Below are 55,547 nucleotides of genomic sequence, written 5' to 3' on the forward strand. Positions count from 1 at the left end.
TTACAGTAGTTCGAAAGCGGGTGAGCGTCAGCCGTGAACAGCGCCAGGCGTCGAGAGAGCGAGAGCGCGGTATCGAGAATCCGCCCCGTCCGTGCTGCGTGCGAATCGAGTCTCGCGTTCAGGCGTTGTTCATCCGCTGGCTCGTCCGGTTGCCACAACGCTGGCACTCGGCCACGCGGTAGGGTTCGCGGGAGAACTGGGCGTTCTCTTTCTTGAGGCTCTCGGTTCGAATCTGGACGGACACCTCGTGGAGCGTGTCCAGATCGCAGTCGTCGCAGTGCTCGGTCATCCCGTTGACGGAGTCGTCAGTCGTTGCCATTAGCGGACTCCTTTCGTCAGTACGGTCTTAAATCCCTGTTTCATTTCGAGCGCTGAGTCGAACAACTGGACGAAACCTCGCTAAATCCACTCTCCAGCCACGAGAGCGTTTATTACCGTTCATACATGGTTCCCTGAGATTCGTCCTCGAGCTACAGTCACTGATTGGAGTGTTACAAGGACCGTTTACGACGGGGCTCGGACCGGGGACGGGAGTGAAACGCTTTAGGGCCGTCTCGAGTGGTGACCGGTATGGAGCAGGTGTTCGCACCGTGGCGGATCGAGTGGATCAAACGCGAGGACAAGAACCCCGATATCGACGACTGCGTCTTCTGTGAGCTACCGGAGCAAACCGCTGATCGCGAGAATTTGCTGCTCGCACGGAGCGAGCACGCCTTCGTCATGCTGAACAACTACCCGTACAACCCGGGCCACGCGATGGTAATTCCACGAACGCACACGGGAGACTACCGAGACCTCACCGACGAGCAACTGCTCGATCACGCCCGCTTGAAACAGCGAACGTTCGACGCCCTCGAGGTCGCCCTCGAGCCAAACGGCTTCAACGCCGGCTTGAACCTCGGTGACGGGGCCGGCGGCTCCATCGACGACCACCTGCATACGCACGTCGTCCCGCGCTGGGAGGGTGACACCAACTTCATGCCCGTCCTCAGTGATACGTCGGTGATCGTCGAAGCGCTCGAGGAGACGTACGACCGCGTCCGCGAGGCGTTCGCCGAACAGGAGGGGGCCGTCGTCCGGGACGACGAGGACGTAGCGATCAGGTTCGAGTGACGAGCGCGGATCGGCTGACGAGCGCCCGCGCGCTGGCAACTACCGGCACGATAGCCCGGTCGACCATACGTTTTTGCGGCGCTGTCGCGTGCTATCGAGCGTCATGGAGTACGAGGTCGTCCACACCGACGACGTACCGAAGACGGATCTCTCGGAGATCGACGAAGTGCCGCCGGACCTCCAGATCCGGGCGTTAGACGAGGTGCTCCCCACCGAGCACGTCCAGCTCAAGCTCTGGTACTTCGAGCCCGGCGAGGAGATCCAGTATCACGCCCACAGCGAGCAAGAGGAGCTCTACTACGTCCTCGAGGGCGAGTTCTCCGTAAAACTCGGCCGCTCCGGCGAGGAGGAGTACGTCGACGCCGGGCCGGGGACGTTCTGGATGGCGCGCCCGGAGATCGGCCACGGCCATCGCAACGTCGGCGACGAGCAGGGCGTCGTCCTCGCGATCGGGGCCCCCGCCGTCGAGGACCCCGGGCTCGACCCCCACGGTCTCGAGGAGGAGTAGCGGGGACGGCGACGTAATCAAGCGTCACTCGCGTCGATATCGAGCGACGAAGTAGCGACGCCGTCAGGCGTAGTTCGCCTCGAGGTAGTCGAGAATGTGTTCGGATTCAGCCATCGTAACACCGCGGTCGTCGTCGACGATCACCGGTACCTGCCGCTGACCCGAAATGCGTTTGACCTCGTTTCGCTTCGAATGCAGCCCTTCGGTCCAGACGCTCTCGTAGTCAACCTCGAGTTCGTCGAGGCGGTCGGCGACGAGTTCGCAGTACGGACAGCCCTCGAGCTGATACAGGGTTACCATATCCCCACTTTCGGCTCGGGTCGACAAAAGCGTGGGTGCCGACGCGTCCGCGAAAGTGCCAACGCGCGTCGGTGGGGGTTCTGCCGGGGAACGGAGGTTTTTGTCGCTTCGCGGGGGAGACCGGGTATGCCACCGACCGAGGGCGACACCGTTCCGGCGTTCGAGGCACTGCTGTGTGACGGCGAGACGTTCCGCTCGACGGCGCTCTCCGAGGCGCTCGGAGAGCGGGGCGGGGTCCTGATCTGTACCGGCTTCGCGTTCAGCGCGATCGCACAGAACTGGTGGAAGCAGTTCGTCCGCGCGGGCTGGGGCGAGTTCGAGGACGTCTCGGTGCTGGGCGTCAGTCGCGACGGCCCCTACGCGCAAAACGAGTTCCTGCGCTGGCTGGACGAGCCCGCGTTCCGCTTCTTCGCGGACGTCGACGGCGCGGTGAGCGAGTCGCTCGACCTGCTCGCCGACCGCGACCACATGGCCAACGTCTCGACGCCGTGGCGATCCGCGTTCGTCCTCGACGCCGACCGGGAGGTCCAGTACGCGTTCGTGGCGGACGACTGGATCTCGCCGCTGCCGCGCGAGGAGATCGAAGCGGCTATCGACGAACTCTGAGCAAATCAAATCGTAAACCGCCCTATACCGGATTTCCGAACGCGTACATCGTCTCGTGGGCCGTCACCTCGAGGTCGACGAAGTCGCCGGGCTCGAGGCCGTGCTCGCTCGCGTGTTGGACGATGATCTGTCGGTACGCCGAATCCCGGCACTTCACCGAGTCGGCGGTGCCCTCCTCGACGACCAGTACGTCCTCGCGCGTCTCGCCGACCATGTCGGCGTAGGCCTCGCCGACGATCTCGCGTTTCGCCGCGCTCATCTCCTTCGAACGCTCCTTCTTGAGCGTTCCGCCGAGACCCTTCATCTCGGCGGCGTCGGTGCCCGGCCGCTTCGAGAAGCGGGTGACGTTGACTTTTTCGGGGCGCGTCTCGCGCAACAGGGCCATCGACTGCGCGTGGTCGTGGTCCGTCTCGGTCGGGAAGCCGACGATGAAGTCCGTCGAGAGCGTCCAGTAGGGAAGCGCCGCGTCGAAGGCGTCGATGACCTCGAGATACTCGCTCACCTGGTGCTGGCGGCGCATGTCGCCGAGCACGTCGTCGCTGCCGGACTGCACCGGCGCGTGGAGGAAGTCGTAGAGTTCGTCGTATTCCGCGAAGACGTCCGCTAACTCCTCGCGGATGCCGTGGACGCCCTTCGGGTTGGCCATCCCCACGCGGACGCGGAACTCGCCCTCGAGCTCGCAGATCTGCTCGAGCAGGCGGTGCAGTTTGCGCTCGCCCTCGTCCCAGCCGTAGACGCCGGTGTCCTGGCCCGTGATTCGGATCTCCTTCGCGCCGGCGTGGATCAGTGCGCGAGCTTTTTCGACGTTCTCCTCGATCGACGGCGACTCGATCTTCCCCGTCGCGTGCTTGGTGATGCAGTACGAGCAATCGGACATACAGCCCCGCGCGATGGGCAGGATGCCGACGACGCCGTCCAGAATGGGTTCGGCGTCGGGCGTCGTCGTCGGACACTCGCCGTTCGTGACCGCCTCGGGCACCTCGTCCCAGTGGAGCACCTGGCCGTCGACGTCGGCCTTCGCGAACTCCTCGCCCTGGGCGAGCGCCATACAGCCCGTGATGAACAGGTCCGCGGTCTCGTCGGCTAACTCCTCGGCGCGGCGGAGCATGTTCCGCTCGGTCTTCTCGACGACGGTACAGGTGTTCAGGATGGCGACGTCGGCCTCGTCGGCCCCCTCAACCCGATAGTGGCCCGCATCGCGGAGCCGTCGCTCGATCTCGCGGCTCTCCCCGCGGTTGGACGTACAGCCGTACGTCTCGATGTGGTACCGGGCCATTCGTTGCTATACGCTCGTCCGATCCGAACGGCCAAAAGCCCGACGGATCGGGGCAGACCACCCCAGCGGACGACGGGATCCGCGCTCGAGGCCTCCTCAACGAGCCGGTAACTCGAGTATCGACGGCGATCGCAAGTGCGATCATTGCCGGACGCGAAGAGGCTAAAACTCGCCCCGAAACTGCGCGTCCGAGAGCACGCCGGGTCGCCGCGTGCTCCCGCCCACGTAGTCGCCGCGTTGCACCCGTTCGCGAAAGGCATCGTAGACCCGATACCGCTCACCGTCCCGCGGGTCTTCGACGGTTTCCGTCCCGCGAGCGCCGCCGAACACGGCCCAGTCGGTTTCCTTATCGATGTTGAACCAACACGCCATTCGGACGTCGTTCGCCTCGATGTAGTCGAAAACGTCCTCGATCCACTCGCGTTTAGCCTGGACATCGTGGTCGCCGTCTCGATTCGAGGTCGTTCCGAACTCGGGAATCGACAGAGGTCTGTCGGTGAGATTGGCGAGTCTGGTTCGCATCGGCTCGAAGACCGAGTCCGGCGACTGCCAACCCTCACCCATCGGGCTGTCGCCGAAGTTGTAGCCGTCGATGCCGACCCAGTCGACGTACTCGTCGCCGGGGTAGCTCGCCTCCGTGGGCACCTGCCCGTGTTCCGTCGCGTTCGGGTTCCAGAGCCACTGCACTCGATTCCGAGGGTCGTCCGCACCGATCGCGTCGGCGGCGTCGACCGCGTCCATCAGCCGCTCGTAGACGTACCGCCAGGCGTCGACGAAGGCCTCGGCGTCGCCATCCTCGAGGACGCTCCAGGGGAGCCAGTCCCCGTTCATCTCCGGAAACGGTCTGAAGTAGAGCCGCCGCGGCCCGTCGATGGCCGGATCGTCGGTCGCTAACCACGCCGCGAGTTCGTCTACCCACCACTCGAGGACGCCGTCGTACGCGCCGTCCCGAACCTGCCGCGTGATCGTCGACGGCGTGTCGGTCTCCGAGCCGGTGTAGGAGAGCCAGGTCACCATCGGTACGTGACCCGTTTGCCAGACGTCGGTCATCCCGGAGAGAAACTGCCGGCGCACGCGCTCGTCGTCGTCCGCGTTCACGTACAGCGTGAGCACGCCGAAACGGGTCTCGAGCCACCGCTCGAAGGGGCGAAACTGCTCCGGGGACGCGGCGCTTTCGCCCGGATACGCGCCGAGAATCCGCCGTCGTTCGTCAGTTGTCGGCCCGGCGCAGCCGCTGATCGAACTCAAGAGCGGGGCCGTGCCGACCGAACCGAGCAGATCGCGTCGTCGCACGGGAGTGGTACGGCGCGAGCGGACATACGTATCGCGGACGACGCGGGTGGCGCGGACGGTCGCGGGCGCGCCGAAAGCGTGCCTTCAAGTCCGACCCCGCGCAACGCCACCACATGAACCCAGGCGATCGCGTTCGCGTCGACCGCGCGGATCGCACGTACGAAGGCGTGTTGCTCCCCTCGAGTACCGACGACCACCTCGTCGTCAAACTCGAGGGCGGCTACAACGTCGGCGTCGACCGTGACGGCGCCGACGTCGAACTGCTCGAAGAGGACGTCTACGAGATCGACGGCGACACCGCGGGTGAGGAGGAGAGCGTCTCCGAGATCGAGTTCGACGACGACCTGCCGACCATCTCGCTGATCTCGACGGGCGGCACCATCGCGTCGACGGTCGACTACCGCACGGGTGCCGTGACGGCGCAGTTCGACGCCGAGGACGTCCTGCGCGCGGTGCCGGATCTCGCCGGTCGCGCGAACTACCGCGGGAGAGTCGTCGCCAACATCCTCTCGGAGAACATGGAGCCGCCGCTCTGGCAGGACCTCGCGCGAGCCGTCTCCGAGGAGATCGAAGCCGGCGCCGACGGGGTCGTCGTCATGCACGGTACCGACACGATGCAGTACTCCGCCTCGGCGCTCGCCTTTATGCTCGAGACGCCCGTCCCGATCGTCTTCACGGGGAGCCAGCGCTCGGCCGATCGGCCCTCCTCGGACAACGTGATGAACGCCGTTTCCGCCGTCGAGACGGCTAAGAGCGACTGCGCGGAAGTGCTGGTCTGCATGCACGGCTCCGAGAGCGACGACGTCTGTGCGCTGCATCGCGGGACGCGCGTTCGCAAAAACCACACCTCGCGTCGCGACGCCTTCGAGACCGTCGGCGCGGAGCCGCTGGGCGAGGTCGAGTACGAGACGGAGGCAGTCACGTTCCGCCGCGAGTATCAGGAACGCGATGAAGTCGAACTGGAACTCGCCGAGACCCTCGAGAGCGACGTCGAGTTGGTCAAATTCACGCCTGGGATGGACCCCGCCTTCCTCGACGTCGTCGAAGGGGCGGCGGGCTTGGTTATCGAAGGCACCGGGCTCGGCCACGTCCACACCGACCTGATCCCGCGTATCGAGGAGTTGATCGAAGACGGGACGACGGTCGTGATGACGAGCCAGTGTCTCGAGGGCCGAGTCTGTGACCGAGTCTACGACACGGGTCGGGACCTGCTCGAGGCCGGCGTCGTCGAGGCCGGCGACACCCTGCCTGGAACGGCGAAGGTAAAACTGATGTGGACGCTCGAGCACAGCGAGGACGTCGAAGAGGCGATGGGAACCTCGCTGGCCGGCGAGATTCAGGAGCGGTCGGTTCCCTGGGAGTAGCCGCGAAATCGACCGTCCCGACAGCGGCTCAAGGCGGACGCTCCGTCCCGTCGCCGGTATGCGATTTCACGGCACGCTGTGTCCGTCTGAAAAACGCTTTCCCGCGTGACTTCCTCAGGTGCGTTCACCGAACCATGGTTCCCAATCTGGAGACCGAAACGCCGGTCGAGATCCGCCGGGCGACCCACGACGACTACGAGGCCGTGGTCGACTTTACGAGCGACATCTGGCCGGATCGCGGCGGCGACTACATCCCGAAGGTCTACCACGAGTGGCTCGAGGACGACGGCGACGAGGACAGGAAAACGTTCCTCGCAACGGTCGATGGCGAGGCCGCAGGCATCGTCCAGGCCGTCATGCTCACCCCCGACGAGGCCTGGTTTCAGGGGATGCGCGTCTCGGCCGACCACCGGCGACAGGGCGTGAGCCAGCGGCTGACCAAGGCCTGCTTCGAGTGGGCTCGCGAACGCGGGGCGACGGTCGGTCGGATCATGATCTTCTCGTGGAACGCGGTCTCGATCGGGGCCGCCCGCTCGAGCGGCTACGAGCCGATCACGGAGTTCCGATTCGCCCACCCCGATCCGGATCCCGATGCCGAGGGACCGTATCACGTCTCGAGCGATCCGACGGCCGCCTGGCGCTACTGGACCCACAGCGACGCTCGCGAGCACCTGGCAGGGCTCGGTCTTGATCCCGAGGAGTCGTGGGCCGTCCGCGAACTCACGCGCGAGGACTTCGAGCGCTTCGCCGACGAGTCGGCAGTGTTCGCCGTCGCGGGCGACGACGGACTCGCGGGGGCGGCCTACCGGAGCCGAACGTACGAGCGAACCGTGGGGAACGATGACGAGGACAGTTCGAGCGGGAGCGACGCCGAACCCGAAACCGAGACGTGGGCCGAGTACGGCGTCGGCGCGTGGGAGGACGTCGACGCCGCCCGCTCGTTGTTCGCGGCGATCGCTCGAGACGCCGCCGACTGCGGGGCCGACGAGATCCGCGTCCTGATCCCCGAAACCGCCCGGTACGTCTGTGACGTCCCCTACGCCGGTGCAGGAATCTCCGAGGAGCCGGATTTCGTGCTCGGGATCGATCTGACCGCCGACTGACGGCCCGGCGAACCGTCGGCTTCAGTCACTTCGGGAGGTCGATCATCGATCCACTTGCGTTTTTGAAGTCATTCCGAGGTGCGAATCGTTCAGCGGTACTGACGGATGGGGTACCACTACTTAGTGCGTGCTAGCGTGGATGACGGCGAAATGGTCGTCGAAACCCCGCGGGAGGGCCGCCACGACGAGATCGAGGCGATAGTGGACGCGAAAGACGGCGGCGTGAAACCGGTACGAGACGAGGCGGACAAGTACACGGTCGTCGGTGCAGCCGCGCGGGAAACCTTCGCGAACTGGTTGACGCCCGTCGAGGAGCACTTCGTCTGCCACCGGAACGATATCCCGGACGGCGACGCCGACGCGTGGACCGTCTCGCTCACCGGACGGGTCGAGGCGGAGCTTTCGATAGGCGAAATCGAAGACCGGTACCCCGCCGTCGCGGTCGCCCACACGATGGAGTGTGCGGGGAACGGCCGCGGGCAACACGACCCCGAAACGGGAAGCGTCCAGTGGGGGTTCGAGGCCGCCGCCACCGCGATATGGACCGGCGCGCCGCTCGAGTCGATCCTTCGCGATCACGGCGTGGAGTCCGCGGAGGGAACGTGGCTGACCGCGGTCGGCGGGGATCCCGCCGACGGGGACGACGTCTTCGCGCGGTCGATCCCGCTCGAGAAAGCGATCGACGACTGCGTCCTCGCCTACGAGATGAACGGCGAGGAGCTCCCGCGGGAGCACGGCTATCCGGTTCGGTTGATCGTTCCCGGCTGGTACGGCGTCAACAACGTCAAGTGGGTCGAAGAGCTCCGAGTCGCGGACGCGATGGTGGTACAGGGCTCGCTCGACCGTCCGGGCGAGCACGCCTACTGGCAGCAGGAGGCCTACCGGATCCACCCTCGAGAGACCGATCCCGCGACGAACGAGACGATCGAGGCGGTCGATACCTGGGAGCAACTCGAGGGCGGGGTCGACCATCCCTACACGTTCGACGCGAACGTGATGTCGGTGATCGGGACGCCGGACGGCGAGTCACCCGCGACGCCGAAAGCGGACGGAACGGTCGAAATTCGGGGTGTCGCCTGGGCGGGCGACGACGCGGTCGACCGCGTAGAGGTCTCGGCCGACGGCGGCGAAACGTGGGACGACGCGGAGTTGTTCGGCCCCGACTACGCCGGCGCGTGGCGGCTGTTTCGGTACGACTGGAACGCCGAGCCCGGACGCCACTCGCTCGTGTCGCGTGCGACCGACGAACTCGAGCGACGACAGCCGGCGACCATTTCCGCGCCCGACGCCTGGCGCAAGGCCCTCGAGAACGACGAGTATCCTTGGAACGAGGGCGGGTACGCCGCGAACGCCTACGAACCGAACGGCGTGGCGGTCGAAGTCGGTTCCGCAGCCGACTCCGACGGAACCGAGTGAGCCGGATTGAACAAACCGCGGCGCGGCAGGGTGTTATCCGCCGCTAACCGGCGGAAACAGCGCCAGTTCGTCTCCGTCCTCGAGTACCGTCTCGAGACCCTCCTCCTCGACTAAGACGTTCGTTCCGTTGCGAAGCACGTTGATCTGGGATCGCAACTCGCCGTCCTCCAGGACGCGCGCCTCGAGCTCGGATCGGTCCGCGACGAGTTCCTCGAGGGCGTCTCCGACGGTGTCGCCGGCCGACGCGTCGACGGTGACGTGTTTGTCGCCTGCGCGCTCCGCGAGGTCGGCGAACAGCTTCCACTCCGTGGGCATACGTGGCGATATCGGTGCCGACGGCAAGTAGCTACCGCTCCCGCGTCCGGTTCGCCGGTGACTCCGGCACCGACTCCCCGTCGGAACGAGCCGTCGAGTCGATCCCCGACTCCCGCTCCAGTTCGGACACCCGTCGCAGCGCCTCCGGACGGCCCAGCACGTACGCCGTGTCCCCGGCCTCGAGTCGGGTCTCCGCGTCGGGTAACGCGAGGTGGTCGTCGGCGTCGGACGCCGATTCGCCGCGCTCGACGGCGACGACGAGCACCGGGAGCGAGCCGACGGTCGCCCCCTCGAGTCCGTCGCCGGCCGCGACGGGCAGCGTGGTCACCGTCTCGTCGGCCGCCCGCAGGAGGGAGACGAGGTCGCGCTCCGCGCCCGGACTCCGGGGAAGCGTCACGAGTCGGTGGGCGGCGTCGGACTCGAGCGCCCGCGCGTCGTCGGCGTCGATGGCGACGGTCGCGATATCGTCGACCACGCCGCGGAGTTCGCCGCCGGTCACCCGTCGCAGCGAGTCGCCCTCGCGTCGCCAGATGCGGACCGCGTCGCCCGGGCTGGCGTCGGGTGCGGGGTCGCCCCGGATCGCGACGGCGACGCTGCCCGGCGCGAGCGTCGGCCCGATTCCGGCCGGCCGACTGCCGAGTCCGAGGTAGTCGATCGTGCCGTCATCGGCGAACTCGACGTCGACGTGGCCGATCCCGTAATCGCGTTCGAGACGGGCGATCAGCCGCTCACGGAGTCGATCGGTGGTGAGTCGTCGCGGGAGAAGGAACGTCTGGCCCGCGAGTTCCGCCTTCGTCGACGCGTCGACGGGATCGTAGCCGTCGACGTCCTCGATCGTTTCCGGGAGTTCGACGGAGACGACGCGACCGGCCGACCGAACGAGTTGGCCGACCTCGGTCATCGTCCGCGGCGCGGTCATCGAGAACACGTTCTGTGAGAGGTGATCGCCCAGTCGCCGACCGGCGTCGGCGGCGATCGCGCTCGCGACGAACGCCGCGACGGTGTAGACCGCGGTGCTCGGCTCGAGCAATCCCGTATCGCCGATGATCGCGTCCTGAAGCGCCGTCTTCGTGTTGAGCCAGATCGCGACCATCGAGACGCCGAGCAGGATTCCGACCCCCTCCGGAATCTCGTCGGCGCTGTACCAGCGGAAGACGAACGCCGCGCTCGCGGCCGTGCCGGCGGCGAGCAGTCCGAATCCGAGGATTCGAACGACGACGTCCAGCAGCGTCTCCGCGGTGATCATCTGGGCGACGACGGAATCGACGAGCGTGGCACTCATCTGGCGATCGCCTCCGCGAACGCCTCGGTCGGCGCTTCGGGCCCCGCGACGAACACCTCGTCGCCGGCCTCGAGTCGCCGTTCGATTCCGGGTCCAAATACCCAGCCGTGGCGACGACCGCTCGTCTCGCTCCCCTGTCGGCGAACGGCGAGCACGGTCACGTCCGTCGACGAAACGGCCTCGTCAGTGGCGCCGGTCGCGCCGACGGTGATGCGACGGATCACGTATCCGGCCCGCCTAACCAGCGCGAACGCCTCGAACTCGCGGCTGGTTCCGCGCGAGCGAACCCGGATCCGCGGCGACTCGGTCTCGAGCAGCGCTTTGGTGTCTCGACGGGCGACGGCGACGGTAACGCGCCCGACGCCGCCGGCGCTCGCGGTGGTCGGACCCGCCGGGAGGTCGGAGTCGGTCGCTTCCTCCCCGCCGTCGGTGACCGGCGTTTCGGACCCGTCGTCGTCGGCGGCCTCGGCGTGTTCCTCGTCGATCTCCGTCCGGGCGCTCAGGACCGATCCGGAAATCGTTCGCTCGCCGGCGCGGACGATCACTTCGTCCCCGCGGGCCAGTCCCGTCGGAACCAGCGTCGCGAGCGAGACGGCGCGCTGTCCATCCGGAACGCGCCGCGAGAGGCCGCCCGACGGCGGTGCTGCGACGATCGTCGCGCGGGCCTGTTCGTCGATCGTCACGTCGATATCGGCCAGGTCGTGATCCGTCCGCAGACGTTCCTCGAGGCGGATCTCGAGTTCCGAGAGCGGGATGTCCGCGGGAAGCTTCCACGAGCCGTTCTTCAACGTCTGGCTGAGCACGGGCGGCAGGGGCGGATAGCCCTCCATGTTGCGGATTTCGCCGGCGGGACGGACCGTAACCTGCCCCATCGTTCCGACGAGTTCGACGACGTCGGCCGAGAGCGTGCGCTGGCGGAGCGAGGCAAAGGAGAGCCGACGCGGGAGTTCGGAACCGAGTTTGTCGCCCTGATTGTGCGCGTAGAGCGCGAGCATGAGGACGACGAGGACGGCCACCAACAGCCGCGGCGACTGCGCGATGGTCGGTTCGACGAGACCCAGCAGGCCCCCCTGCACGCTGGCGATCGAAAGCGCGAGGACGACGACACCGAACCCCGGCAGCGTGACGCCGGTAAAGTAGCGCACGAGAAAGCCGAGCGAGCCGGCGACGAAGGCGGGAACGATTCCCGTCAGGAGGCCGAGATAGAGCCCGAGCAGGACTTCGACCGGAAGCGTCATTGGTGGCGACAGGCCCGGGAGCGATAAAGGCGTACCGACACCGGATGCGTGTTGGAGGCGTATCGACGCCGAGAGCGCGTTTTCGGCTCGAGTGCGACCGCAGTGACTCGTCACTGGACTCCACCGCCACAAGCGACCGATATCAGGCCGAACGAACTTGGCGACGGACGCAGAACAGCCGCGAAATGAGCGCGAATTCCGACTCGACGTCCGTCGCCATCGCCTGTCAGGGGGGTGGCAGCCACACCGCCTTCACCGCCGGCGTCCTCGATCGTCTGCTGAGCGACCCCGCCCTCGAGCGCGAGATCGATATCGTCGGCTTCAGCGGCACCTCCGGCGGCGCCGTCTGCGCGCTGCTCGCGTGGTACGGCCGCGAACACCCCGATTGCGAACCGGGCAACTTGCTCGCCGACTACTGGGCCGATCTGGCGGCCGAAGGGCCGATCGACCGCGCGGCCAACGGCGCGATCCGCTGGACCAGCCAACTCGAACGGATGGGCGTTCCGCTCCCCGACGTCAGCCCGTACCACTCCCCGGCCGCCTCCTGGGGGAAGCGGGAGTTTCTGGACCTGCTCGAGCGCCACGTCGACTTCGAGGCGATTCCGCGGCTGCTGGACGGGACGGAGCCGGCGCTGTTGATCAGTGCGATCGACGTGCTGACCGGCGAGTTCGCGCTCTTCCGCGAGGACGAGCTCTCACCGGAGGCGATCCTGGCGTCGGCCGCGATTCCGTACGCTTTCACGGCCGTCGAGGTCGACGGCAGCTACTACTGGGACGGCCTGTTCTCGAAGAATCCGCCGGTCAAGGACTTCGTGACGAACCGCGAGACGACGGATCCCGACGAGATCTGGGTCGTCGAGATCAACCCGGAGCGGCGCGACCGCGTGCCGAAATCGTCCGACGGCATCGCCGACCGGCGCAACGAACTCGCGGGGAACAAGTCGCTCAACGCCGAGGTGAGCTTTCTCGAGCACGTCAACGACTGGATCGAGGCGGGCTACCTCCCCGAGACGTTCACCCACACCGAGATCGAACGGATCCGGTTCGAACGGTCGGATCTGGGCTGGCGGACGAAACTCGAGCGCAGCCCCGAGTTCGTCGAGTCGCTGTACGCCGACGGCGAGGATGCGGCTGAAGCGTTCCTCGAGGTCCGATGAAACCGTCCGAAGACGGAGCCGTTAACTAACGTCGCCGCACACCGGTGGGTATGGCAGAGGTCCGAGCGTGGCAAGATCGGCTGCCCGACAACTGGCGACGGATCCTCTCGACCCGGGCAGCCGTCGCGCTCGCGCTGATCGTCGCGCTGCTCTCGGTTGCGACCGCGATCGTCAACATCGGAACCGACGTCGTCTCCGGTCCGCTCGCACCGTACGTCCCAGAAGCCGTTCAGGACACGGCCGGCTTCACCGGCGCGCTGACGGGGTTCATGATGGTCGGCGGCGCGCTCGCGTTGCGTCGCGGACTCCGCGTCGGCTGGTGGGCGACGTTCCTGCTCCTTCCGTTGACCGCGGCACAGGGGCTCCTTCAGGCAAGCATCTACTCGCTGCCGTTGATCATCCTCTCGCTCGTCTCGATGCCGGTGCTCCTCGTCAGTCGAAAGCGGTTCAGGAAGCCGCTCAAACTCGGGACGACCGAGATCGCAGCTGGCTCGGCCCTACTCGGCGTGCAGCTGTACGGGACCATCGGCGGCTACGCCCTTCGGGATCACTTCGAGGGCATCGACAGCATCCTCGACGCCTTCTACTTCACGCTGATTACCTCGAGTACGGTCGGCTACGGCGATATCACGCCGGATCCAGACTCGACGGAGGGACTGCTGTTCACGATGTCCGTCCTCGTCCTCGGCGTGGCCAGTTTCGGTATCGCCGTCGGGGCGCTGGTCGGACCGGCGATTCAGGCGCGGATTACGAAAACACTCGGAAAGATGACCGACTCACAGCTCGAACTCCTCGAGGACCACATTCTCGTCCTCGGCTACGGCGAACTGACGGGACCGATCGTCGACGAACTCGCGGCCAGCGACCGGGATTTCGTCGTCGTGACGAACAACCGGGACGTGGCACCCGATCTCTCCGATCGAGAGATCCCGGTGATCACCGCGGATCCGAGCGACGAGGATCCGCTCCGACGGGCGAAGATCGAGCGCGCGAGCGCGATTCTGGTCGCCACGAACCACGACGCCGAGGACGCGCTCTCGATTCTCACCGCACGGAACCTCGCACCCGAGACCCGAATCGTCGCCGCCGCGACCGACCGCGAGAACACCGAGAAACTCGAGCGCGCTGGCGCGAACGCGGTGATCAGCCCCTCGGTGCTGGGGGGGCACCTGCTGGTTCGGTCGGCGCTCGGCAGCGACGACAGCGAGCTGATCGATCGGATTATCGGCGACAACTAGGTTTCAGAACAGTCTGGGCCGGTGACGGAGCACTCGATCCTACTCCGGCGCACCCTCGAGAATGGCGACCCCGCTCGAGGCCCCGATCCGTTCGGCGCCGGCCTCGAGCATGGCCATCGCTTCGTCGTAGCTGCCGACGCCGCCGCTGGCCTTGACGGGGCGGTACTCGCTCATGAGTTCGACGTCCGCTACTGTGGCCCCGCCATCCGCAAAGCCAGTAGAGGTCTTGACCATCGAGGCGTCGGCCGCGACGGCGGCCTCGCAGGCGCGGCGTTTCTCCCCGTCAGTCAACAGCGCCGTTTCGATGATCACCTTGACGGGAATCGGCACCGCGGCGACGAGTTCGGCTAACTCAGCTCTGACGGCGTCGTCGTCGCCCGCCTTCAGCCGACCGATATTGATCACGACGTCGAGTTCGTCGGCGCCTGCCTTCCAGGCGAGGACGCCCTCCCGCCGTTTCACGTCGTGATCGTTCTGCCCGTGGGGGAAGCCGATCACCGTCGCGAGCGTGACGTCGGGCGCGTAGTCGTCGGCCTCCTCGAGGGCGTACGGCGGGATACAGGCGTTCATGCCGTGTTCCTTCGCCTCGTCGAGGACGGTTCGAACGTCGGCCATCGTGGTCTCGGGGCCGAGGACGGTGTGATCGATCATCGGCGCGAGTTCGGTGCGGTCCATACGGGGGGACAGTCGCCGGACCGTCAAAAACCCGCCCGATCACTTTTGGCCGCTCGAGTGCAACCAGTTGGCATGGACGACAGTCTGCCTGCCGTCGATCCGGACGTCGCGGCGACCGCCGCCGACATCGCCGAGATGGAGATTCGCGGCGCGGCGACCATCGCCGACGCGGCCGCCGAGGCGCTCGCGAGACAGGCCGAGCGCTCCGAGGCCGCGAACCCGAGGGAGTTTCGCCGCCAGCTTCGCGCCGCCGCGAAGACGCTCTACGAGACCCGACCGACCGCGGTGAGTCTGCCGAACGCGCTCCGGTACGTCCTCCGCGGGATGAGCGGCGACACCGTCTCGGAGCTGCGGGCGTCGACTATCGCCCGCGCCGAGGAGTTCCAGGTGGATCTGGCCCAGGCCCAGTCGAAACTCGGCGAGATCGGCTCGAACCGGTTGCGCGACGGCGACGTGGTGATGACCCACTGCCACTCGACGGACGCCCTGTCCTGCCTCGAGGCGGCCATCGACGACGGCAAGGAGATCGAAGCGATCGTCAAAGAAACCCGACCCAGAAAGCAGGGTCACATCACGGCGCGCCAGTTACGCGAGTTGGGGGTGCCGGTGACGCTGGTCGTCGACAACGCGGCCCGTCGGTATCTCGACAGGGCGGATCACGTGCTGGTCGGCGCGGACAGCATCGCCGCCGACGGCAGCGTGATCAACAAGGTCGGGACCAGCGGGCTGGCGGTCAACGCCCGCGAGCGCGGCGTTCCGGTGATGGTCGCCGCCCAGACGATCAAACTCCACCCGGACACGATGACCGGCCACACCGTCGAGATCGAGATGCGCGCCGAACGCGAGGTCGTAAGCGACGAGGAACGGGCCGATATCGCCGGCGAGCAGGCCGACGACGGACTCGTCGTCGAGAACCCCGCCTTCGACGTCACGCCGCCACGGTACGTCGACGCGATCGTCACCGAGCGTGGCCAGTTCCCGCCGGAGAGCATCGTTATCCTGATGCGAGAGCTGTTCGGCGAGACGACCGGCGAGCCCTGGGCGCCCTGAACGACGGCCGTCGACCGCCGTCAGCGACGAGCGGTGGCGGACGAGACCGAGACGCGACACGGCACCGGAATTGTTTGGTCCGATCGAATAGTTGCCAACCGGAAAGTGTTAGTCGCTGGTGTGTGCCACTACCCGTATGGTATTACCCGAGGGGTTCGTGCTCCCGCCGTGGTACCTCCTCGTTCCGATTCTCGTGGTACTGGCGGGGGTCATCGCACTGCTGTGGGCGCTCGAGCCGCCGGTGACCGATCAGACGGTGCTGGCGTTCGTCCCGTGGATGCTGTTCGGCTCGGCCTTGCACGTCCTCCACCGACTCGAGGCGTTTCCGGACCAGTTCGACGTGCTGTTCGCGACGCCGACCGTCTATCTCGTGACGGCGATCATCGCCGGCGCCAGCTGGATCGTCGGGGTCTTCCTCTATGCGGGCGGGCTGCAGTCGACGATCGAACGATTCGTCGGCGTCGTCGGAACCGCGTTCTTCACCGTCTTCACGATGATCATCCTCAACATCGGCTGGGAGGAGGGGACGTTCGAACTGTTCTGGCCCGTCATTAGCGTCGTCATCGCCGGAGTCGTCACCGCGGTCGCCTGGATCGCGCTTAGCCTCTGGTTCACCGACGTCGCCACGACGACGAGCGCCACCGGGGCACTCGTCGTCTTCGGGCACACCCTGGACGGCGTCTCGACGGCCGTCGGCTACGACGTGCTCGGCGCGAGCGAAGACGTGCCGCTCTCGCAGCTACTCCTCGAGGCCGGCGGGTCCCTGCCGACCGCCGAGTACGTCGGCGCCGGCTGGCTGTTCATTCTCGTGAAAGTCGTCCTGGCGCTCGTGATCGTCGGGCTGTTCAAAGAGTACGTCGAGGAGCGGCCACAGCAGGCGCGAACGATTCTCGCACTGGTCGCCGCGGTCGGACTCGGCCCGGGCGCTCACAACGTTCTGCAGTTTATCGTCACCTAGATTTTTTTCGGGGGGCACCGTCTTCCCGCTAGCATCGCATGGTTCCTACCGTACTCACCGCCGGACACGTCAACTGGGACGTCACCTTGCGCGTCGATCGACTCCCCGAACCCGACGGTGAGGCGACGATCCGCTCACAGCGCCAGTCCGGCGGCGGCAGCGCCGCCAACGTCGCCGCCGCGCTCGCCGGACTCGAGGTCGACACGGGCCTGATCGGGAGCGTCGGCGATGACGACAACGGCCTGCTCGCCAGGCGCGAACTCGAGGAAACGGGCGTCTCGCTGTCGGGACTCCGCGTCGTCGAGGACGCCGATACCGCCGTCAAGTACCTGCTCGTCGACGATACGGGCGAGGTGTCGATCCTCGGCAACGACGGCGTCAACGAGGCCGTTCGACCGTCGGATCTCGACGCATCGCGCATCCGCTCGGTCGACCACGTCCACCTCACGAGCCAACGTCCCGACACGGCTAACGCCATCGCGACCATCGCCTCGGCGGCCGGCGTCACCGTCAGTTTCGATCCCGGTCGACGGGTGGGCGACCGCGACTACGGCGAGACGCTCGCGGCGGCCGACGTGCTCTTCGTCACCGACCGCGAGGCGACGGCGCTCGACGACGACGCCGACTACCGATCGGACGACCAGATCCTCGCCATCACGTCCGGCGACGACGGCGCGGCGGTTCGGACCCCCGACGGTACGTACACTCACCCCGGGTTCGACGTCGAAGCCACCGACACCGCGGGCGCGGGCGACGCGTTCGCGGCCGGCTTCATCGCGTCACGACTCGAGGGTGCGAGCTTCGACCGGGCGCTCGAGTACGCGAACGCCTGCGGCGCGCTCACCGCGAGTCGAGAGGGGGCCCGAAGCGCGCCGACGGCGGTGGAAGTCGACCGATTCCTCACGGACCGATCGTGACCGATATGTATTTAACAGGAAAGACCTCGGTAGATCTCGGCGCGGTCAGTCGATTCTCACCCGTCGTAGTCTGACGGTAATTATATACGCGACGCCGTTGGCCACTCGGATAGAAAGTCACGGAGACGTGACGGAGAGACATGACGGAACGAAGGATCAGCGAGTCCCATGGATGCGAGTTTAAACGCCGCGTCCGGTACGAGCGAGATACGACCGAACCGCCGAGTATCGCAACTGCAACGGCGCTGGCGGAGTTCCACGGTGAAGACGTTGCAGCGACCAGTACCCGACTGTACGACTACATCGATCCCGACGCGCTCGATGCGCTCTTCGCGGAGACACACAGCGGCATCGCTCGAGCGCCGGGCACCGTCGAGTTCACGGTCGAAGACGTGGCCGTGACGGTCGACTCCGACCGGGTGACGGTGGAGCCGGCCGACTGACCGCTGTCCAGCGGCTGGTGGACAGTAGCCAGCGGGGGCGGGACGGGAGTGGCGCAGGTCGCCGGGACGACGAACTCGGGACCCGTCCTCGAACCTTTTTTCTCGCCGCCGCGGAAACGGAAGGGTATGGCAACGCAACCGCACCTGCTGGTAGACGACGACGATCTGACCGATCGGGTTCTCATTCCGGGCGATCCCGGTCGCGTCGACCGAATCGCAAGCCACTGCGACGAGCACGAAACGATCGCCGAAAACCGCGAGTACAAGGTCGTCAACGCGACCTACGAGGGCCAGGAGCTGACGATCTGCTCGACCGGAATCGGCTGTCCCTCCGCGGCCATCGCCGTCGAGGAGCTCGCGAACGTCGGCGTCGAGAACTTCATCCGCGTCGGAACCACCGGCGCGCTCCAGTCGGACATCGAGATCGGCGACATGATCGTCGCGACCGGCGCCGCGAAGAACGAGGGGACCTCGAAGCGCTACGAGGCCGTCGAGTACCCCGCCGTCCCGGACTACGACGTGCTGTCGGCGTTGGTCGACTCTGCGGAGGCAAACAACGAGGAGGTCCACGTCGGCCCCATCGCTTCGGACGACGCCTACTACGCCGAGTCCGACGACGCCGTCGACGACTGGGAAGCCGCCGGGCTCCTCTCGGTCGAGATGGAAGCCGCGGCGGTCTTCTCGCTGGCCCGACGGAAGGGCCTGCGCGCCGGCGCGATCTGTACCGTCGACGGCAACCTCGTCGAGGGCACCCAGAAAGGCACCGACACGGAGGACGACGAACTGCCGGACAAGGCGAAGAACAACGTCGGCCGCGCGATCGATATCGCGCTCGAGGCCACGACCCAACTGTAGCGGTCGCTCGTCTCTGCTTCAAACGCGCGGTTTTTCGTCGAAACGCCGTCCGATAGCGTCCGCTCGATTCCAGACACTCCTCGAAAAACAGGCGTCTCAGTCGTCGGAAAGCCGTGCTGCGAGCGCCGTCGCCCGATCCGTCAGCGCTTCAGTCGTCGTGGACGCATCCTGCAACTCGTCGTTGATCGCCGAGAAGAGCCGCTCGAGCGCCATCTCCCCGTCCGCTCGCTCCCAGTCGGCCGTCTCGCGAGCCTCGAGTCGGCAGGTCGAACACCGATCGCCCTCGAGCGCGTCGAAGCAGCCGTGACAGCGCCCGAGGCCGGCGAGGACCGTTTCGGACCGATCCACGACGGTCCGGAGCGTCGACTGCAGGTCGGTCGCCGAGGCCGCGAACGCATCGACGGACGACCGAACGTCGGCGTCGAACGCCGATTCATCGATCGACCCGAGGCGCTCGAGCTGTGCATCGGCGATGTCGATCGCGAGCAGGACGTCCCGACGGAGCCGGCGATACTCCGCACCGGTGTCATCAGTTGCGGGCTCGCCGGCGGTTTCGGCCCCGGCGAGCGTCGTCGGAAGCGAGGTCGCGAGCGACGCGAACGAAGCGGCGTCCGCGATCGCCCCGCCCTGAGTTCGGGTCGTCTCCCGGACGTGATCGAAGAGGGTCTCCCGCGACGTCAGTGGCTCGAGGGACGTACTCGAGCGGTCTACGGAAGGCGAGGACGAAAGTGACACGAAACAGTCGGTACAGACGGTCACGAGCGCGCTCTCGTGGACCGTCCCGTCGAGCGGCGGGGCACCGACGGGGTGTGTTCTGCAGTCCGTCGGATCGGTCGCATCGCCGACCGCGCCACAGTGTCGACACGTGTGGTCGTCTCGGTCGAAGACGGCTCGCCGGTCGGCCTGCCAGTCGCGGGAAGTCACGAGCGAGCGAAGACAGCGCGACGACAAAAACGCACCGGCTCCGCGGGTGGACGGGAAGAGCGGGGCGTCCAACGGGCGGGACCCAGCCGTCCAACGCCACCTCAACCACTAACCCGTTGGCCGTCGAAGACGACGTATGGCCGATTCGACCGACGACGATGACGACGAGTTCGACGACGAGTTCGAACTCGAGCGCGCGTACGACCGAGACGAACTCGCCGCGGTCTTTCGCGAGTTCGTGTCCGCACTGACGGACGACCAGCCGCTGCAGTTGACCGACGGCGAGCGAACCGCCACCGTCACGATCCCACAGCGGCTAATCGCGGAGTTCGAGGTCGAACGCGACGCCGACGCCGAACCGCCCGTCGCGGAACTGGAGGTCGAACTCGAGTGGGACGACGCCGACGGCTCGAGCGTTCGACTCGAGGAGCACGGCAGCGTGGTCTCCGATAGCGCGGATGACGAGGAAGATGGGAGCGGCGAAGAAGCGAGCGGAAGCGACGACGAGGACGGCGAGAGCGACGACGAATACGTCGAGTCCGAGTCGGACGAGGACACGGTCACGGTACGGGCGGGAGAACGGAGCGGTCGAACCGGACGGTTCGAGATCTACGAGGACCGCGCCGGCGAGTGGCGCTGGCGGTTGGTTCACTGGAACGGGAACATCGTCGCCGACAGCGGCGAGGGCTACACCTCCCGGTCGAACGCCAAACGCGCCGCACGAAGCGTCATGGACACGGCACCGGCCGCGAGTATCGAGGATCTCTCGGACTGACGCTCAGGGCCGAAGCTCCTCGAGTTCGACGTCGAACTCGAGGTCAGGCGGCCCGCTGGCCTTCTCGTACTCGAGCGACGGTCTCGCACCGGCCGAAATCGCGTTGTACTCCCGGAGGAACTCGATAATGCCGCGCGCGCCGCCGAAGTCGCCGCGGTAGCGCCGGAACAGTCGCGGAATGGTGGCGACGTCGCCCTCCGGGTCGTATCCGACGTTCTCCTCTAGGAACCATTCGACGGCGATATCTAACTCCGCGTCGACGTCGGTCGGCGAGTAGACCGTCACCGGCGGACAGTGCTCGGCGCCGTGACTGATCGCGAAGTGGATCCGCGGATCGCACGCGGACAGTCGAAACTCTCGTTCGAACGACGAGGGGAACAGTCGGGGGAGATAGCCGAGCCCCCAGGGGTGTTTCGAACGCCGAAGCAGCCCGTGTTCGATATCGTTGAGACTCAGCCAGACGCCCCCGATCGGGATCCGATCCCGGGAGACGAACTTCCAGCGCTGAAGCAGACTCCCCTCGAGGGTCAACGGATCCGCCTCGAGGAGCAACTGCGCGTAGGCGTTGTAACAGTTGAGCCAGAAGGCGAGTTTCCCTTCACGGCTGGTAAGCGCCCGTTTCAGGTGGGCCTGCTCGAGCGTCGCGAGGTGGTCTTGCAACCAGTCGGTATCGCCCTCGGTCTTGACCGCGTACAGCAGATCCGCCGAGAGGGAGAGGGGATCGAGCTGGGTCGACATTCAGTGGTATGTTAGCGTACCAGACCCTTGAAGACGTGTGACGAGTGAGTACGACAGTCCCGACGCTGGATATGTCTGGTTCAGTTTTATCCGATAGGTCGTGGTCGAAACCGCTGTGAACCTGAGTAGAGGCTATCTCCTGGCGCTCTTTCTCATCTTCGCGTACCTATCGTGGCAGCTCGTCGCGCCGTTCGCACAGTACGTCCTCGGTGCCATCCTCATCGGATTCGTCCTCTATCCGCTCCAGGGTCGTCTCGAGACCTACGTCTCGTCGACCATCGCTGCGCTCGCGCTCGTGCTCTTCGCGGTGATCGGGTTCATCGTCCCGTTCGTCATCGTCGCGGTGGCGGTCGCCGACGACGTCGCGAACCTGCTCCAGAGTATCGACCCCGAAGCGCTGCAACTGGCGGATATCGAGGACCGGATCGCAGCGGAGACGGGATACGAGGTCGACATCACGGAGCAACTGGCTGGCTCGGCCGAACAGATCGGCACGATAGTGCTCGAGCAGACGACCGCGTGGTTCAGCGCGCTCACCCACGCCCTGATCGGACTCGGGCTCATGCTCTTCGTGCTCTACTACCTGCTCAAGCAGGGTGACGACCTGATGACCTGGCTCCACGAGATGACGCCGCTTCCCGAGGACGTTCAGGACGAACTCTACACCGAACTCTCGGAAGTCATGTGGGCGGTGCTGGCCGGTCACGTGCTGATCGCGGTCGTCCAGGGCGTCATCGCCGGGCTGGGGCTGTTCGCGACCGGGGTTCCGAACGCCGCGTTCTGGACGTTCGTCATGGTGATCCTCGCGCTCATCCCGCTGATCGGCGCGTTCCTCGTCTGGGGACCCGCCGTCGGCTACCTCCTGTTGACCGGCGAACCGGTCCTCGCGGTCGCACTGGCGATCTACAGCACCATCATCGTCGGGGTCTCGGACGACTACCTGCGACCGATCGTCGTCGACCGCTACGCCGAGATCAACCCCGCGATCATCATCCTCGGCGTTCTCGGCGGGGTCTACGCGTTCGGCATCATGGGCCTGTTCTTCGGCCCCGTCATCCTCGGCGCGTTACTCGCGGTCGTCGACGTCATCGACGACAACTACGATCGGCTCGGGGAGGAAGCCGGCACGACCGAAACGTAGCCATCGGACAGTGTGAGCCGAACGACCCGTGGAACCGACACCATCGCGTTGGGTCCCTACACTGTGCTCACGACCTCCGCCGTGCTCACGACCTCCGCTCTGCGCGCCGCAACCGTCACGAAACGGACGCCGAAGGAGGGGGCGTTCGTCCTCAACGGGGACCACGAAACAGCCTACGACAGGCGGTAACCGGGACGATAGGGCGGCCCGAACCCGACCGCGAGTCGTCACGTGTCGATCTCTCGAGAACTATAAGTTCTCGGAGGAACGGATACTCGGTATGTCAGTCCCCGACGCTGCGACGACCGCGGAAGCCGTCGTCGACGAGATCCTCTCCGCGGTCGTCGCCGACCGAACCGTCCTCGAGGAAGTCACCGCTGGATTGCTCGCCCGTGGCCACGTGTTGCTCGAGGACGTCCCCGGAACGGGCAAGACGCTGACGGCCCGTTCGTTCGCCACTGCACTCGGCCTCGAGTTCTCTCGCATCCAGTTTACGCCCGATCTCATGCCCGCGGACGTCACCGGATCGTACGTGTTCGAGGAGGACACGGGCGAGTTCCGCTTTACTCCCGGACCCGTGTTCGCGAACGTCGTCCTGGCCGACGAGATCAACCGCGCGCCGCCGAAGACCCAGTCCGCGCTGCTAGAAGCGATGGAGGAGGGACAGGTAACCGTCGACGGCGAGACGCACGAGCTCCCCGACCCGTTCGTCGTCATCGCGACGCAGAACCCGGTCGAGCAGGAGGGGACGTTCGAACTGCCGGAGGCCCAGCGCGACCGATTCATGATGAAGACCTCGCTCGGCTACCCCGACGCGGACGGAACGCGCGAACTGATCAACCGTCGCGCGGACCGCGACCGACCGGATCCGACCGTCGAATCGGTCGTCGACCGCGAGGCGGTCCTCGAACTGCAACGCGTCCCCGAATCGATTACCGTCGACGGCCCGGTCCGCGACTACATCGGCGAGGTCTGTCGGGCCACGCGCCGGGACGGTCGCGTCGATATCGGCGTCTCGCCGCGAGGCGTCCAGCGGCTGTTCGAAGCGAGTCGGGCGGCGGCCGTCCTCGACGGCCGAGACTACGTGGTACCCGACGACGTCACCCGAATCGCCGGCCCCGCGCTCGCTCATCGACTCGTCTTGCATCCCGAAGCGAGCGTTCAGGGAACCGCTCGTCGCGCAGTGATCGAGTCCGTACTGGACGACGTCGACGTTCCGTCGATGAAGCCGCCCTCACCGGAGCAGTAACCGCGCGCCGACGGCGATCGTCACGACGGCAGTGAGGACCCCCGCCGTCGCCGGCACCGACAGCGTCGGAGAAACGACCGTCGCCAGCCACAACCCGCCTGCGGCGACGGGAACGGTGACCGTTGCGACGACACCGCTCCAGCCGATCCGGGCGAGCTGTGGCCGTCGCGACGCGCCCGCCGAGCCGATCTCTCGCTCGAGAACCCGCCCGTAACGGCCGACGTCGTACGCGAACAGCCCCGCCGCGAGTGCGACGAGCGACGGCACGGCCGTCCGGGCTGCCTCGACCCCCGTGGCGGCCGGGTCGGTACTCGTGGCGATAGCGACGACACCGACCGCGAGCCCGGCGGCGATCGCGCTCGCGGGATCGGGGGTGCCGACCGTCTCCATCGTTTTGGCGTACCACCACAGCACGAACCATCCGCCCCCGAGAACGACCGCCGTCGCCCCGAACAGCATCGCGGCGTCGCCCGATCCGATCGGACCGGCGCGAGTACCGATACCAGCTGCCACAGCGGACGCTCCGACCCCGAACGCGGATCCGACGACGACCGCGACGACGGCGTTCCCTCGCTCGTCCGTTCGGTACCACGAGTTCCGGGCGACAGCGCCAAGAACGGTGAGCACAGCCCCCGAAACAGCTATCACGACGATCAGTCCGCGAACGACGGTACTGCCAGCGATCCCTTCGAGGAGCGACTGGATCGGTGGCACGAACGCGGCGACCAGCGCCGTCAGCACGAGCACGACGAGCAGCAGGATCACGCCGATCACGAGCCGCCAGAGCAGCAGTCTTCGCAGCGCAACGTGTACGTCCCGGCGTCGCGGTTCGGTGAACGCAGCCGAGGGGACGACGAGCAGGCCGCCGGCCAGGAGGAGGCCGGCGACGACGATCCAACCGAGCAGGCCGGCGATACCGTGGCCGGTGGCCCACAGCACCGCCTCGAGCATCGGCTGGATACCGCCGATCGTCGCCGTCCAGAACAGGAGAACAACGGCGATACAGGCGGCTATCCCAGCGAACAGCGCGGCCGTTCCCGTACGCAGCACCACGGACTGCGTCGGCCACGCCGCGTCGATGTGCCCGAGGGCGACCCCGACGACCGTTCCCACGAGCAACAGGACGATACCGAGGGTCCCGGTTGCGCTCCCGAAGGCAGCGACCACCCCGAGGACGACCGCTGGAAGTACCGCCGACGCGACCGTCACGCGCCAGAACGAGCCTGCAAACCCGCGTATCGTCGCCGCGAGCGCGAGGCCGGCCACGATACCGACGGCCGCAATCGGATCGTGTACGGTCAGCGCGAGCGCGCCGACGACTGCGGCGAACACGATCGCTCGCGCCGTCGTCGACGGGAGCCGTTCGTCGACGCTCATCGATCACCCGCCTCCCCGATGGCATCGTGCAACACCAGCCCGAGCGGTCGCTCGAGGTGCCAGTCGACGACGCGAGCGCCGGTCGCCCGGACGCGGGCGAGCCGATTCCGTCGATCGAGCGCGTCTAGTCGCGTCGCGACGTCGTCGCCACCGGTGACGTCGGGCGAAATGACGCGGACGGCGTAGCCGCGCGCCCGGAGCGCCTCGACGAGTTCGGCCGGCGCGTCGTCGACGAACGAGGAAAACAGGTACACCTGGGCCTCGCCGGGGAGTAGCTGGGGCAGGGTCTCGAACGGGTCCCCCTGTCGCGTTCGGGCGCTGGTCGTGCCGACGGAGTCGTCTCCCCACGTCGCGCGCAGCAGGTCCACCGCGCGCCGTCGCGTCGTCGGATCGGCCCCCGGTGAAACGGTCGATAGCTGGCGGTCGTGAACGCCGACGACGCCGGTCGGATGGCCCCCCGCCACGAGCGTCTCGAGGGTCCGTTCGGCGGCGGTGCCCGAGAGTTCGATCGCCGGAAGCTGTCCGGTCGTCGCCGCGCGAAACTGGCTGGATCGGGCGTCGACGACGCAGACGATCCGGGTCGCCCGCTCGGCCCGGTACTCGACGGTTGCCAGCTCCCGCGTGCCGGCGTACCGACGCCAGTCGATCGCGCCAACCGGATCGCCCGACTGGTACTCCCGGACGGCGTAGAACTCGACGCCGCTGCCGCCCTCGTCGGTCGGCACCTCGCCGGCGTAATCGTTCGTCCCGCCGCCGAGGGGCACCGTCTCGACGGGCGGCGAACAGCGGACCGTCTCGTCGCCGGCCACGTCCGCCGTCCACGTCTCCGCTACCGTCCCCGTGAGATCGCGGGTCCGGATCGTCGCGTCGTCGAACGCGTGCTCGCCGCGACACAGTTCGACCGCGTACTCGACGGTGGCCTCCGCACCCGGCTCGAGGGTAACGCACGCCCGGGGCGACCCCGAGACCACCGACAGCGTCTCCGGAACGCCGTCGACGACGCGCAGATCGACGATCGGCTCCGAGCCGACGTTCCGGGCGGTCGTTCGCACCGCGACGGTGTCGCCGGGGTCGCCGGAGCAGTCGTCCGCCCCGGTGTCCAAACCGCCTGACTCGCCCTCGGCACCGTCGTCGACGGCGAGTTCCCGCCGGAGACGCACCGTCGCGTCCTGCCGGGTCCCGACGACCGCGGCGACGACGTACCACAGGGGCACCGTGGCAGCGGCGACGAGCAGCTGGCTGCCGACGACGAGACCGGTCCCCGCGAGCGATAACGCGACGACGAGTCCCCACTCGCCGCGGCCGAGTCGGTCGATTTCGCGCTCGCTCACGGGTCCGCCCCCTGCCGATCGGCCGCGCGCGTTCCGGCCTCGACCGCGTCGATCGCCTCGAGCGTGCGCCGCACGCGACGGTGATGGGCCGCACCGGGATCGACCGCGCCGCGCAGTCGCTCGGGGATCGGCTGGCCCAGATCGTCCGCGAGAAACGCCGCGGCGACCGGATCATCGGTCCACGTCCCCGTACGGACGGCCTCGCGAGCCGCCTCGGACTCGAGTCCGCGTCCGGTGCTGACGACGCGAACTGCACCCTCGGCGAGGCGCTCGTGGACCGCCGCGGTCCCGTCGTTCGTCCGACACCGATACCAGCCGCGAGCCGCGGTGTCGAGTCGCCATCTCGTCTCGCGGCCGACCTGCCGCTCGGTACGGGTCGTGGCGGCTTCGGGCGGCGGGCCCTCGACCATCGTCGGGACGGTCGACCGGGCGCTCCCCCACGCCCACCAGAGCGCGGCGATCACGATTGCGACGCCGATCGCCGGAAGCAGGACCGCGAGCGGATACAACAGATCGGCGAACGGTCCCCCGAACGGGACGAACCCGCCGAACAGCACCGTTCCGGCCGCCAGCGTGACGCCGCCCGCGACAAGCGCGACGGCGACGCGCTCGGGATCGACCGAGGCGATCCGACCGGTCAGGTCGCGCCACGAGCCGGTGATCGGTCGGCGACGTCCGCTCATTCAGATCCCTCCTCGCCCTCGTCCGAATCGGCCTCGTGGTCGATCAAGTCGTCCGCCGCGGCCCGCGCCGCTTCGACGCGGTCCGGCGACGGGTCGCGACCGCCGTACTCGACGTCGCGGAAGATCGAGACGAGCCGGGACACGCTCGCGGCCGGGAATCCCGCGGCGAGCGCGTCGCGGGCTACCTGCCCCGGCGTCCGCGTCTCCCGCCTCTCGACGCCCAGTCGATCGAGGAACGCGTGCCACGCCGTTCGGACCTCCGCGCGCGGGCCGCGGGGTGCGAGCGGTTCGTCTGCCAGTTGCGGACGGTCGCGATCGGCCGCGTCCTCGCGCTCGTCGTCGGACCCGAATCGGTCGCGGAACAGCGACCCGACGGCGTTCTCCGATCGGGTCGGCCCGCGGAGGAGCGAGCCGACCGACGGCAGCGTCCCGAACGCGGTGCCGAGCGACGAGAGGGCGGTGCCGAACGAGCGAAGCCCGCCGCCGATGCCGGGACGCGGAATCGAGACCGACGGCATCGGTATCGACGATATCGACGGCAGTCGGAACTGGCTGAACGGATTCGCGCGCCGTCCCAGTACATCCGAAAGCCCCGCGAGCAGATCCGCGAGTCCGACGAAGATCCCGGTCGGGAGGCGATTGCGACGGTGCTCGCGGGTGGCGGCGAAGCGCAGATACGTCACCGCCCCGCCGATGAGAAATCCGGGCCCGAACACGACCAGCGCCGTCAACCGGAGGTAGAGGTTCTCGACGCTCGCCGTCGCGGTTTCCTCGCCGACCTCGACGGAGACCGTCGCCGCGTCGTCGATCGGCAGCCACACTCGCGTCTGGCCGCTGTCGTCGGTCGTCGTCGACCCGCCGCGCTCGAGTGACACCGTCGCGTCCGGGACGGCGGCCCCGTCGGCCGACACCTGAACGGGTGCGGGGGAGCCCGGAAACAGGAACGGGGAGGTGAATTCGATCGCCGGTTCGGCGACGTCGACGGTGCGTTCGCCCTCGACGGGCCCCCGTTCGACGCGGAGGTCGACCGGACGGGCCGCGTCGGGAAGCGGGACCGTCGCCGTCCCGTCCTCGTCGGTGGTCGCGACGGATTCGCCGTCGAGGAAGACCGTCGCGTCGGAGACGGGCGTCGAACCGACCGCGACGGCCACCTCGAGGTCGCGAGCCGGTACGGCCCCGTCGTCGGGTTCGATCGTCGCCGTCGTCTCGACGTCGACCGTCCGCGACTGGTTCGTGTCGGGGACCGTTACGTTCATCTCCTCCGCGTAGGGGACGACGACGCTGATCGAGCCGAACTCCGTCTCCCCGACCGGGTCGCCGTTCACTTCGACCGATTTCTCGTTGAAAGGACCGGTGATGTCGAACGAGACCGTGACGTCGTTCCCCGGTTCGAGATCGCCTTCGATCTCGATACCGCGCGAGCGGTCGTCGGGACCGCCGTCGTCGTCCCGATCGGCGTCGATATCGGTTAGGTCATCGGTGGGGTTCGGCGAGGGCGCGACGGACTCCCAGTCGCCGGCGGACGTCCCACCGTCCGCAGACCCCGGCGACTCGAGTCGGGGATCGGCTGCGGGCAACGCGCTGGCGACGACGAGCAGACAGCACATGCAGCCGAGGGCGAACAGCAGTCGACGCGTTCCCGTCACGATACGCCCTCCAGTTCGGTCGCGATAGCGGAGAGTCGCCGCACCCGTTGCGCCACCGGCGGATGCGTGTCGGCCGAATCGACCGACTCGCGGAACGCGGGCGTGCTCCCCTCGAGCCACGCGGCGATCCGTTCGCGGCGCTGCTCGGACGGGGTCGGTCGCCGAATCGTGGGCAGCGAGGCCGTGTCGCGGCCCGTAACGAGTTCCGAGGGGATGATACACAGAGCGCGGGTTCTGGCCCGCCGAAGGTCCGTCGCCGGGGTTTCCGTCGTCTCGGCGAGCGTCACCAGCGCGGTTGCGAGCGCCAGCGGCGCGCCCGTGATTCGGGCCGCCGCACCGTCGGCTGCGAACTCTCGCGTCTGCGAGAGCGTCCGGGTCGCCCAGTCGGCGACGATCGGGAACAGCCAGATCACGGGTGCAACGAGGACGTACGTCAGCACGACCAGCGGGAGAAACCACTGTAGCGCGACCCGCCCCTGACTCGACAGCGCGCGCCGATCGTAAACCGCCCGCCGTGCGAGCCGCGCGGCGTGATACGTTCGGTCGGCGATCTCCAGAAACAGCGTCGTGATCGTCATCAGCGTCACGTCGCGGTTGGCGATGTGGGCGATCTCGTGGGCGAGGACCGCTTCCAGTTCGTCGGCATCCAGTCGGTCGATCAGGCCCGTCGTGACGACGATCGTCGCGTCGGTCAGCCGACCGATGGTGTAGCAACTCGCCGCCTCGTCGTCGACGACCCGAACGGCCGGTTCGGGGACGTCGACGGTCATCGCCAGTCGTCGCACCGTTCGCGCGACCGCGTGCGATTCGTCACCGTCAGCGCCGCTCGTGCCCGAGAGCACGCGCCGATAGCCGTAATACGCCTGCGCCGCCAGAAACCCGGCGACCAACACCAGAGACGTCGCCCACGAGACGGGCAGGCGGACGAGGTCGACGCTGACGGTCCCGTGCTGGAGCAACACGATGGCACCACCGACGACGCTGGGCAGCAACACGCCGTAGGCCCACAGGAGCGCGAACACGAACAGGGCGTTCATCCCGACGAATACCGCGAGGACGGCACAGATCCGCAACCGGAGACTCATGGAGGGGTATTGGTGTATGCTCTCGAGTCCGTAACTAAAAATTTTCTGTGTGGTATCATATTCCTCGATTACGCATCCGTGAGAGTTCGCGGCCCGTATCGTGCCGACGACGCACCCGAAATCGCCGTTCCACGCGAAGACTACGGCGTTCAAGGACGGCGGCGTCGTACCCCGACCATGCGCGTTCTGACCTACATCTACAACGCCGACACTGCCGCCGAACACGTCGACCGCGTCCTCGAGCGACTCGAAGCTCGCGACGAGGACCTCGAGTACCAGAACGTCGCTGCGGCCGAGAACCGCGACGACGCCGTCCGGGAGGCGACGTTCGCGATTCGGGAGTCCGTCCGGATCGGGCGAGGTCCCGGCGAACTCTACGACGACGAGGGGAGTCCCGACTTCTCCGCCGGCGCCCTCATCACGCAGGCGCCGACGGGTCGGCGAACGATTCACGTGGGGACGGAGGCACTCGAGGCACTCGATACTGACACACCCGACTCCCCCCGGTAGCGTCGTCCGTCCGCTCTCGAGCGAACGGCGCACGGGGGTGTCATCGAACCAACTATACTCGTCGAGAAACTGGTACAACCTATGGCGAGTCGACGGACGCAGATCGCAACCGGATTTCTACTGAGCGGCGGGCTTCTAGCGATTTTCATTGTACTCTCCGTTCCCGAGTTGCCGCTTTCGTCCTGCACTGACGTCGGCTACAGCGGTACCGAGCCGCCGGGTGGGTTCGAGTACTACGAGTTCTATCTGGGATGGGTCGCCTACTCGCCAGACGGCGGCGTAAACCGGTGTGATACGCCGGTTGTAACTATTGCGGTCGGATTACTCGCTCTCGGGAGCGGAATCCTCGCCGTCGACCGCTGGTACCGGTAACTCCGCGTCTGCATCGATCGGTCCGCCCGTGGCGCATCCGAGTCACTCATCGGCGACGATCGAGTCGGCGACGAGCCACGACTCGAGATCCGCGCCGAACCGTCTCGTTCGACTCCTTACCTCACTCGAGCGCCGCGTCGACGAACTCGATCGGCGTCGGCGGCTCCTCGGTCGCGCCGGGGCGGTTCTCGAGTTGGGTTCGGCAGGACGCGCCGGGGGCGACGACGCGCTCGCCGTCGCTCTCGTCGACCTGCTCGTACAGGATCGAGGCGATGGCGTCGCTCATCGAGGCGTGCTCGGCCTCGTAGCCGAAGGAGCCGGCCATCCCACAACAGCCCGAGTCGAGCGGCTCGACAGCGTAACCCGCCCGCCGCAGGACGCCGACCGCGTGGTGGTCCTTCCGGGTCGCCTTCTGGTGGCAGTGGCCGTGGTAGGTGAGCGCCTCTCCAGCGGCGTCAGCGTCGAAGGCGATCTCCTCGTCCAGACGGAAGGCATCGATATACTCGCAGACGCCGTAGGTCGCGCCTGCCACCTGCACCACGCGCTCGTCCGTGAGCAGGTCGCCGTAATCGAGCTGGAACATGACCGCGTCCGAGGGCTCGATGACGACGATCTCCCAGCCGTCCTCGACGAGCGGGGCGAGCTTCGAGACGTTCTCGTGGGCCGTCTCCCGGGCCGTCTCGAGGAAGCCCTTCGAGTACGCCGGCCGACCCGTATCGCCGAGTTCGTCGGGCACCGTGACGTGGACGTTCGCGGCCTCGAGGACGCGAACGGCGGCCTTCCCGGCCGCGGGGTGGTTGTAGTTCGTGTAGGTGTCGGGGTAGACCACCGCCCTGCGGTCGGCCTCCTGCTCGCTAATCTGTGCGCCGCCTCGCTTTTCGAACCAGTCCCGGAACGTGTTCGCGTGGAACGTCGGCAGCGAGCGACTCGAGTCGATTCCCATCGTTGCCTCAAGAACCTTTCGCGCCCCGGGGAGCTTCGACGCGGTGTTCGAGAGCGGCGCGAGACGCGAGCCCCACGCCGAGAGCGTCGCGACGTTCGCGAAGAGCCGATCCCGAAGCGTCGAGCCGTTGCGCTGGTGGTACTCGTGGGTCACTTCGGCCTTGAGCTTCGCCATGTCGACCTCGCTCGGACAGTCGATGGCACAGCCCTTACAGCCGATACACAGCCCCATCACCTCCTCGACGAACTCGTCGGAGAAGGCCTCGCCGGGCTCTAAATCGCCGCTCATCGCCTGCCGGAGTCCGTTCGCCCGCCCGCGAGTGGTCGTGATCTCCTCGCGACTCGCGCGGAAGGTCGGACACATCACGCCGCCGGTCGTCTCCTGTTCGCCACGACAGCCGCCACAGCCGTGACAGAGTTCGACCATTCCTTGCATCCCGTTATCGTTTTCCCAGACGAGTTCGGGTTCGAAGCCGGCCTCGAACTCGTAATCGGGATCGAATCGCAGGTGTTCGCGCAGGTCTGTCGGATCGTCCTCCCGGAAGACGACCTGTCCCGGATTCAAGAGCCAGTCGGGGTCGAACGCCGTCTTCAGGTCCTGGAAGCTCCGCCAGAGGTCGTCGCCGTAGAGCTTCTGGTTCCACTGGGTTCGGGCGCGGCCGTCGCCGTGTTCGCCCGAGACGCTCCCCCCCAATTCGACCACGAGGTCGGTGACGGCGTCCGCGATGCCGTGGAGTTGATCGATGCCGATCTCGGACTTCGTGTTCACCAGCGGGCGGATGTGGAGGACGCCGGGCCCCGCGTGGGCGTAGAACGCGGCGTAGGTGTCGTGGTCCTCCAGGATCGACTCGAAGCCCTCAACGAACTCCGGAAGCTGGGCCGGCGGGATCGCCGTATCCTCGATGAACGAAATGTGTTTCTCGTCGGTCGTCCGCGAGAGCAAGATCGGGAGCCCGGACTTGCGGAGCTTCCAGAGCTGTGCCCGTTCTTCTTTCTCGTAGGCCTCGAGCGCCTCGATGGCGAGCGTTTCGGCCTCCGTTTGCGGCGCGTCCGCGGACGGCACCCCGGTCGGTGTCGCCGACGGAAAGCGGTCAGCGAGCAGGCCCGCCACCTGCTCTTTCCCGTGATCCGCGTCCTCGGCGTAGAACTCGACGAGCAGGACGGCGTTCGTCCCGTCGGGGAGGATCTCGGTAACCGGCCCGAACTCCGCCGTGTCGCGGGCCAGATCAATCAACACGTCGTCGAGTACCTCCACCGCGGACGGGTCGTGGGCGAGGATCGGCTCGACGTCCCGCATCGCGTCGTGAAGGTCCGAATAACACAGCAGGGTGACGGCTTTCGTCTCGGGGATGGGCTCGAGCGAGACCGTCGCCTCGGTGACGATGGCGAGCGTCCCCTCGCTGCCGGCCAGCAAGCGCGCGAGGTTGACGGTGCCGGGTTCGCCGGTGTCTTCACCCCCCGGCATCGTTTTTCCGCGAGCCTCCGCGACGAGTCGGTCGAGGTTGTACCCCGAGACGTTGCGTTTCAGGTCGGGATAGGCCTCCTCGATCAGGTTGCCCTCTTCTTCGAGAATCCTGTCGACTTCGGCGTAAATACGGCCCTCGAGGTCGCCGTCCGAATCGGCGCGATCGGAGATTTTCTCGAGCGTGACCTCGCCGAACGTGGTCACGGTTCCGTCGGAGAGGACGGCTTCGACCTCCTCGATGTAGGCGTCGGTCTTGCCGTACTTCAGGGAGTGCGAGCCCGTCGAGTTGTTGCCGATCGCGCCGCCGATGGCGCTCTTGTCGCCCCACGCGGGGTCGGGCGCGAACTTCAAGTCGTGGGTGGAAAGCGCCTCGTTCAGCGTCCCGAGGATCGTCCCGGGCTGGACCGTCGCCGTCCGCTCGTTCGGGTTGATCTCGAGGATCTCGTTCATGTGCCGCGAGAAGTCGAGCACCACGGCGCGGTTGACCGTCTGTCCGGCGAGACTCGTTCCGCCGCCCCGCGGGAGCACCGGAATCTCGCGTTCGGCGCAGTAGTCGACGATGCCGGTGACGTCGGCCGTCGACTCCGGAAACGCGACCGCGATCGGCGTCAGCTCGTAGGGGCTCGCGTCGGTCGCGTACAGTTCGCGGGAGTAGGAGTCCGCGCGGACCTCGCAGTCGACGAGGGTCTCGAGGTCATCGACCAGCGCCGGACGATCGACGTCGTCGCTCCGATAATCGTAGTTCGCGCGTCGGTCGGCGGCCGGGTCGGCGCTCGGCTCCAGAGACATACCGCGTACTAACGCACAGACGGCTAAAAGCGTCCGGCATTAGCCAACCGCTCAGTCGTCGATATTGCAGACTCCTCGGTTGCGTCCGGACGGAAGCGCGGCCGCTACGGACGAATTATATCGGTGTCCGACACTGATTCGCGATGCCGGCTGGCCGTTCGCGAGTTTACGGGTCGCTCGAGCGATTGGTGTCCGTCTCTCGAAGGGCGTGGTAACGGGGGAGTCGGCTGCTGGTTCGACGAACCGACTGGCCGATCGGAGCGGATCTCGAGGCTCCGATCGCCCGTTGGGGATGCAATCTGGTGGTGATCGAGTGGAAACGGCCCCGTCGTTTTCCCACGGACGCCCCCGGGGCCACCGTTCGGGTGACGAACGGCAGGCGTTCTTGGTGGTCAGCGCTAACAAGCGACGCCCCTTACTAGTTGGGGCGTCGATATCGGGATTAGCGAGCGGCCACCACCCGCTCGAGCACTGCCGCTTCACCGACGGGAGACCGAATTGTAAGTCTAATATCAGATTCAGTATATGTGTTTTCAAAATATATGAATATTAGAGATTGATTCTCGGAAGAAACGCAGTCGCTCACGACATGACTACCAGTAGAGCAGTACAGTGCCTGAATCGCCCGCTGAGGTCAAATTCTATCGGGATTCGAACTGGGTCCGAATCGGTGCGTGGAGTCGGCGGCCACAACGAAATTTCGTCTCAAAGCGCCGCTCAGGTCGGAATATTCGGAGATCTGACGGTCGTCCATTGCAAACCTGACCGGTCATCGATATCGTTCGGCGAAATAGTCTAGATACCGATATATTTGTGTACTAATCAGCTGTTATATGTCTTTGTCGCGCCGAGTCCGCCACCGACGAGTGAACGATACTGACCGGCGACCGTCGGGGCTCAGTCGTCACCCTATTCGCCGCTCGTGCCGACGCGCTCGCCGTCCTCCCAGACGTAGTAGCCCTCGCCGGTCTTCTTGCCGAGATTGCCCGCACGGACCTTCCGTCGCAGCGACTGGGGCGGTTTGAACCGCTCGCCCAGTTCCTCGCGGAGGTGTTCGGCAATGTGCAGTCGGACGTCGAGGCCGACGTGATCGGTCAGCTCGAGGGGCCCCATCGGATGCCCGTAGCCGATTTCCATCCCTTCATCGATGTCTGCGGGGCTGGCGACGCCCTGCTCGACCATCCGAATCGCCTCGAGGCCGAGCGCGATCCCCAGTCGCGAGGTCGCGAACCCGGCCGTGTCGCGGACGACGACGTCCTCCTTCTCGATTCCCCGCACGTAGTCGACGGCGAACTGCTCCGTTCGGTCGTCGGTCTGCTCGGCGATGATGATCTCGACCAGATCCATGATGTGAGGCGGGTTGAAGAAGTGCAGCCCGACGGCGCGCTCGGGGTGCTCGAGCGCGCTGGCCATCTCCGTCACCGACAGCGAGGACGTGTTCGAGGCGATGACGGTGTCCTCGCTCGCGGCGTCCTCGACGTCTGCGAAAACCTCCTTTTTGAGGTCCATATCCTCCGGCACGGCCTCGACGACGAGGTCGGCGTCCTCGACGGCCGCCTCGAGGTCGGTCGTCCCCTCGATGCGCTCGAGGGTCGCCTCCATCTCCTCTTCGCTCAGTTTATCTCGGTCGACGCCGCCCTGCAGGTTGTTTCGGATGCCCTCGAGCCCGTTCTCGACGAACTCCGCCTCGATGTCCCGCAGGATCACGTCGTGGCCCGCCATCGCCGACACCTGCGCGATCCCGTGTCCCATGCTTCCGGCTCCCAGAACTGTGACTTGCATACGTGGAGCCACTGCAGAAACTATCAAAAGCGTTCCCTTTCGAACAAACGGCGTCAGTACGCACCTGAACCGGTATTTCATTGCTCGAGTCGAATCAGCCCACGTGGCGCGCGCTGTCGATCGCCCCTGAGCGACAGCGAAGGACGATCGACGAAATTGCGCGAGGGATGAGCGAACGATCGAAGTGAGTGAGCGAATCGGTTGGGGAGGACGTGGCAATCCTAGCCGCCAGCAGTTGTTTTCTGCTCGGTGTTTCGTCATACTCAGAAAGCCCCGAGAGTCTCGAGTCGGGGGCTCGCTGTGCTCCTCGGTTCGCTCCCGTCGTTCACCTGCGGTGCTTGCTCTGCGAGACGCGGAGCGTCTCGCTGACTCCTCGCTCACTGAACCACGGATCTACGGTCGAATGACGAAGAACGGAGCTACTTTGGGTTCGGAGCGCGAGTCATTTAGTACCAATGAGCGACCAGCAGCCAGTGATCGTCGAGGCAGTCAGAACTCCACAGGGCAAACACGGCGGCGTCTTCGCCGAAACCGGCAGCGAAGAGCTTTCGGTCCCGCTCGTGAACGCGATACTCGAGCGAATCGGACTCAGCGGCGACGACGTCGACGACATCCGGTGGGGCTGTGCGAAGCAGGTGAACGAGCAGAGCAACAACATCGCGCGCGTCATCGCCCTGCTCTCGGACCTCGGCGAGGAGGTTCCGGGGACGACCATCGACCGACTCTGTGCGTCCTCCGCCGAAGCGATCATGAGCGCCAGCGACGCCATTCGGGCGGGCCAGCGCGAGGTCATCCTCGCCGGCGGCGTCGAGAACATGTCCCGCAACGAGCGTCGGAAGGGGATCGGCTCCTACGACGGCATCGCCGAGCAGTACGACGCCGCGGGGCTCCAGATGGGCCAGACCGCAGAGAAGGTCGCCCGCGAGTACGACATCTCGCGGGACCGGCAAGACGAGTACGGCGCGCGAAGTCAGCAACGCGCCAACGAAGCCACGGAAGCGGGCAAGTTCGACGACGAAATCGTCCCCATCGACACGGGCGAACAGGTCGTCGAGGAAGACGAGGGCCTGCGTCCCGGCACCACGACGGAGAAGATTTCGGGGCTTCCGCCGGCGTTCGAAGAGGACGGCACCGTCACCGCCGCCAACGCCTCGCAGGTTTCGGACGGGGCCGCGGGCGTCCTGCTCACGAGCCGGGAGTTTGCCGAAGACAACGACCTCGAGATCCGCGCCGAAATCGAGGATCACAACGTGGCGGGCGTCGACCCAACCGTCATGGGAATCGGCCCGGTCCCCGCCGTCCGCGGCATCTGGGAGCGCAACGGTCGCTCCGCGGAAGACTACGACCGCGTCGAACTCAACGAGGCGTTCGCCAGCCAGACGCTGTACTGCCAGGACGAACTCGGCTTCGACGACGACGTCTTCAACGTCAACGGCGGCGCCATCGCCATCGGCCACCCGCTGGGTGCCTCGGGTGCCCGCCTGCCGGTCTCGCTGATCCACGAACTCGAGCGCGAGGGCGGCGGACTCGGGCTCTCGACGATGTGCGTCGGCTACGGGCAGGGCGCGGCCGTGGAGTTCCGAGTTCCGGAGCAGTAACCGCGCTCGGTGGGACTCGAGGCCCGTTTTTTGCGCACTGCGACTGAGCACCGGCCGTCGAATCACGGGATACGCTCGAGCGGGAGACGGCGCTCGAGCAGTCTCGACCTACGATCCGCTGTTCGGCGAGAAAAACGGCAGAATCGATTCGGGATCCGGTCTACAGGATCTGGTCGGCGATGATGTTCTTCTGGATCTCCGAGGTGCCCTCGTAGATCTTCGTGATGCGAGCGTCACGGTAGTAGCGCTCAGCGGGGTAGTCCGTGACGTAGCCCGAGCCGCCGTGGACCTGGACGCCCTCGTCGGCGACTTCGACGGAGATTTCGGAGGCGAACAGCTTCGCCATGCTCGAGTACTGCGCGGCGACGTCCTGGTTGTTCTTCTCGACCTGGCTGGCGGCGCGGTAGGTCAGCGAGCGGGCGGCTTCGACCTTGGTCGCCATCTCGGCGAGCTTGTGCTCGATGGCCTGGAACTCCTTGATCTTCTGGTCGAACTGCTCGCGCTCGTTGGCGTACTCGATCGCGGCGTCGAGAGCACCCTGTGCGGCGCCGACGGCCTGTGCGGCGACGCTGGTTCGGCCGGAGGCGAAGAACTCCATCAGCTGGTAGAAGCCCTTATCGACTTCGCCGATGACGTTGTCCTCCGGAACGCGGACGTCGTCGATGATGACCTCGGCGAGGTCGGAGGCGCGGATGCCGAGCTTGTTGGTGATCTTGTCGGTCGAGACGCCGTCGCGGTCCATCTCGACGAGGAAGGCGGTGATCCCTCGGTGGCCCTCGCCGGGGCTGGTCTTGGCCATCAGGACGCCGACGTCGGCGACGGTGCCGTTGGTGATCCACATCTTGTTGCCGTTGAGGACGTACTCGTCGCCGTCCTTCTCGGCGACCGTCTCGATGCCGGCGACGTTCGAGCCGTGTGCGGGCTCGGAGATCATCGAACAGGAGGCGGTTTCGCCGCCCGCGACCTTGGGGAGCCACTCCTCTTTCATCCACTCGTCGCCGAACTCGATGATCATGTTCGTCCCGAAGCCGGCGGAGCCGACGGCCGATCCGATACCGGGGTCCGCGCGCCAGAGTTCCTCGGTGACGATGGTGCTCGAGATCTTGTCCATGCCGGCACCGCCGTAGTCGATCGGGATGCTCGGTGCGACGAAGTCGTACTCGGCGGCCTTTCTGCGGATCTCCTCGGGGTACTTGTGCTCGCGGTCGTGCTCCTCCGCGACCGGAGCCATCTCGTTTTCACCGAACTCGCGAACGGCCTCGCGAATCGCATCGTGCTCGGCGGACAGCGTGAATGCCATATATCACGGTTGTTGTCCGGTACCAAAATAGCTTCGATGTATTCAACAGTTGCAACATATCGCCAACTGATTTCGAACGTTGTAAATCAAAGTTCGGCGTGGAGAAGCATCTGCTGCGATATTGAGCGAGCCGCTCCCCCTCTGTATTTACAGTGGTAAGCCGTGTGGCGATGGTGCTCTCGAGCGAGCCGTCCCACTCCCCACTGTTTTACAGCGTGCGGGCTACTCGTCCTCGCCGCGGATCTTGAACTTCTGGACCTTGCCGGTCGTGGTTCGGGGCAGTTCCTCGACGAACTCGACCTCGCGTGGATGTTTGTACGCGGCCATGTTCTCGAGGCAGTACTCTTTGATCTCCTCGGGCGTCGTCTCGGCGTCCGGCGTGGGAACGACGAGGGCCTGGACGGTCTCGCCGCGTCGGTCGTCCGGCACGCCGACGACCGCGGCGTCGGCGATATCCTCGTGTTCGAACAGCAACTCCTCGACTTCGCGCGGGTAGACGTTGTAGCCGCCGGTGACGATCATGTGCTTCTCGCGGTCGACGACGTAGTAGAAGCCGTCCTCGTCCCAGTAGCCGATGTCGCCGGTGTGGAACCACGTCTGACCGCCCTCCTCGGTAAAGGCCTCCTCGTTGGCTTCGGGCAAGCCGTAGTAGCCCGCCATCACGTTGGGGCCGGAGACGACGAGTTCGCCGGTGATCTCGGTCAGATCGGTCTCGCCTTCGTCGATCGGTCCTTCCTCGACCCGGGTCACCGTCTCGAAATCCCCGTCGACCACCTTCGCGTCCATCCCGTCGAACGGCTTCCCGATGCTGCCCTTCCGGCGAGTGCCGGGCCCGTTCGCGTGCGTCGTCGGACTCGTCTCCGTCAGGCCGTAGCCCTCGTAGAGGGTCGGGCCGAAGAGCTCCTCGAAGCGCTCGAGCACTTCCATCGGCAGACTCGAGCCCCCGGAGTTGACGAACCGGAGCGAGGAGAGATCGAACTCGTCGGCCTCGGGGTGGTTGATCATGTCGTTGAACATCGCCGGCACGCCGAACATGACGGTGATGCCCGCAGATTCGATCATCGTCATGACCTCGGTGGAATCCCACTCGGGGACGGGGTAGTAGGCCGCGCCATTGAACAGGGCCCCGTTCATCACGACGGACATGCCGTAGATGTGAAACAGCGGCAGCGTGCCGATCAGTTTGTCGTCGGAGTCGATGCCGCCGATCAGGTCGGAGTTCGCTTTCGCCGTCCACGCGAGGTTGTCGTGGGTGAGCAAGACCCCTTTCGGCGTCCCCGTCGTGCCGCTCGTGTAGGGCTGGACGGCGATATCGTCGTCCGCGCGGTCGACGATCTCGAGGGTGTCCTCGGCGAGGAACGCTTCGAAATCGGTCGCATCCTCGACCTCGTCGCCCACGCTGATGACCTGCTCGACGTCGGTTTCGTCGACGACTTCGGCAACTGCCGGAACGTTCGCCGAGAGCGTGACGACGGCTTTCGCCCCGCTGTCGGAGAGGAGGTGGGAGATCTCTCGAGCCTTGTACTGCGGGTTCATCGGGACGACGATCCCGCCGGCCCGCAGCGTCCCCTGGAACGCCGTGACGAACTGCGGGAGGTTCGGCAGGTAGATCGCGACGCGGTCGTCGGCACCGATGTCGTAGTTCTCGAGTGCCCGGGCGAACTGTCCGGCACGTGTCCAGAACTGCTCGTAGCTTAGTTCGGTGTCGTCGAAGACGACCGCCGGCGAGTCCGGCCGTTGCTCGACACTCTCGGCGACGTTCGTCACGAGATTGGTCATGGCTATACGTGAGGGTCGTGTGAACACCACAAAAGGATTATTACTCGGTGCGCGGGGAGGTGGCAACCGAAAGATAGCTCCGCGATCAGTCGGCCTCGACCGACGAATCCACCGACTCCCGCTCGGCCTCGTGATCGTAGCCGACAACGAATCGAGCGTACGCCAACGCGCCGACGATGGCAGCCGCAGCGGCAATCTGGACGCCGACGTGGACGATCGAGCCGAACATGGCGGCGAACGCGATCAGGAAATAGATCCCACGAACCGGATGCGAGAGATCGTGTGCGCCGTCGAAGCCGATGGTCGCGACGATCAGCCCGACCGTGCCCGCGAGGACGACCGGAAACGCGATCAGCGTGTCCTGCGACCAGTAGATGAGACTGTTGTTCGTGACGAACGCGAACGGAATCACGAAGCCGGGAGCGCCGAGCCGAAGCGCCTGCACGCACGACTTCATGAAGCTCGAGCCGGCGATCCGTGAGCCGATCGCGACCGAAATCGCAACCGGCGGCGTGATCGCCGACAGCATCGCGAAGTAGAACACGAACATGTGCGTCGTGATCTCGGGCACACCCATTTCGATGACGCCGGGTGCGACCAGTACGACGACGAGGATGTACGCCGCGGGCGTCGGCATCCCCAGCCCGAACATGATGCTCGCAATCATCGCCAGAACCAACACGATCAGCAGGCTCCCATCGCCGAGACCGATAATAGTCGTGCTGACGCGCGTCGAGAGGCCGGTAAACGTGACCATCTCGATAATGACGCCCATCGAGGCGAGGACGCCGACGAGCGGCGCCATCTCGAGACCACCGGTCCGCAGCCCGGAGACGGCCTGTTTGCCGAGATCGATGATCGACTCGCCATCTAATTCGTTGTCGCGGGCCGTGGTTCCAGCCGCCTTCAGCGACCCGACGAGGAATATGGTGATGATCGAGTACAATCCGGCGGTGAGCGGCGTGTACCGGAGATAGATGAGCGTGACGAGCAACACGCCGAGTGGGATCACGAAGTGAATTCCGCCGAGCAGCATTCGGCGATCGAACGAACCCGTATTCGGCGAGGTCCAGCCGTATTTCAACACGGCGAAGTGAACGCCGATACCGACGCTGAAGTAGAATAGCGCGGCCGGGATGACGCCCGCCTGAATAATGTTGACGTAGCTAACGCCGAGGAGGTCCGCCATGAGGAACGCAGCGACGCCCATCACCGGCGGCAACATCTGGCCCCCGGCGGAGGCGACGGCCTCGATCGAAGCCGCGAAGTCGCTGTCGACCCCCTGGTCTTTCAGCATCGGGATCGTGAAACTTCCCGTCGTCGCGGTGTTCGCCGCGGCACTCCCGGTGATCGAGCCCATGATCATACTCGCAATAACGGCGATCTGGACGACACCGGTCCGCAACGACTTGCCGAGTTCACGACCGACATCCAACACGAAGTCCATCAGTCCGTAGGCCTTCGCGATGCCGGCGAACATGATGAAAATCGCGACCCACGTCGAGCCGATTCCCATCAGCGTATCGTGGTACACGCCAGTCAGTTCGATCGCCCCCTGACGAGAGATTCGCGTCCAGTCGAATCCGGTGTGTCGGAAGACGCCCGGAAGGTTCGGACCGACGTACGAATGCGCGTAGATGATCGACGCGACAGCGACGGACGCGATCACGTTTCCGAACGCCCGTCTCGTCGCGTCGATTACCAGTACGATCAGTGCAACCCCAACGTAGAGATCCATCTGGGTGTGACCGAGCAGATGGACGTCCTGCTCGAGTCTCACGAAGTGGTACTCGACGTACGCGGTCGCTGCAAGCGCAAGCCCGGCGAAACCGATCGCGATCAGCGGATCGATACGTCCGTAGGCCGACTTGATGCGGTCGAGCGTCGTTATCGACTCGGCGTCGATTACCGACGGGGTCGCATCGTCCGCTACGTCCGGCACTTCGTCGTCGGGTTCGTCGTAGTGTTGTCGCGCGACGTCGAGGTAATACAGTGCTACCCCTAGCCCCAGGAAGATGACCGAGTACCGGAGCCTGACGAACATCAACGTGTAGGCGTAGTAGATCGTGTACAGCGTGAACGTAACGGCGAGAGCCGACACTACCCCGTCGAGTACCGAGAACGGAGTGATGCGTCTACCGCTGGCGGTCGACTGTTCGGTGGGAGACGAACTTGCTGACATCAGCAGATGTTATGGCTCGTCGTGGCGTTCGAAATCGTCGTGCCAGAGGCCCAGTTCCTCGTAGAAGTCCGCGGCGGCGGCGTGGAACGGAACGTCGTCGTACATGTTCTCGACCCAGAAGTCCTCCTCCTCGAGTCGTGCGAGCACCGCGCTGTAGTCTTCCAACTCCGATCGGTGCTCGTGCATCGTCTCGAGGAAGTTGTAGACGGTATCGTAGTCGAGGTCCGCCCGGCTAATGAAGTTGTACGCGAACGTTGGACAGTGGACTTCGTCCGGCGTGTACGCGGCGTCTTCGAGTTCGTCGCCATCGAACGACTGGATCAGCAGTTGATCGTCATCTTCCCACTCGTCGAGGACATCGTCCGCACCGAGAACCCGGAGGTCGACGCTCCCCATCATTTCCTGTGTCCAGCCGGGGACGAGACCGAAGTTCATGTACGTCGCGACACCGACGTCGAGTCGACCTTCGTTCATCGCGCTGCCCTGTTCGCCGAATCCGATGCTGATTCGGTCGTAGCTATCGGTTGCGTGCCCGAGTGCTTGCTCGAGTGCCGGCGCCGTACCGGATCCTTCTGGCGTCGGCGAGACCGAGTGCCCATCGATGTCGGAGACGTTACTCAGGTCCTCGTTGGCCGAACAGAAGAACCACGGCAGGTCGTAGAAGTGGAATATCTGCGCCATCTCGAAGTCGAGATCGCCGAACACACCTTGGCCTTCGGCGACCTCTCGAGCCGACCAGTTCTGAATATAGACCATCTCGGCTTCCTCGTTGTTGAGGGCGCCGAGATTCGCCTCCGTCCCGGGGCTCGTCTGTGCTTCGACGAACAGATCGTCCGAGTGTTCGTTGATGACCGCAGCGATCCCTTCGTTCGCAGCGTAGGCGGCCGTCGTCGACTCCGACGTTCGCATTCGGATGGTTCCCTCGTCGGCACCACCGTTGCCACCACCGTCGCCGTTGTCTTCCCCGAGACAGCCGGCGAATGCAGTGGTTGCTCCAATCCCCGTTGCTGCAAGGAACGATCGCCGAGTCTTACCCCTACCAGTGACGTTTCTTCCGTTCACCATGAGAGGAGAGTACATACTTATCGCCTATAATACTTCCGCAAATCAAATCACTCTTAAACATCCAACAACAGTAGGAGTGGGGAGGTGAGACAGTAATTGCATCGTTAAAATTCATCCGCGCCAGCATCGAAATGAAGGTTCCCTCTCAGAACTTGTTTGGTAGTACTACACTCGCAACCGGAATCACCGTCAAAAGATTGTATCAACAGCCTATTCGATTGTCAATAAGTACCGCAATACCTATTGCGCTGTTAGCGTAGGTTCAGGTATGCTGGACTTCGTCAATCTCGAGGCAGACCTCGACCAGGAAGAGCGCATGATCCGGGACACGGCCCGGGAGTTCGTCGAAGAACACGTCAAGCCCGACATCGGCGAGCACTTCGAAAACGGCACGTTCCCGAAAGAGCTCATCACCGAGATGGGCGACCTGGGATTTTACGCGCCGAATCTCGAGGGCTACGGCTCGCCCAACGTCTCCGAGACGGCGTACGGACTCCTGATGCAGGAGCTCGAGGCCGGCGACTCGGGACTGCGGTCGATGGCGTCGGTGCAGGGCGCACTCGTCATGTACCCCATCCACGCGTACGGCAGCGAGGAGCAGAAAGAGGAGTGGCTCCCGGCGATGGGGCGAGGCGAAGCGATCGGCTGCTTCGGCCTCACCGAACCCGAACACGGCTCGAATCCGACGGCCATGGAGACCTACGCCGAACGCGACGGCAACGGCTACGTCCTCAACGGCTCGAAGACGTGGATCACGAACTCACCGATCTCGGACGTCGCGATCGTCTGGGCGCGCGACCGCTCCGCCGAGGACACCCCCGTTCGCGGCTTCCTCGTCGAGACCGACCGCGACGGCGTCAGTACGAACAAGATCGACGAGAAGCTCTCGCTGCGCGCGTCGATCACGGGCGAGATCGGGCTCAACAACGTCCACGTTCCCGAGGAGAACGTCCTCCCGGGCGTCGAGGGAATGAAGGGGCCGCTGTCCTGTCTGACCCAGGCCCGCTACGGGATCGCCTGGGGGGCCATCGGCGCCGCTCGAGACTGCTTCGAGGAGGCCCGCCAGTACGCCAAAGACCGCGACCAGTTCGGCGGCCCGATCGGTCGATTCCAGCTCCAACAGCGCAAACTCGCGGAGATGGGCACCCAGATCACGCTCGCCCAACTGCTCGCCTACCGGCTCGCCGAACTCAAAGAGCGCGGCGAGATGCGTCCGCAGCACGTCTCGATGTCCAAGCGAAACAACGTCCGCATGGCGCGCAACCAGTCGCGGATCGCCCGCGAGATGCTCGGCGGTAACGGGATCACCACCGACTACTCCCCGATGCGCCACATGGCCAACATGGAGACGGTCTACACCTACGAGGGGACCCACGACATCCACACGCTCGTCCTCGGCGAGGAGTTCACCGGTATCGCGGCCTACCAGTAACCTCGCCCCTTCCGCACGCCGTTTTTTCGTCGGTACAGGCGTTCGAATGTCGAGTACGGCGATCGCCTCTTACGCCCAGCGCACCATTGCGAGAGAGGGAGTTCCCTATTTCATATAGCGGAACAACAGCTCGGCACGTCGGACGGAGGACGATTCGTTCCGCATAGCGACACGTTCGTTTTGCTATCCGGAACATTAATTGAGATCGTGACGTATACCCGTGTATGAGCACACACGGGGAGGACGAATCCGACGCCGGGGTCTCGACGACACGAAAGACGTTCGAGATCCTCGAGGCGCTCAAAGCGGAGGAGGGGGTGACGATCACGGAGCTCACGCGACGGACGGGGTTGAGCAAGAGCACCGTCTATCGACACCTGACGACGCTCACTGACATGGGGTACGTCGTCGAACGCGACGGCGGCTACTACATCGGGTTTCGGTTCCTCGAGATCAGCGAACAGGCTCGAACCCGGAAGACGGGATACACGGCCGCGAAGCGAAAAGTGTTCGAACTGGGGCAGGAAACCGACGAGCGGGCCGTGTTTATCGTCGAAGAGGAAGGGGAGGGCGTCTACGTCCACCGGTACGGCAGTCTCACGGATACGATGATCGGCAAACGCCGACCGCTGCACTCGCTGGCCTCCGGAAAAGTTATTCTCGCGGAGTGGACCGACGACGCCGTCCGCGAGTTCGTCGCAGAGAACGGACTCGAGGCGATTACGGACAACACGATCACGGACCCCGACGTCCTCTACGAGGAACTGGATCGCATCCGCGAGCGCGGCTACGCCGTGAACAACCAGGAGCATATGAACGGCCTCTGTGGCGTCGCCGTCCCCGTCTACACCCCCGACGACGAATTTCTCGGCGCACTGGGCGTCTTCGGGCCGACGAGCCGATTCAAGGACGAGTACCTCCACGAGGAGTTGCCCGGTCTCCTCTGGGATAAGGCGGGCGAGATCAGAGTCACCCTCGCCTACGGCTGAGCCGAGGGTTCGAATGGTGAACTGGCGGGCCGGTAGCGACGACTGTTGAGTCATCTGCCCGTCGACCGACCACCCTCCGGTCTTCCGCCAGAAGCGACGGCTCGTTCCGCTCGAACGGTCTCTGCCGAACATTCGTCCGGTCGCCAATGAATTCCGAACACTCCGGTTGCGGGCGGGCAACGACCGGATGATGAAACGCGACGTAGCGGCATCGAAACGACTTTCCACGGGTCACGAGCAGCCACGCCGCATGGACGAGCGGAATAGGAGTTCCGGACCGATGCCGAAAGTCGCGTGACTGCTCGAGAAGTCCGAACCCGAGTTCGTCGCCGACGCCCTCGAGGCCCAGTGGACCCACCCCGACGAGCGAAAGAGCCTCCGAGCGCTCGCCGATTCGTTCAACGAACGCCTCCTCAGGGCCGCACTCGAGGCCGAACGAATCGAGACGATCACCGAAAACGTCGGCCACCGCTACGACCTGCTCGATCGGACGACGAGCAGCCGCGGCGAGCAGTTACAGGCCAGGCGACGCCTCGAGCGGGACGGTGTCGACGTCGAGACCCTGATCGACGAGTTCGTTTCGTATGGCGCAATCCGGTCGTACCGCACGGCTATCGCGACGCGTCGCTTCCGGAGACGACCGACACCGACGTCCGCCGAGCGGAACGGAACGCCATCGAAAGCCTCCGCCAACGAACGGTCGCCGTAACTGAAAGCAAACTGACTCGTCTCCGGAACACCGGCCGACTGGATATCGGGTCGCATCGAGTGCTCGCGAACGTCTAGGTCGTCCGTGAGGACTGCCACAACCGTACGACGTCGACGAACTGCTCGAGGCGGAGGGGGCAACTGTGACGCGCCGTAGCGGTCGAGTCTGAACCCTCGGAGGTTGTTTTCAAAAAAGGAAGGTTCTAGAGGGGGTAGAGGGGGTATTCAATGAACGGTCAGATACCGAGTGTTCTCCGACGCGACGGTCACTCCTCGCGATCCGTCCAGAAGTCGAACGAGCGGCCGGGCGCGAACGCGTCGAGCCCGACGGCCAGTTCGTCGCCGGTGTTCTCGACCCTGTGCGGTTCGTCGGACTCGAGCAGGACGGAGTCGAACCGCTCGAGGGTCACCGACTCGCCGTCGTCGGTCGTGACCGTGAGTTCGCCCTCGAGGCAGAGACAGACCTGCTCGTTCTCGTGGTCGTGCATCGGCGAGCTGTGGCCCGGCGGTTTCTCGAACCACTCGAAGGAAAACTGGTCGCTGCCGGCCATCGAGACGCGTCGCCACCCCTCGTCGGGCTCGTACGTCGCCGCGTCGTCGAAGTCGACTGGCTTCATAGGTTCGCCCCCGTGGAGCCGCCGTCGATCAGGACGCTCTCGCCGTTGATGTAGCCCGAAACCGGCGAGGAGAGGAACGCGACGGTGTTGCCCAGTTCCATCGGGTCGCCGACCCGCTCGAGGGGGTTGCTCGCCCAGTCGTCGAGTCCCTCCTCGTAGGAGTCGTAGTCACCGCGGTCGACGGCCTGGTTGACGAGGTCTTCGATGCGTTCGGTCTCGTGCGGGCCGGGGAGGACCGCGTTGGTCCGGACGTCGGGCGCGAACTCCTTCGAGAGCGTCTTCTCGAGCCCGATAACGCTCATGCGGACCGAGTTCGAGAGCACCAGACTGTCGATGGCCTCCTTGACGCTTCGCGAGGTGATGTTGACGATCGTTCCCTCCCCCTCGCGCAGGTGTGGTTCGGCCTCGCGGGCGAGTCGGACGACGCTCATCACGAGCAGGTCGTAGGCCTCGTACCAGTCGTCGTCGTCGGTGTCCAGGAACGGCCCCGACGGCGGACCGCCGGCGCTCGTCACGAGGTGGTCGATCCCGCCGAACTCGTCGACGGTCGTCTCGATCAGCGTCTCGATGTCGTCCTCGTTCGTGAGGTCGCCCTGCTGGGCGACGACGTCGCCCGCCGCGACGTCCTCGATCTCCGCTCTCGCGTCCTCGAGTCGGTCCGCGTCGCGACCGTTGATGACGACGTTCGCGCCCTCCCGCGCGAGGGCCGTCGCCGAAGCCTTCCCCAGACCGCTCGAGGAAGCCGTTACGAGCGCTGCGTTGTCGGTGAGCTGTAAGTCCATCTCGTCCGTACTCCCAGAGGAAAAACCCAAAAAGCTTGCCGTTGCGGTAAGGGCCTGGGGCGGACCGAACGGGTGTAACCGCCCGTTCATCGGCGTCGCACGAACGAACTCGTCGACGTGGAGCGGACGCACAGTCGATGCGCCAGTTCGCGTTCACACCCATCCAGTTCCGCATACCGGAATGTGTTCCGCGCGAACAGCGGCGCTCTCTGCCGTACCGCGTCACCACCGAACTCGAGTCGACCGTCGACCGTCCTGCTATCGCGTTGCCGACCGGCACGTAAATTACAACCATATGAATGTAATTATGGGCTCGTACGCGCCGATTCGAAGCGAGAATCTTCCACAGTGCGGAACTCGTCTCTCTCGTTCGAGCGGCCGTACGTCGGTTCGAAGCGCTGTACCCCGGTTCCAGCCGTCGATCCACGATGAGAGACCGGCGCTCGGAGAGTTTCTCTTCCGTGTGACGGAGTTTATACGTCGAGTGATCGTAAGCGAACGCATGACGGACGACAACAATCCCAACCGGATCGGGAGCACGAAGACGAGCTTCGAGATCGTCCACGCGCTCTAAGAGAACGGCCCCTCCCGGCTCTCCGGGATCGCCGACCGACTCGAGTTGACGGAGAGTACCACCCACCGGCACCTGAACACGCTCTGTGACCTCCGGTACGTCTCGCGGCAGGGCGAACTGTACTAGATCGGTCTCCGCTTCGCCCGATTGGGCCGAGCAGCCCAGGCGAGGGAACCGGCCTATCAGATGGCGAAGCCGTACGTCCAGACGCTGGCCGAAGAGACCCAGGAGCGGGCGCAGTTCGTCGTCGAGGATCACGGTCTCGGGATCTATCTCTACGTAGAAACCGACAGCAACGCCGTCCGAGCCGGATTCGGCATCGGCCGACAGATCCATCTTCACTGCTCGTCCGCCGGCAAGTCGATCCTCGCCCAGTACTCGCGAGACCGCGTCGATACGATTCTCGACCGATGAGGGGTTCCGGCTCACACCGAGAACACGATCACCGACCGCGACGCGTTCTACGAGGAACTCGAGTTGAACAGCACCTACTCGTCGCCGAACAGCGCGGACGACCACGTGGTCGAGTGATACGGATTACGGTACCGATTTACCGGCGCAACCGCGCTCCGGGCGGCGGTCGCACCGGAAATGACTGACAGTAAACCGTATGACCGTCACTCGAACGACGCCGTTCCGTCGTCGAAGGCGAGTCGCTCGCGCTCGAGCACGGAGACCGACTCCCCGAGATCGGAGAGCAGCGCTTCCGAAACGCGGAACTCGGCGAGGTCAGTCGTGTTTTCGATCCAGACGACCCGGGCCGTCTCGGGATCGTACCCGCCGAGGGCGTTCAGCGCGACACGGATCGCCAGTTCGTCGTCCGGCGCGACGACGGGAAGCTTTGCCTTGGCAAGCGAGCCACTCGTCAGCGCGTTCGCGTAGGTTTTCTGCAGCTCGAGCTGGTCGACCGCCGCCCGGCGGGTGATATCCGCCAGCCCGATGCCGTTCCCGTTCCCGCTCGTCGCCTCGGTGAGTCCGCGGGCGTAGATCAGATCGATCGACGGCGTCTCCGGATCCGGCGCGTTGAGGACGCGGTATCGGCCGATCACGTTCGTATCCATTCCGGCGCCGGAGATCTCCTTCCCGAGTTCGTCGACGACGAGGAGATCGATATCGTCGACCGGCAGCGTCGCCATCTCCTCGCGGGCCCGCTCCAGCAGGGCGGGCTCGCGTCGCTCGAGCGACGGCCCGTCAATCGCCTCGATCTCCCCGAGCTCCTCGTGGAAGTTCTCCACGAGCGCGAGTCCGCCGAGTAGCGACACGGAATCCCTGATGGCTTCGACCAACGACTCGATGGTCGGCACGTAGCCGCGGTCGAGCGCCGTCGAGTGAAACGCCTGGGCGCCCCGTTGCTTGCCGAGCCCGACCGCGAGCATCTTGCAGAGCCCGCTCTCGAGCGGCCCGGTGAAGTTCGTGTGCGGCTTGATTCGATTGATCACCAGGACGGCGTCCGCCGCGAGCGCGGCGGTCGAGACGTAAACCGGCGTCGTCATCCCATCGACGTCGACCTCGTCGAGTTTCTCGACGTCCATCCGCGCGTCGATCGGTGCACCGACGTACTCCTCGGTGAGCCCTAGCGCGGCGAGGATCTCGCGCTGGCCCTCGGGGGTCGCGCCGCCGTGACTGCCCATTGCGGGGACGACAACGGGTTCGAACCCTCGATCTTCGATGTACGAGACCGTCTCGGCCGCGATGTCGGCGATTCGGTGGATGCCCCTGCTTCCGACTCCCACGGCGACCGTCGCGTCGGACTCGAGGTCGTCGAACGCGAGTCGGTCCAGCTCCGAGCGCGTCGTCGACAGCGGATCGGAGAGCGTGCTCGTCCGCGGCTCGTAGCTGACGCGCGCGAACGGCGGGGAGCCCTGTGGCTCGATGAGCGGTCCGATGTCGTCCCGGTCGGGAAACTCCATACGCGACATAGCGGGACCGGCGTGTTAATTCCTCTGAGAAAAAGTTGCCGATAGCTGAAGTGATTTAAATACACTCGTTCGTGACCGAGTATGGAGGTCGACCGCGTCGAGTCACTTCCAGTCGCGATCCCGCTGGAAGAGCCGGTATCCGTCTCCAGCAGAACGCTCAGGCATCGCGATCACGTACGTTCGAACCGAGAGCGGACTCGAGGGCCGCCACACGACCTCGAACGGCTGCGAAGCCACAATCGAGCGGTTCAACGAAGCCGACTGATACCGAATCACACGAGACACCGAGGATACGCATGAAAGACTTCTCAAACCAGATCACGAACCGGGACGAGAGCCGCGACGTCGAAATCACGGACATCAACACCTGCGTCGTCGAGGGCAACTTCGAGTGGAACCTGATCACAGTCGAGACCGACGCAGGCGTCACCGGAATCGGCGAGTCCTATCGGGGCGGCGGCGTCCCCGAACTCGTCGAGTACACCAAGCGGTTCCTGATCGGCGAGAACCCCCTCGACGTCGAACGACTCTACAGACAGATCATCCAGGAGATGTCCGGCCACGGCGGGACGACGGGAAAGGTCGTCACCGCCGCCTCCGGCATCGAGATTGCGCTGTGGGACGTAGCCGGAAAACTCCTCGACCTCCCGGTCTACCAACTCCTCGGCGGGAAGTTCCGCGACGAGGTTCGGATCTACTGTGACTGTCACGCCGGCGAAGCCTACGCCGTCGAGGACGGATCGACGGAGTACGCCACCGCGGAGGCCTACTCGCCGGAAGCGTACGCCAACGAGGCCCGCCGCGTCGTCGACATGGGCTTTACCGCGCTCAAGTTCGACCTCGACCTCGAGATGGACAACGACCCCGACCCGTTCAACGGTCGCCTCACAAACGGGGCCATCGAACACAAACGCGAGATCGTCGCGGCCGTGCGCGAGGAGATCGGCTACGAGATCGATCTCGCTTTCGACTGTCACTGGGACTACTCCGTCGAGAGCGCGAAACGACTCGCGTACAAGCTTCGGGAGTACGATCTGATGTGGCTCGAGGACCTGATCCCGCCGGAGAACATGGCCACCCAAACGGAGGTTACGAAGGCGACGAAGACGCCCATTGCGACCGGAGAGAACCGGTTCCGGGTGCACGAACTCTCCGAGCTAATCTACGATCACGGCGTCGACATCGTGACGCCGGACCCGACGACCGTCGGCGGGCTCAAAGAGACGATGCGCATCGCCGACCGCGCCGAGGAGAACTACATGCCGATCTCGCCGCACAACGTCTGCAGTCCGGTCGGGACGATGGCTTGTGTCCACCTCGGGGCCGCCATCCCGAACTTCGACCTCCTCGAGTACCACGCCCTCGAGGTCGACTGGTGGGACGACCTGATCCACCGGGACGAACCGCTCATCCGGGACGGCTACATCGAGGTGCCCGAGACGCCGGGCATCGGCGTCGAACTGGACGAGGACGTGGTCGAAGCGCACACGCTCGAGGGGACGACGACGTTCTGACCGGTCACCCACCGCTGCGGGCGAATGCGTGGATTTACGTCGTTATCCGCGAGAGGTAGTCCAATGACATCGACTTCGGCGGCCCCGCTGGACGGCGTTCGCGTGATCGACTGTACGCAGATGCTCTCCGGACCGTTCGCGACGCAACTGCTCGCGGATCTCGGTGCGGACATCGTCAAAATCGAGCGACCGAACCAGGGCGACATCACCCGGAACGTCGGCCCGAACGTCGGCGACTCGGAGATCACCGCCTACTTCGCGTCGTTGAACCGCGGGAAGCGAAGCGTCGAACTGGACCTGTCGACCGCGGACGGCGCCGCCGCCCTCGAAGCGCTCGTCGAGACGGCGGACGTCCTCGTCGAGAACTACCGACCCGGGACGATGGCGAAGTGGGGCCTCGGCTACGACGACCTGCGAACGGCGCGCGAGGATCTCGTCTACTGTTCGATCTCGGGCTTCCTCGAGGGTCCGTACCGCGATCTCCCGGCCTTCGACATGGTGGTTCAAGCGCTGAGCGGCAGTATGAGCATCACCGGGGAGGCCGACGGACCGCCGGCGCGTCCGGGCATTCCGATCGGCGACATCTGCGCGGGAATGTACGCCGTCATCGGAATCACGACGGCGCTGTACGACGGGGACGGCCAGTACGTCGACGTGCCGATGTTCGAGGGGTTGGTGTCGTGGCTCACCGAGCGAGCGGGGCGGACGTTCGTCACCGACGAACCCTATCCGCGCCAGGGGACCGTCCATCCGACGCTCGCACCGTACCGCACGTTCGAGACGGCTGACGGCTGGTTCGCGGTCGCGATCGGTAGCGACGGCACCTGGCGGTCGCTTTGTGACGCACTCGAGCGTCCCGACCTCGCGGCCGACGATCGGTTCGAAACGAACGACGAGCGCGTCGCCCACCGAGAGGCGCTGACGGCCGAACTCGTCCCGGCGTTCGAACGGCGGACGAACAACGAGTGGTTCGACCTGTTCCGCGATCACGGGATTCCCGGTGCCCCCGTCAAGGACACGCGCGAGGTGTTCGAGGACGAACACCTCCGGGCAAGCGGCGTCCTCTCCGACCTCGAGATCGACGGCGTCGAACTCCCGTTCCCCGTCTGTCCGATCGCGTTTTCCGGCTCGACGACCCGGTCGGGACACGAACCGCCACGGCTCGGCGAGCACACGGTTCCCGTCCTCTCGGAGTCGCTTCCGGAGGAGACAGTGGCCGCGATTCTCGAGCGACACGGGTAATCGAGTCGAGTCTCACGGCCGAAAAAACGGTGCCGAGCGCGGAGTCGGCGGTCACGGAGAACTCGAGGCGAACGACCCGTCCCACCCGGTAGCGATGGCGCTCTGCGAAACGATTCGCGCGGACACGCCGGCCCCGGCGAACTGGAAGAGACGGCCTGGATACACTATGATGAACACATCCAGCTAGAACAGCCAAAGCGAAGCGACAGCCTGAACCGTCGCTCGAGATCGAACGGGAAGTCGATCCCGTAGCTGATCGTCAGCGATCGCCGGTCCCCAAATTGATGTGTTCGCACCCCCGTCGTCACACGAAACGCCGCTGTCGGAGGACGAAAACGTCGCCTCGACACACATCGGTGCACAAACAACCGACCCCCTCCACAACATGCGCCTCGAATCGGCGGCGACCGTACAGCGCGTGTACAACGACGAGAGTCTCGACACAGCGATCACTGCTGACGCACTCCAAGGACGGCTCGTCCAGCCATCTGTTTCGCCGGTTATGGGCCTGTACATATAAAAAGACAGTAAAATAGGAGGTACGGAAATATATTATAGTATAGATATTTCTTTTCGCCGTCGGCTCTCCAAATCACTCGGAGAACGTAAAGCCCGTACGAGACTACATTCGATACTGCACTCTCCATGCGTAAAGGCGTCTCAGCGGCTTGTTCCTCGGCCCAGGATCTACGCGGAAAGGTGGTTCAGAGGTTTTCTACTCGGTCTGTCGGATCGGACGGAGATCGCTCTCCATCGATACCGCTATTCGCAGTTGCCGAGTTGTCTCGAGAATCGGTCGTTTTTCGATCGACAACAGTAACCCGCTATTGTCGTCGCCTGAGACGTTGTATTCCTGCATTAGCGATCCAACACGATCTCTCGACGGCCGTTAGCGCCCACGTTCTGTATCAGTCGGGAACAGTCAAACGAGTGCGATCAAAACCAGAATTCTCCATCTTATATACAGTTATGAAATATGGTAGTAAGCAAAAGCTCCCAGAGACAGATCGCGTTCATTCGTCGCCGCAGGTTTATCAATCAAGCCGGGGCCAACGGAGGTATGTCGCACCGACAACAGACGACGCGACGAACAGTCCTTCGATCACTCGGTTCACTCGGCGCCGTCACGCTTACAACGTCGGCAGTCGCGGGTGCACGGAGCGACCGCACCGCTCGAGAAGACCCAGCCCAGTCACACTCCCAGGCGTCGACAGCCGACGGTGACTGTGATGTGAATCAGTATATCGGTGTCGTCGACCGAATCGTCGACGGAGAGCACGTCGTGATCTTGCTCGAGGAAGACGGCGAACTCGTCGATCAACACGTTGCGCCACGGTCGGAACTCGAGGACGTCGACGAAAGCGACATTCTACTCGTCGTTATCAAAGACGACGAGTTGCTCGTGGCACAGCAACTACCCAAGCGCCCAGGGGAAAGTATGTCAGAGAGTCGGAACCGACGATCCGTTTCCGATCTCGCCGAGGACCTGTCGTAGTCGGCCGACGGTGAGATACATCTCGAACGGTATCCGAATCCGCTACGTTTTGAATACCCGCTGAATACTGAAACAGCGACAGCTACCGGGCGTACGTATGAAATGGTACGGAGCAGTTGCTCCGTGAGTGTAATGAGTAGGAGCGGCGAATCGCATTTCCCAGAGGCTCGCGCACTCCAGTACTCCGCGATACGCAGACGGGCTTATCTTCCGTGTTCGGGATGGGTACGGGAGGAACCCCGCCGCTCTGGCCGCTGTAACGTCGACCGGCGGAATCGAACCGCCGTCAGACCACTGTCGATGCTCGACGATATGTCGAGTATGAGTGAAGGCGGCGAATCGCATTTCCCAGAGGCTCGCGCACTCCAGTACTCCGCGATACGCAGATGAGCTTATCTTCCGTGTTCGGGATGGGTACGGGAGGAACCTCACCGC

General features: G+C 65.4%; 50 protein-coding genes, 2 rRNA genes and 2 pseudogenes. 28 read left to right on the top strand and 26 right to left on the bottom strand.

The window, feature by feature from the left end; all coding sequences use genetic code 11:
* Window positions 1-118: 118 nt before the first annotated feature.
* Window positions 119-319, bottom strand: a complete 201-nt coding sequence (locus ACSFC5_RS16085; protein ID WP_006088794.1) for a DUF7835 family putative zinc beta-ribbon protein — start codon at window positions 317-319, stop codon at window positions 119-121.
* Window positions 320-570: 251 nt separating this feature from the next.
* On the opposite strand from ACSFC5_RS16085, the gene ACSFC5_RS16090 reads away from it, so the two are divergent.
* On the top strand, window positions 571-1,113 hold the full coding sequence (locus ACSFC5_RS16090) for an HIT family protein (protein ID WP_440766246.1): 543 nt from the start codon (window positions 571-573) through the stop codon (window positions 1,111-1,113).
* Between the two features lie 103 nt (window positions 1,114-1,216).
* Window positions 1,217-1,621, top strand: a complete 405-nt coding sequence (locus ACSFC5_RS16095; RefSeq protein ID WP_440766247.1) for a cupin domain-containing protein — start codon at window positions 1,217-1,219, stop codon at window positions 1,619-1,621.
* Window positions 1,622-1,684: 63 nt separating this feature from the next.
* Here the strand turns inward: ACSFC5_RS16095 and ACSFC5_RS16100 are convergent, their stop codons facing one another.
* Complete coding sequence (locus ACSFC5_RS16100) at window positions 1,685-1,921, bottom strand: glutathione S-transferase N-terminal domain-containing protein (protein WP_440766248.1); 237 nt, start codon at window positions 1,919-1,921, stop codon at window positions 1,685-1,687.
* A gap of 126 nt (window positions 1,922-2,047) precedes the next feature.
* Between ACSFC5_RS16100 and ACSFC5_RS16105 the strand changes: the two genes are divergently transcribed.
* Window positions 2,048-2,527, top strand: coding sequence for a redoxin domain-containing protein (locus ACSFC5_RS16105; RefSeq protein ID WP_440766249.1), 480 nt, complete (start codon window positions 2,048-2,050; stop codon window positions 2,525-2,527).
* 22 nt (window positions 2,528-2,549) lie between these two features.
* Here the strand turns inward: ACSFC5_RS16105 and ACSFC5_RS16110 are convergent, their stop codons facing one another.
* On the bottom strand, window positions 2,550-3,803 hold the full coding sequence (locus ACSFC5_RS16110) for a tRNA (N(6)-L-threonylcarbamoyladenosine(37)-C(2))-methylthiotransferase (protein WP_440766250.1): 1,254 nt from the start codon (window positions 3,801-3,803) through the stop codon (window positions 2,550-2,552).
* Between the two features lie 162 nt (window positions 3,804-3,965).
* The gene (locus ACSFC5_RS16115) at window positions 3,966-5,096 is read right to left on the bottom strand and encodes a glycoside hydrolase family 26 protein (RefSeq protein ID WP_440766251.1); all 1,131 of its coding nucleotides are present in this window, start codon (window positions 5,094-5,096) and stop codon (window positions 3,966-3,968) included.
* A gap of 113 nt (window positions 5,097-5,209) precedes the next feature.
* On the opposite strand from ACSFC5_RS16115, the gene gatD reads away from it, so the two are divergent.
* The 3 genes from gatD to ACSFC5_RS16130 all read left to right on the top strand — a co-directional run bounded on the left by gatD (window position 5,210) and on the right by ACSFC5_RS16130 (window position 8,979).
* The gene (gene gatD, locus ACSFC5_RS16120; RefSeq protein WP_440766252.1) at window positions 5,210-6,460 is read left to right on the top strand and encodes a Glu-tRNA(Gln) amidotransferase subunit GatD; all 1,251 of its coding nucleotides are present in this window, start codon (window positions 5,210-5,212) and stop codon (window positions 6,458-6,460) included.
* A 134-nt stretch (window positions 6,461-6,594) separates the two neighbouring features.
* A complete protein-coding gene (locus tag ACSFC5_RS16125; RefSeq protein WP_440766253.1) occupies window positions 6,595-7,563 on the top strand; it encodes a GNAT family N-acetyltransferase in 969 nt (322 codons plus the stop codon).
* Between the two features lie 150 nt (window positions 7,564-7,713).
* On the top strand, window positions 7,714-8,979 hold the full coding sequence (locus ACSFC5_RS16130) for a sulfite oxidase (RefSeq protein WP_440766254.1): 1,266 nt from the start codon (window positions 7,714-7,716) through the stop codon (window positions 8,977-8,979).
* A 33-nt stretch (window positions 8,980-9,012) separates the two neighbouring features.
* Here the strand turns inward: ACSFC5_RS16130 and ACSFC5_RS16135 are convergent, their stop codons facing one another.
* From ACSFC5_RS16135 to ACSFC5_RS16145, 3 genes are read right to left on the bottom strand one after another with little or no spacing between them, the layout of a single operon-like run.
* A complete protein-coding gene (locus ACSFC5_RS16135; RefSeq protein ID WP_440766255.1) occupies window positions 9,013-9,294 on the bottom strand; it encodes a ubiquitin-like small modifier protein 1 in 282 nt (93 codons plus the stop codon).
* A gap of 31 nt (window positions 9,295-9,325) precedes the next feature.
* Window positions 9,326-10,576 carry a DUF8167 domain-containing protein gene (locus ACSFC5_RS16140; RefSeq protein ID WP_440766256.1) on the bottom strand — a complete coding sequence of 417 codons (1,251 nt, stop codon included), beginning with the start codon at window positions 10,574-10,576 and terminating at the stop codon, window positions 9,326-9,328.
* Window positions 10,573-11,814 carry a DUF8167 domain-containing protein gene (locus ACSFC5_RS16145; RefSeq protein ID WP_440766257.1) on the bottom strand — a complete coding sequence of 414 codons (1,242 nt, stop codon included), beginning with the start codon at window positions 11,812-11,814 and terminating at the stop codon, window positions 10,573-10,575. Before ACSFC5_RS16145 ends, ACSFC5_RS16140 begins: the two co-directional genes overlap by 4 nt.
* A gap of 185 nt (window positions 11,815-11,999) precedes the next feature.
* On the opposite strand from ACSFC5_RS16145, the gene ACSFC5_RS16150 reads away from it, so the two are divergent.
* Window positions 12,000-12,971, top strand: coding sequence for a patatin-like phospholipase family protein (locus ACSFC5_RS16150; protein ID WP_440766258.1), 972 nt, complete (start codon window positions 12,000-12,002; stop codon window positions 12,969-12,971).
* Between the two features lie 50 nt (window positions 12,972-13,021).
* A complete protein-coding gene (locus ACSFC5_RS16155) occupies window positions 13,022-14,209 on the top strand; it encodes an NAD-binding protein (protein ID WP_440766259.1) in 1,188 nt (395 codons plus the stop codon).
* 39 nt (window positions 14,210-14,248) lie between these two features.
* On the opposite strand, the gene deoC is transcribed toward ACSFC5_RS16155, so the two are convergent.
* Entirely contained in the window at window positions 14,249-14,884 is a 636-nt protein-coding gene (gene deoC / locus ACSFC5_RS16160; RefSeq protein ID WP_440766260.1) for a deoxyribose-phosphate aldolase, read from the bottom strand.
* A gap of 72 nt (window positions 14,885-14,956) precedes the next feature.
* On the opposite strand from deoC, the gene ACSFC5_RS16165 reads away from it, so the two are divergent.
* The 5 genes from ACSFC5_RS16165 (at window position 14,957) to ACSFC5_RS16185 (ending at window position 19,107) form a co-directional block, all read left to right on the top strand.
* On the top strand, window positions 14,957-15,934 hold the full coding sequence (locus ACSFC5_RS16165) for a ribose 1,5-bisphosphate isomerase (RefSeq protein ID WP_440766261.1): 978 nt from the start codon (window positions 14,957-14,959) through the stop codon (window positions 15,932-15,934).
* Between the two features lie 136 nt (window positions 15,935-16,070).
* Window positions 16,071-16,892, top strand: a complete 822-nt coding sequence (locus ACSFC5_RS16170) for a DUF63 family protein (RefSeq protein WP_440766262.1) — start codon at window positions 16,071-16,073, stop codon at window positions 16,890-16,892.
* A 38-nt stretch (window positions 16,893-16,930) separates the two neighbouring features.
* The gene (locus tag ACSFC5_RS16175; protein ID WP_440766263.1) at window positions 16,931-17,809 is read left to right on the top strand and encodes an ATP-dependent ribose-1-phosphate kinase; all 879 of its coding nucleotides are present in this window, start codon (window positions 16,931-16,933) and stop codon (window positions 17,807-17,809) included.
* A 140-nt stretch (window positions 17,810-17,949) separates the two neighbouring features.
* The gene (locus ACSFC5_RS16180) at window positions 17,950-18,252 is read left to right on the top strand and encodes a HalOD1 output domain-containing protein (RefSeq protein ID WP_440766264.1); all 303 of its coding nucleotides are present in this window, start codon (window positions 17,950-17,952) and stop codon (window positions 18,250-18,252) included.
* A gap of 126 nt (window positions 18,253-18,378) precedes the next feature.
* On the top strand, window positions 18,379-19,107 hold the full coding sequence (locus ACSFC5_RS16185; RefSeq protein WP_440766265.1) for a guanosine phosphorylase: 729 nt from the start codon (window positions 18,379-18,381) through the stop codon (window positions 19,105-19,107).
* A gap of 96 nt (window positions 19,108-19,203) precedes the next feature.
* On the opposite strand, the gene ACSFC5_RS16190 is transcribed toward ACSFC5_RS16185, so the two are convergent.
* Window positions 19,204-20,031 carry an HNH endonuclease gene (locus tag ACSFC5_RS16190; RefSeq protein WP_440766266.1) on the bottom strand — a complete coding sequence of 276 codons (828 nt, stop codon included), beginning with the start codon at window positions 20,029-20,031 and terminating at the stop codon, window positions 19,204-19,206.
* Between the two features lie 136 nt (window positions 20,032-20,167).
* Here ACSFC5_RS16190 and ACSFC5_RS16195 point away from each other — a divergent pair, with 136 nt between their 5' ends.
* Window positions 20,168-20,806, top strand: coding sequence for an amphi-Trp domain-containing protein (locus ACSFC5_RS16195; RefSeq protein WP_440766267.1), 639 nt, complete (start codon window positions 20,168-20,170; stop codon window positions 20,804-20,806).
* 3 nt (window positions 20,807-20,809) lie between these two features.
* Here ACSFC5_RS16195 and ACSFC5_RS16200 read toward each other — a convergent pair whose 3' ends face one another.
* Window positions 20,810-21,544, bottom strand: coding sequence for a DUF547 domain-containing protein (locus ACSFC5_RS16200; protein ID WP_440766268.1), 735 nt, complete (start codon window positions 21,542-21,544; stop codon window positions 20,810-20,812).
* 115 nt (window positions 21,545-21,659) lie between these two features.
* Here ACSFC5_RS16200 and ACSFC5_RS16205 point away from each other — a divergent pair, with 115 nt between their 5' ends.
* The 3 genes from ACSFC5_RS16205 (at window position 21,660) to ACSFC5_RS16215 (ending at window position 23,934) form a co-directional block, all read left to right on the top strand.
* Window positions 21,660-22,685: an AI-2E family transporter gene (locus ACSFC5_RS16205; RefSeq protein WP_440766269.1), complete on the top strand. Its 1,026-nt coding sequence runs from the start codon at window positions 21,660-21,662 to the stop codon at window positions 22,683-22,685.
* Window positions 22,686-22,697: 12 nt separating this feature from the next.
* Window positions 22,698-22,874 (top strand): hypothetical protein, encoded by a 177-nt coding sequence (locus ACSFC5_RS16210; protein WP_440766270.1) that lies wholly within the window; start codon window positions 22,698-22,700, stop codon window positions 22,872-22,874.
* 91 nt (window positions 22,875-22,965) lie between these two features.
* Window positions 22,966-23,934 (top strand): AAA family ATPase, encoded by a 969-nt coding sequence (locus ACSFC5_RS16215; protein ID WP_440766271.1) that lies wholly within the window; start codon window positions 22,966-22,968, stop codon window positions 23,932-23,934.
* Here ACSFC5_RS16215 and ACSFC5_RS16220 read toward each other — a convergent pair.
* The 5 genes from ACSFC5_RS16220 to ACSFC5_RS16240 are packed head-to-tail and all read right to left on the bottom strand — an operon-like array spanning window position 23,920 to window position 30,056.
* The gene (locus ACSFC5_RS16220) at window positions 23,920-25,311 is read right to left on the bottom strand and encodes a hypothetical protein (RefSeq protein WP_440766272.1); all 1,392 of its coding nucleotides are present in this window, start codon (window positions 25,309-25,311) and stop codon (window positions 23,920-23,922) included. The two genes, ACSFC5_RS16215 and ACSFC5_RS16220, sit on opposite strands and share 15 nt — an antisense overlap.
* Window positions 25,308-26,642 carry a DUF58 domain-containing protein gene (locus tag ACSFC5_RS16225; protein ID WP_440766273.1) on the bottom strand — a complete coding sequence of 445 codons (1,335 nt, stop codon included), beginning with the start codon at window positions 26,640-26,642 and terminating at the stop codon, window positions 25,308-25,310. Before ACSFC5_RS16225 ends, ACSFC5_RS16220 begins: the two co-directional genes overlap by 4 nt.
* Window positions 26,639-27,325 carry a DUF7269 family protein gene (locus tag ACSFC5_RS16230; RefSeq protein WP_440766274.1) on the bottom strand — a complete coding sequence of 229 codons (687 nt, stop codon included), beginning with the start codon at window positions 27,323-27,325 and terminating at the stop codon, window positions 26,639-26,641. The genes ACSFC5_RS16225 and ACSFC5_RS16230 overlap by 4 nt, the downstream gene beginning before the upstream one ends.
* The gene (locus tag ACSFC5_RS16235) at window positions 27,322-28,971 is read right to left on the bottom strand and encodes a DUF4129 domain-containing protein (protein WP_440766275.1); all 1,650 of its coding nucleotides are present in this window, start codon (window positions 28,969-28,971) and stop codon (window positions 27,322-27,324) included. The genes ACSFC5_RS16230 and ACSFC5_RS16235 overlap by 4 nt, the downstream gene beginning before the upstream one ends.
* A complete protein-coding gene (locus ACSFC5_RS16240) occupies window positions 28,968-30,056 on the bottom strand; it encodes a M48 family metallopeptidase (protein ID WP_440766276.1) in 1,089 nt (362 codons plus the stop codon). The genes ACSFC5_RS16235 and ACSFC5_RS16240 overlap by 4 nt, the downstream gene beginning before the upstream one ends.
* Window positions 30,057-30,233: 177 nt before the next feature.
* Here ACSFC5_RS16240 and ACSFC5_RS16245 point away from each other — a divergent pair, with 177 nt between their 5' ends.
* Window positions 30,234-30,566, top strand: a complete 333-nt coding sequence (locus tag ACSFC5_RS16245; RefSeq protein WP_440766277.1) for a hypothetical protein — start codon at window positions 30,234-30,236, stop codon at window positions 30,564-30,566.
* An 81-nt stretch (window positions 30,567-30,647) separates the two neighbouring features.
* Window positions 30,648-30,938: a hypothetical protein gene (locus ACSFC5_RS16250; RefSeq protein WP_440766278.1), complete on the top strand. Its 291-nt coding sequence runs from the start codon at window positions 30,648-30,650 to the stop codon at window positions 30,936-30,938.
* Between the two features lie 121 nt (window positions 30,939-31,059).
* On the opposite strand, the gene ACSFC5_RS16255 is transcribed toward ACSFC5_RS16250, so the two are convergent.
* Both ACSFC5_RS16255 and ACSFC5_RS16260 read right to left on the bottom strand, forming a co-directional pair.
* The gene (locus ACSFC5_RS16255) at window positions 31,060-34,134 is read right to left on the bottom strand and encodes an FAD-binding and (Fe-S)-binding domain-containing protein (protein ID WP_440766279.1); all 3,075 of its coding nucleotides are present in this window, start codon (window positions 34,132-34,134) and stop codon (window positions 31,060-31,062) included.
* Window positions 34,135-35,043: 909 nt separating this feature from the next.
* A complete protein-coding gene (locus ACSFC5_RS16260) occupies window positions 35,044-35,916 on the bottom strand; it encodes a 3-hydroxyacyl-CoA dehydrogenase family protein (RefSeq protein WP_440766280.1) in 873 nt (290 codons plus the stop codon).
* Window positions 35,917-36,371: 455 nt separating this feature from the next.
* Between ACSFC5_RS16260 and ACSFC5_RS16265 the strand changes: the two genes are divergently transcribed.
* A complete protein-coding gene (locus ACSFC5_RS16265; protein ID WP_440766281.1) occupies window positions 36,372-37,514 on the top strand; it encodes a thiolase family protein in 1,143 nt (380 codons plus the stop codon).
* Window positions 37,515-37,674: 160 nt separating this feature from the next.
* Here ACSFC5_RS16265 and ACSFC5_RS16270 read toward each other — a convergent pair whose 3' ends face one another.
* The 4 genes from ACSFC5_RS16270 to ACSFC5_RS16285 all read right to left on the bottom strand — a co-directional run bounded on the left by ACSFC5_RS16270 (window position 37,675) and on the right by ACSFC5_RS16285 (window position 43,840).
* Window positions 37,675-38,814 (bottom strand): acyl-CoA dehydrogenase family protein, encoded by a 1,140-nt coding sequence (locus ACSFC5_RS16270; RefSeq protein ID WP_440766282.1) that lies wholly within the window; start codon window positions 38,812-38,814, stop codon window positions 37,675-37,677.
* Window positions 38,815-39,036: 222 nt separating this feature from the next.
* The gene (locus tag ACSFC5_RS16275) at window positions 39,037-40,593 is read right to left on the bottom strand and encodes a long-chain-fatty-acid--CoA ligase (protein ID WP_440766283.1); all 1,557 of its coding nucleotides are present in this window, start codon (window positions 40,591-40,593) and stop codon (window positions 39,037-39,039) included.
* Between the two features lie 85 nt (window positions 40,594-40,678).
* The gene (locus tag ACSFC5_RS16280) at window positions 40,679-42,775 is read right to left on the bottom strand and encodes a TRAP transporter permease (protein ID WP_440766284.1); all 2,097 of its coding nucleotides are present in this window, start codon (window positions 42,773-42,775) and stop codon (window positions 40,679-40,681) included.
* 9 nt (window positions 42,776-42,784) lie between these two features.
* Complete coding sequence (locus tag ACSFC5_RS16285) at window positions 42,785-43,840, bottom strand: TAXI family TRAP transporter solute-binding subunit (protein ID WP_440766285.1); 1,056 nt, start codon at window positions 43,838-43,840, stop codon at window positions 42,785-42,787.
* Between the two features lie 268 nt (window positions 43,841-44,108).
* Here ACSFC5_RS16285 and ACSFC5_RS16290 point away from each other — a divergent pair, with 268 nt between their 5' ends.
* The 3 genes and pseudogenes from ACSFC5_RS16290 to rdfA all read left to right on the top strand — a co-directional run bounded on the left by ACSFC5_RS16290 (window position 44,109) and on the right by rdfA (window position 47,047).
* On the top strand, window positions 44,109-45,272 hold the full coding sequence (locus ACSFC5_RS16290) for an acyl-CoA dehydrogenase family protein (protein ID WP_440766286.1): 1,164 nt from the start codon (window positions 44,109-44,111) through the stop codon (window positions 45,270-45,272).
* Window positions 45,273-45,496: 224 nt separating this feature from the next.
* A complete protein-coding gene (locus ACSFC5_RS16295; RefSeq protein WP_440766287.1) occupies window positions 45,497-46,261 on the top strand; it encodes an IclR family transcriptional regulator in 765 nt (254 codons plus the stop codon).
* Window positions 46,262-46,559: 298 nt separating this feature from the next.
* Window positions 46,560-47,047, top strand: a pseudogene (rdfA, locus tag ACSFC5_RS16300) (rod-determining factor RdfA).
* A gap of 188 nt (window positions 47,048-47,235) precedes the next feature.
* Here the strand turns inward: rdfA and ACSFC5_RS16305 are convergent.
* Entirely contained in the window at window positions 47,236-47,586 is a 351-nt protein-coding gene (locus ACSFC5_RS16305; protein ID WP_440766288.1) for a cupin domain-containing protein, read from the bottom strand.
* Complete coding sequence (locus ACSFC5_RS16310; RefSeq protein ID WP_440766289.1) at window positions 47,583-48,368, bottom strand: SDR family oxidoreductase; 786 nt, start codon at window positions 48,366-48,368, stop codon at window positions 47,583-47,585. Before ACSFC5_RS16310 ends, ACSFC5_RS16305 begins: the two co-directional genes overlap by 4 nt.
* A 589-nt stretch (window positions 48,369-48,957) precedes the next feature.
* On the opposite strand from ACSFC5_RS16310, the pseudogene ACSFC5_RS16315 reads away from it, so the two are divergent.
* Window positions 48,958-49,068, top strand: a pseudogene (locus ACSFC5_RS16315) (helix-turn-helix domain-containing protein); the annotation flags it as partial.
* 60 nt (window positions 49,069-49,128) lie between these two features.
* A complete protein-coding gene (locus ACSFC5_RS16320; protein WP_440766290.1) occupies window positions 49,129-49,356 on the top strand; it encodes an IclR family transcriptional regulator domain-containing protein in 228 nt (75 codons plus the stop codon).
* Window positions 49,357-49,559: 203 nt separating this feature from the next.
* Here the strand turns inward: ACSFC5_RS16320 and ACSFC5_RS16325 are convergent, their stop codons facing one another.
* Window positions 49,560-50,852: a nickel pincer cofactor-dependent isomerase, group 22 gene (locus ACSFC5_RS16325; RefSeq protein ID WP_440766291.1), complete on the bottom strand. Its 1,293-nt coding sequence runs from the start codon at window positions 50,850-50,852 to the stop codon at window positions 49,560-49,562.
* A gap of 305 nt (window positions 50,853-51,157) precedes the next feature.
* Here ACSFC5_RS16325 and ACSFC5_RS16330 point away from each other — a divergent pair, with 305 nt between their 5' ends.
* The 3 genes from ACSFC5_RS16330 (at window position 51,158) to ACSFC5_RS16340 (ending at window position 55,112) form a co-directional block, all read left to right on the top strand.
* Complete coding sequence (locus tag ACSFC5_RS16330) at window positions 51,158-52,375, top strand: mandelate racemase/muconate lactonizing enzyme family protein (protein ID WP_440766292.1); 1,218 nt, start codon at window positions 51,158-51,160, stop codon at window positions 52,373-52,375.
* 63 nt (window positions 52,376-52,438) lie between these two features.
* Window positions 52,439-53,617, top strand: coding sequence for a CaiB/BaiF CoA transferase family protein (locus tag ACSFC5_RS16335; RefSeq protein WP_440766293.1), 1,179 nt, complete (start codon window positions 52,439-52,441; stop codon window positions 53,615-53,617).
* Window positions 53,618-54,848: 1,231 nt separating this feature from the next.
* Window positions 54,849-55,112, top strand: a complete 264-nt coding sequence (locus ACSFC5_RS16340; RefSeq protein WP_440766294.1) for a hypothetical protein — start codon at window positions 54,849-54,851, stop codon at window positions 55,110-55,112.
* A 137-nt stretch (window positions 55,113-55,249) separates the two neighbouring features.
* Here the strand turns inward: ACSFC5_RS16340 and rrf (ACSFC5_RS16345) are convergent.
* A 5S ribosomal RNA gene (gene rrf / locus ACSFC5_RS16345) occupies window positions 55,250-55,371 on the bottom strand.
* Between the two features lie 67 nt (window positions 55,372-55,438).
* A 5S ribosomal RNA gene (rrf, locus tag ACSFC5_RS16350) occupies window positions 55,439-55,547 on the bottom strand; the annotation flags it as partial.

Source organism: Natronorubrum marinum, assembly GCF_052040125.1.
In the GTDB taxonomy this organism is placed as follows: domain Archaea; phylum Halobacteriota; class Halobacteria; order Halobacteriales; family Natrialbaceae; genus Natronorubrum.

Coding starts and splice junctions, on each gene's coding strand:
- ACSFC5_RS16180 (WP_440766264.1), top strand. CDS start 17,950: ATGACGGAACGAAGGATCAGCGAGTCCCATGGATGCGAGTTTAAACGC.
- ACSFC5_RS16215 (WP_440766271.1), top strand. CDS start 22,966: ATGTCAGTCCCCGACGCTGCGACGACCGCGGAAGCCGTCGTCGACGAG.
- ACSFC5_RS16170 (WP_440766262.1), top strand. CDS start 16,071: ATGGTATTACCCGAGGGGTTCGTGCTCCCGCCGTGGTACCTCCTCGTT.
- ACSFC5_RS16085 (WP_006088794.1), bottom strand. CDS start 319: ATGGCAACGACTGACGACTCCGTCAACGGGATGACCGAGCACTGCGAC.
- ACSFC5_RS16135 (WP_440766255.1), bottom strand. CDS start 9,294: ATGCCCACGGAGTGGAAGCTGTTCGCCGACCTCGCGGAGCGCGCAGGC.
- ACSFC5_RS16185 (WP_440766265.1), top strand. CDS start 18,379: ATGGCAACGCAACCGCACCTGCTGGTAGACGACGACGATCTGACCGAT.
- ACSFC5_RS16335 (WP_440766293.1), top strand. CDS start 52,439: ATGACATCGACTTCGGCGGCCCCGCTGGACGGCGTTCGCGTGATCGAC.
- ACSFC5_RS16250 (WP_440766278.1), top strand. CDS start 30,648: ATGGCGAGTCGACGGACGCAGATCGCAACCGGATTTCTACTGAGCGGC.
- ACSFC5_RS16155 (WP_440766259.1), top strand. CDS start 13,022: ATGGCAGAGGTCCGAGCGTGGCAAGATCGGCTGCCCGACAACTGGCGA.
- ACSFC5_RS16325 (WP_440766291.1), bottom strand. CDS start 50,852: ATGGAGTTTCCCGACCGGGACGACATCGGACCGCTCATCGAGCCACAG.
- ACSFC5_RS16285 (WP_440766285.1), bottom strand. CDS start 43,840: ATGGTGAACGGAAGAAACGTCACTGGTAGGGGTAAGACTCGGCGATCG.
- ACSFC5_RS16260 (WP_440766280.1), bottom strand. CDS start 35,916: ATGCAAGTCACAGTTCTGGGAGCCGGAAGCATGGGACACGGGATCGCG.
- ACSFC5_RS16270 (WP_440766282.1), bottom strand. CDS start 38,814: ATGGCATTCACGCTGTCCGCCGAGCACGATGCGATTCGCGAGGCCGTT.
- ACSFC5_RS16280 (WP_440766284.1), bottom strand. CDS start 42,775: ATGTCAGCAAGTTCGTCTCCCACCGAACAGTCGACCGCCAGCGGTAGA.
- ACSFC5_RS16310 (WP_440766289.1), bottom strand. CDS start 48,368: ATGGACTTACAGCTCACCGACAACGCAGCGCTCGTAACGGCTTCCTCG.
- ACSFC5_RS16305 (WP_440766288.1), bottom strand. CDS start 47,586: ATGAAGCCAGTCGACTTCGACGACGCGGCGACGTACGAGCCCGACGAG.
- ACSFC5_RS16320 (WP_440766290.1), top strand. CDS start 49,129: ATGGCGAAGCCGTACGTCCAGACGCTGGCCGAAGAGACCCAGGAGCGG.
- ACSFC5_RS16200 (WP_440766268.1), bottom strand. CDS start 21,544: ATGTCGACCCAGCTCGATCCCCTCTCCCTCTCGGCGGATCTGCTGTAC.
- ACSFC5_RS16240 (WP_440766276.1), bottom strand. CDS start 30,056: ATGAGTCTCCGGTTGCGGATCTGTGCCGTCCTCGCGGTATTCGTCGGG.
- ACSFC5_RS16090 (WP_440766246.1), top strand. CDS start 571: ATGGAGCAGGTGTTCGCACCGTGGCGGATCGAGTGGATCAAACGCGAG.
- ACSFC5_RS16275 (WP_440766283.1), bottom strand. CDS start 40,593: ATGACCAATCTCGTGACGAACGTCGCCGAGAGTGTCGAGCAACGGCCG.
- ACSFC5_RS16245 (WP_440766277.1), top strand. CDS start 30,234: ATGCGCGTTCTGACCTACATCTACAACGCCGACACTGCCGCCGAACAC.
- ACSFC5_RS16230 (WP_440766274.1), bottom strand. CDS start 27,325: ATGAGCGGACGTCGCCGACCGATCACCGGCTCGTGGCGCGACCTGACC.
- ACSFC5_RS16175 (WP_440766263.1), top strand. CDS start 16,931: ATGGTTCCTACCGTACTCACCGCCGGACACGTCAACTGGGACGTCACC.
- ACSFC5_RS16145 (WP_440766257.1), bottom strand. CDS start 11,814: ATGACGCTTCCGGTCGAAGTCCTGCTCGGGCTCTATCTCGGCCTCCTG.
- deoC (WP_440766260.1), bottom strand. CDS start 14,884: ATGGACCGCACCGAACTCGCGCCGATGATCGATCACACCGTCCTCGGC.
- ACSFC5_RS16295 (WP_440766287.1), top strand. CDS start 45,497: ATGAGCACACACGGGGAGGACGAATCCGACGCCGGGGTCTCGACGACA.
- ACSFC5_RS16110 (WP_440766250.1), bottom strand. CDS start 3,803: ATGGCCCGGTACCACATCGAGACGTACGGCTGTACGTCCAACCGCGGG.
- ACSFC5_RS16130 (WP_440766254.1), top strand. CDS start 7,714: ATGGTCGTCGAAACCCCGCGGGAGGGCCGCCACGACGAGATCGAGGCG.
- ACSFC5_RS16125 (WP_440766253.1), top strand. CDS start 6,595: ATGGTTCCCAATCTGGAGACCGAAACGCCGGTCGAGATCCGCCGGGCG.
- ACSFC5_RS16140 (WP_440766256.1), bottom strand. CDS start 10,576: ATGAGTGCCACGCTCGTCGATTCCGTCGTCGCCCAGATGATCACCGCG.
- ACSFC5_RS16095 (WP_440766247.1), top strand. CDS start 1,217: ATGGAGTACGAGGTCGTCCACACCGACGACGTACCGAAGACGGATCTC.
- ACSFC5_RS16220 (WP_440766272.1), bottom strand. CDS start 25,311: ATGAGCGTCGACGAACGGCTCCCGTCGACGACGGCGCGAGCGATCGTG.
- ACSFC5_RS16330 (WP_440766292.1), top strand. CDS start 51,158: ATGAAAGACTTCTCAAACCAGATCACGAACCGGGACGAGAGCCGCGAC.
- ACSFC5_RS16105 (WP_440766249.1), top strand. CDS start 2,048: ATGCCACCGACCGAGGGCGACACCGTTCCGGCGTTCGAGGCACTGCTG.
- ACSFC5_RS16165 (WP_440766261.1), top strand. CDS start 14,957: ATGGACGACAGTCTGCCTGCCGTCGATCCGGACGTCGCGGCGACCGCC.
- gatD (WP_440766252.1), top strand. CDS start 5,210: ATGAACCCAGGCGATCGCGTTCGCGTCGACCGCGCGGATCGCACGTAC.
- ACSFC5_RS16290 (WP_440766286.1), top strand. CDS start 44,109: ATGCTGGACTTCGTCAATCTCGAGGCAGACCTCGACCAGGAAGAGCGC.
- ACSFC5_RS16195 (WP_440766267.1), top strand. CDS start 20,168: ATGGCCGATTCGACCGACGACGATGACGACGAGTTCGACGACGAGTTC.
- ACSFC5_RS16265 (WP_440766281.1), top strand. CDS start 36,372: ATGAGCGACCAGCAGCCAGTGATCGTCGAGGCAGTCAGAACTCCACAG.
- ACSFC5_RS16100 (WP_440766248.1), bottom strand. CDS start 1,921: ATGGTAACCCTGTATCAGCTCGAGGGCTGTCCGTACTGCGAACTCGTC.
- ACSFC5_RS16150 (WP_440766258.1), top strand. CDS start 12,000: ATGAGCGCGAATTCCGACTCGACGTCCGTCGCCATCGCCTGTCAGGGG.
- ACSFC5_RS16255 (WP_440766279.1), bottom strand. CDS start 34,134: ATGTCTCTGGAGCCGAGCGCCGACCCGGCCGCCGACCGACGCGCGAAC.